55 protein-coding genes and 1 tRNA gene (2 of these 56 only partly in view) are annotated in these 55,990 nt (G+C 61.6%); 28 read left to right on the forward strand and 28 right to left on the reverse strand.

Features of this window, described 5'->3' with window-relative positions:
- Positions 1–154 carry the end of a hypothetical protein gene (locus tag AC1D3C_RS09095; protein WP_477482645.1) on the forward strand. It extends 314 nt beyond the left edge of the window, so the window shows 154 of its 468 coding nt (coding positions 315–468); its start codon lies off the left edge, out of view; it ends in the stop codon at positions 152–154.
- Between the two features lie 111 nt (positions 155–265).
- Positions 266–769, forward strand: a complete 504-nt coding sequence (locus AC1D3C_RS09100) for a DUF1203 domain-containing protein (RefSeq protein ID WP_477482646.1) — start codon at positions 266–268, stop codon at positions 767–769.
- A gap of 67 nt (positions 770–836) precedes the next feature.
- Here the strand turns inward: AC1D3C_RS09100 and AC1D3C_RS09105 are convergent, their stop codons facing one another.
- A complete protein-coding gene (locus AC1D3C_RS09105) occupies positions 837–1,523 on the reverse strand; it encodes a PadR family transcriptional regulator (protein WP_477482647.1) in 687 nt (228 codons plus the stop codon).
- Between the two features lie 181 nt (positions 1,524–1,704).
- The gene (gene ald, locus AC1D3C_RS09110; protein WP_105401135.1) at positions 1,705–2,823 is read right to left on the reverse strand and encodes an alanine dehydrogenase; all 1,119 of its coding nucleotides are present in this window, start codon (positions 2,821–2,823) and stop codon (positions 1,705–1,707) included.
- Between the two features lie 153 nt (positions 2,824–2,976).
- Between ald and AC1D3C_RS09115 the strand changes: the two genes are divergently transcribed.
- The 6 genes from AC1D3C_RS09115 (at position 2,977) to AC1D3C_RS09140 (ending at position 9,225) form a co-directional block, all read left to right on the forward strand.
- Positions 2,977–3,438 carry an Lrp/AsnC family transcriptional regulator gene (locus AC1D3C_RS09115; RefSeq protein ID WP_477482648.1) on the forward strand — a complete coding sequence of 154 codons (462 nt, stop codon included), beginning with the start codon at positions 2,977–2,979 and terminating at the stop codon, positions 3,436–3,438.
- A 93-nt stretch (positions 3,439–3,531) separates the two neighbouring features.
- On the forward strand, positions 3,532–3,861 hold the full coding sequence (locus AC1D3C_RS09120; protein ID WP_038542296.1) for a PilZ domain-containing protein: 330 nt from the start codon (positions 3,532–3,534) through the stop codon (positions 3,859–3,861).
- 301 nt (positions 3,862–4,162) lie between these two features.
- Complete coding sequence (locus AC1D3C_RS09125) at positions 4,163–5,797, forward strand: sensor histidine kinase (RefSeq protein WP_477482649.1); 1,635 nt, start codon at positions 4,163–4,165, stop codon at positions 5,795–5,797.
- Entirely contained in the window at positions 5,794–6,162 is a 369-nt protein-coding gene (locus tag AC1D3C_RS09130; RefSeq protein WP_038542293.1) for a response regulator, read from the forward strand. The genes AC1D3C_RS09125 and AC1D3C_RS09130 overlap by 4 nt, the downstream gene beginning before the upstream one ends.
- 158 nt (positions 6,163–6,320) lie before the next feature.
- Positions 6,321–8,309, forward strand: a complete 1,989-nt coding sequence (locus AC1D3C_RS09135; protein ID WP_247037900.1) for a bifunctional 2',3'-cyclic-nucleotide 2'-phosphodiesterase/3'-nucleotidase — start codon at positions 6,321–6,323, stop codon at positions 8,307–8,309.
- Between the two features lie 79 nt (positions 8,310–8,388).
- Positions 8,389–9,225, forward strand: a complete 837-nt coding sequence (locus tag AC1D3C_RS09140) for a PhzF family phenazine biosynthesis protein (RefSeq protein WP_477482650.1) — start codon at positions 8,389–8,391, stop codon at positions 9,223–9,225.
- Positions 9,226–9,313: 88 nt separating this feature from the next.
- Here AC1D3C_RS09140 and AC1D3C_RS09145 read toward each other — a convergent pair whose 3' ends face one another.
- Positions 9,314–9,874 carry a DUF2087 domain-containing protein gene (locus AC1D3C_RS09145; protein WP_477482651.1) on the reverse strand — a complete coding sequence of 187 codons (561 nt, stop codon included), beginning with the start codon at positions 9,872–9,874 and terminating at the stop codon, positions 9,314–9,316.
- Between the two features lie 300 nt (positions 9,875–10,174).
- On the opposite strand from AC1D3C_RS09145, the gene AC1D3C_RS09150 reads away from it, so the two are divergent.
- Entirely contained in the window at positions 10,175–11,203 is a 1,029-nt protein-coding gene (locus tag AC1D3C_RS09150; RefSeq protein WP_477482652.1) for a zinc transporter ZntB, read from the forward strand.
- A gap of 37 nt (positions 11,204–11,240) precedes the next feature.
- On the opposite strand, the gene AC1D3C_RS09155 is transcribed toward AC1D3C_RS09150, so the two are convergent.
- Positions 11,241–12,209, reverse strand: a complete 969-nt coding sequence (locus AC1D3C_RS09155; RefSeq protein ID WP_477482695.1) for a LysR family transcriptional regulator — start codon at positions 12,207–12,209, stop codon at positions 11,241–11,243.
- Between the two features lie 159 nt (positions 12,210–12,368).
- Between AC1D3C_RS09155 and AC1D3C_RS09160 the strand changes: the two genes are divergently transcribed.
- Positions 12,369–12,986: an FMN-dependent NADH-azoreductase gene (locus AC1D3C_RS09160; protein WP_038542278.1), complete on the forward strand. Its 618-nt coding sequence runs from the start codon at positions 12,369–12,371 to the stop codon at positions 12,984–12,986.
- Here AC1D3C_RS09160 and AC1D3C_RS09165 read toward each other — a convergent pair.
- The 3 genes from AC1D3C_RS09165 to AC1D3C_RS09175 all read right to left on the reverse strand — a co-directional run bounded on the left by AC1D3C_RS09165 (position 12,983) and on the right by AC1D3C_RS09175 (position 17,998).
- A complete protein-coding gene (locus AC1D3C_RS09165; protein WP_477482653.1) occupies positions 12,983–14,266 on the reverse strand; it encodes a GGDEF domain-containing protein in 1,284 nt (427 codons plus the stop codon). The two genes, AC1D3C_RS09160 and AC1D3C_RS09165, sit on opposite strands and share 4 nt — an antisense overlap.
- An 87-nt stretch (positions 14,267–14,353) precedes the next feature.
- Complete coding sequence (gene amt / locus AC1D3C_RS09170; protein ID WP_477482654.1) at positions 14,354–17,542, reverse strand: ammonium transporter; 3,189 nt, start codon at positions 17,540–17,542, stop codon at positions 14,354–14,356.
- Between the two features lie 132 nt (positions 17,543–17,674).
- Complete coding sequence (locus AC1D3C_RS09175) at positions 17,675–17,998, reverse strand: HlyU family transcriptional regulator (RefSeq protein ID WP_038542269.1); 324 nt, start codon at positions 17,996–17,998, stop codon at positions 17,675–17,677.
- Positions 17,999–18,102: 104 nt separating this feature from the next.
- On the opposite strand from AC1D3C_RS09175, the gene AC1D3C_RS09180 reads away from it, so the two are divergent.
- Both AC1D3C_RS09180 and AC1D3C_RS09185 read left to right on the forward strand, forming a co-directional pair.
- Positions 18,103–19,119: a glycerophosphodiester phosphodiesterase family protein gene (locus AC1D3C_RS09180; RefSeq protein ID WP_477482655.1), complete on the forward strand. Its 1,017-nt coding sequence runs from the start codon at positions 18,103–18,105 to the stop codon at positions 19,117–19,119.
- A gap of 95 nt (positions 19,120–19,214) precedes the next feature.
- Positions 19,215–20,192, forward strand: a complete 978-nt coding sequence (locus tag AC1D3C_RS09185; RefSeq protein ID WP_477482656.1) for an alpha/beta hydrolase — start codon at positions 19,215–19,217, stop codon at positions 20,190–20,192.
- Here the strand turns inward: AC1D3C_RS09185 and ilvA are convergent.
- A complete protein-coding gene (ilvA, locus tag AC1D3C_RS09190; RefSeq protein WP_477482696.1) occupies positions 20,185–21,399 on the reverse strand; it encodes a threonine ammonia-lyase in 1,215 nt (404 codons plus the stop codon). The genes AC1D3C_RS09185 and ilvA overlap by 8 nt on opposite strands.
- 182 nt (positions 21,400–21,581) lie before the next feature.
- On the opposite strand from ilvA, the gene AC1D3C_RS09195 reads away from it, so the two are divergent.
- Positions 21,582–23,036 (forward strand): TrkH family potassium uptake protein, encoded by a 1,455-nt coding sequence (locus tag AC1D3C_RS09195; protein ID WP_477482657.1) that lies wholly within the window; start codon positions 21,582–21,584, stop codon positions 23,034–23,036.
- On the opposite strand, the gene AC1D3C_RS09200 is transcribed toward AC1D3C_RS09195, so the two are convergent.
- The 3 genes from AC1D3C_RS09200 to wrbA all read right to left on the reverse strand — a co-directional run bounded on the left by AC1D3C_RS09200 (position 23,033) and on the right by wrbA (position 24,591).
- Positions 23,033–23,680 carry a metallophosphoesterase family protein gene (locus AC1D3C_RS09200; RefSeq protein ID WP_247137502.1) on the reverse strand — a complete coding sequence of 216 codons (648 nt, stop codon included), beginning with the start codon at positions 23,678–23,680 and terminating at the stop codon, positions 23,033–23,035. The genes AC1D3C_RS09195 and AC1D3C_RS09200 overlap by 4 nt on opposite strands.
- A 67-nt stretch (positions 23,681–23,747) precedes the next feature.
- Positions 23,748–23,833: transfer RNA gene (locus AC1D3C_RS09205), tRNA-Leu, on the reverse strand.
- A gap of 158 nt (positions 23,834–23,991) precedes the next feature.
- A complete protein-coding gene (gene wrbA, locus AC1D3C_RS09210; RefSeq protein WP_038549063.1) occupies positions 23,992–24,591 on the reverse strand; it encodes an NAD(P)H:quinone oxidoreductase type IV in 600 nt (199 codons plus the stop codon).
- Between the two features lie 248 nt (positions 24,592–24,839).
- Between wrbA and AC1D3C_RS09215 the strand changes: the two genes are divergently transcribed.
- From AC1D3C_RS09215 to AC1D3C_RS09235, 5 genes are all read left to right on the forward strand, one after another.
- Positions 24,840–25,625: a competence/damage-inducible protein A gene (locus AC1D3C_RS09215; protein WP_477482658.1), complete on the forward strand. Its 786-nt coding sequence runs from the start codon at positions 24,840–24,842 to the stop codon at positions 25,623–25,625.
- Between the two features lie 123 nt (positions 25,626–25,748).
- Positions 25,749–26,588: a universal stress protein gene (locus AC1D3C_RS09220; RefSeq protein ID WP_477482659.1), complete on the forward strand. Its 840-nt coding sequence runs from the start codon at positions 25,749–25,751 to the stop codon at positions 26,586–26,588.
- 78 nt (positions 26,589–26,666) lie between these two features.
- Positions 26,667–27,164 carry a xanthine phosphoribosyltransferase gene (gene gpt / locus AC1D3C_RS09225; protein ID WP_038593180.1) on the forward strand — a complete coding sequence of 166 codons (498 nt, stop codon included), beginning with the start codon at positions 26,667–26,669 and terminating at the stop codon, positions 27,162–27,164.
- Between the two features lie 689 nt (positions 27,165–27,853).
- Positions 27,854–31,663: a vitamin B12-dependent ribonucleotide reductase gene (locus tag AC1D3C_RS09230; RefSeq protein ID WP_477482660.1), complete on the forward strand. Its 3,810-nt coding sequence runs from the start codon at positions 27,854–27,856 to the stop codon at positions 31,661–31,663.
- Positions 31,664–32,123: 460 nt separating this feature from the next.
- On the forward strand, positions 32,124–32,969 hold the full coding sequence (locus tag AC1D3C_RS09235) for a class I SAM-dependent methyltransferase (protein WP_247033983.1): 846 nt from the start codon (positions 32,124–32,126) through the stop codon (positions 32,967–32,969).
- Positions 32,970–33,217: 248 nt separating this feature from the next.
- Here the strand turns inward: AC1D3C_RS09235 and AC1D3C_RS09240 are convergent, their stop codons facing one another.
- The gene (locus AC1D3C_RS09240) at positions 33,218–33,802 is read right to left on the reverse strand and encodes a glutathione binding-like protein (protein ID WP_477482661.1); all 585 of its coding nucleotides are present in this window, start codon (positions 33,800–33,802) and stop codon (positions 33,218–33,220) included.
- A gap of 125 nt (positions 33,803–33,927) precedes the next feature.
- Between AC1D3C_RS09240 and AC1D3C_RS09245 the strand changes: the two genes are divergently transcribed.
- Positions 33,928–34,314: a winged helix-turn-helix transcriptional regulator gene (locus tag AC1D3C_RS09245; protein ID WP_151041750.1), complete on the forward strand. Its 387-nt coding sequence runs from the start codon at positions 33,928–33,930 to the stop codon at positions 34,312–34,314.
- Between the two features lie 32 nt (positions 34,315–34,346).
- Here the strand turns inward: AC1D3C_RS09245 and AC1D3C_RS09250 are convergent, their stop codons facing one another.
- Positions 34,347–35,015, reverse strand: a complete 669-nt coding sequence (locus AC1D3C_RS09250; RefSeq protein ID WP_477482662.1) for a TetR/AcrR family transcriptional regulator — start codon at positions 35,013–35,015, stop codon at positions 34,347–34,349.
- An 82-nt stretch (positions 35,016–35,097) separates the two neighbouring features.
- On the opposite strand from AC1D3C_RS09250, the gene AC1D3C_RS09255 reads away from it, so the two are divergent.
- Positions 35,098–36,231 (forward strand): FAD-dependent oxidoreductase, encoded by a 1,134-nt coding sequence (locus AC1D3C_RS09255; RefSeq protein ID WP_477482663.1) that lies wholly within the window; start codon positions 35,098–35,100, stop codon positions 36,229–36,231.
- Positions 36,232–36,481: 250 nt separating this feature from the next.
- The gene (locus AC1D3C_RS09260; RefSeq protein WP_477482664.1) at positions 36,482–37,102 is read left to right on the forward strand and encodes a hypothetical protein; all 621 of its coding nucleotides are present in this window, start codon (positions 36,482–36,484) and stop codon (positions 37,100–37,102) included.
- 112 nt (positions 37,103–37,214) lie between these two features.
- On the opposite strand, the gene AC1D3C_RS09265 is transcribed toward AC1D3C_RS09260, so the two are convergent.
- The 4 genes from AC1D3C_RS09265 to ftsZ all read right to left on the reverse strand — a co-directional run bounded on the left by AC1D3C_RS09265 (position 37,215) and on the right by ftsZ (position 40,943).
- The gene (locus tag AC1D3C_RS09265) at positions 37,215–37,844 is read right to left on the reverse strand and encodes an outer membrane protein (RefSeq protein WP_477482665.1); all 630 of its coding nucleotides are present in this window, start codon (positions 37,842–37,844) and stop codon (positions 37,215–37,217) included.
- Positions 37,845–38,159: 315 nt separating this feature from the next.
- Positions 38,160–38,861 carry a DUF1223 domain-containing protein gene (locus tag AC1D3C_RS09270; protein ID WP_038542233.1) on the reverse strand — a complete coding sequence of 234 codons (702 nt, stop codon included), beginning with the start codon at positions 38,859–38,861 and terminating at the stop codon, positions 38,160–38,162.
- Positions 38,862–38,973: 112 nt separating this feature from the next.
- Positions 38,974–39,759, reverse strand: a complete 786-nt coding sequence (locus AC1D3C_RS09275) for a class I SAM-dependent methyltransferase (RefSeq protein ID WP_477482666.1) — start codon at positions 39,757–39,759, stop codon at positions 38,974–38,976.
- Positions 39,760–39,917: 158 nt separating this feature from the next.
- Positions 39,918–40,943 carry a cell division protein FtsZ gene (ftsZ, locus tag AC1D3C_RS09280; RefSeq protein ID WP_038542227.1) on the reverse strand — a complete coding sequence of 342 codons (1,026 nt, stop codon included), beginning with the start codon at positions 40,941–40,943 and terminating at the stop codon, positions 39,918–39,920.
- A 218-nt stretch (positions 40,944–41,161) separates the two neighbouring features.
- Here ftsZ and AC1D3C_RS09285 point away from each other — a divergent pair, with 218 nt between their 5' ends.
- Together AC1D3C_RS09285 and AC1D3C_RS09290 are read left to right on the forward strand one after the other, a co-directional pair.
- The gene (locus tag AC1D3C_RS09285; protein WP_038542223.1) at positions 41,162–41,380 is read left to right on the forward strand and encodes a hypothetical protein; all 219 of its coding nucleotides are present in this window, start codon (positions 41,162–41,164) and stop codon (positions 41,378–41,380) included.
- An 80-nt stretch (positions 41,381–41,460) separates the two neighbouring features.
- Entirely contained in the window at positions 41,461–42,462 is a 1,002-nt protein-coding gene (locus AC1D3C_RS09290) for a ketopantoate reductase family protein (protein WP_477482667.1), read from the forward strand.
- A 94-nt stretch (positions 42,463–42,556) separates the two neighbouring features.
- Here AC1D3C_RS09290 and AC1D3C_RS09295 read toward each other — a convergent pair whose 3' ends face one another.
- Positions 42,557–43,498 (reverse strand): alpha/beta fold hydrolase, encoded by a 942-nt coding sequence (locus AC1D3C_RS09295; protein WP_477482668.1) that lies wholly within the window; start codon positions 43,496–43,498, stop codon positions 42,557–42,559.
- Positions 43,499–43,828: 330 nt separating this feature from the next.
- Between AC1D3C_RS09295 and AC1D3C_RS09300 the strand changes: the two genes are divergently transcribed.
- On the forward strand, positions 43,829–44,143 hold the full coding sequence (locus AC1D3C_RS09300; RefSeq protein ID WP_038585897.1) for a DUF1883 domain-containing protein: 315 nt from the start codon (positions 43,829–43,831) through the stop codon (positions 44,141–44,143).
- An 18-nt stretch (positions 44,144–44,161) separates the two neighbouring features.
- On the opposite strand, the gene AC1D3C_RS09305 is transcribed toward AC1D3C_RS09300, so the two are convergent.
- On the reverse strand, positions 44,162–45,478 hold the full coding sequence (locus AC1D3C_RS09305; protein WP_477482669.1) for a replication-associated recombination protein A: 1,317 nt from the start codon (positions 45,476–45,478) through the stop codon (positions 44,162–44,164).
- Positions 45,475–46,875, reverse strand: coding sequence for a DegQ family serine endoprotease (locus tag AC1D3C_RS09310; protein ID WP_477482697.1), 1,401 nt, complete (start codon positions 46,873–46,875; stop codon positions 45,475–45,477). The genes AC1D3C_RS09305 and AC1D3C_RS09310 overlap by 4 nt, the downstream gene beginning before the upstream one ends.
- 135 nt (positions 46,876–47,010) lie before the next feature.
- On the opposite strand from AC1D3C_RS09310, the gene AC1D3C_RS09315 reads away from it, so the two are divergent.
- Both AC1D3C_RS09315 and AC1D3C_RS09320 read left to right on the forward strand, forming a co-directional pair.
- Positions 47,011–47,391 carry a YkvA family protein gene (locus AC1D3C_RS09315; protein WP_038542208.1) on the forward strand — a complete coding sequence of 127 codons (381 nt, stop codon included), beginning with the start codon at positions 47,011–47,013 and terminating at the stop codon, positions 47,389–47,391.
- A 37-nt stretch (positions 47,392–47,428) separates the two neighbouring features.
- The gene (locus AC1D3C_RS09320; RefSeq protein WP_477482670.1) at positions 47,429–47,791 is read left to right on the forward strand and encodes a lysozyme inhibitor LprI family protein; all 363 of its coding nucleotides are present in this window, start codon (positions 47,429–47,431) and stop codon (positions 47,789–47,791) included.
- A 50-nt stretch (positions 47,792–47,841) separates the two neighbouring features.
- Here AC1D3C_RS09320 and AC1D3C_RS09325 read toward each other — a convergent pair whose 3' ends face one another.
- From AC1D3C_RS09325 to AC1D3C_RS09335, 3 genes are all read right to left on the reverse strand, one after another.
- On the reverse strand, positions 47,842–48,249 hold the full coding sequence (locus AC1D3C_RS09325) for a DUF433 domain-containing protein (RefSeq protein WP_309493806.1): 408 nt from the start codon (positions 48,247–48,249) through the stop codon (positions 47,842–47,844).
- A 95-nt stretch (positions 48,250–48,344) separates the two neighbouring features.
- Positions 48,345–50,180: a dihydroxy-acid dehydratase gene (gene ilvD, locus AC1D3C_RS09330; RefSeq protein WP_477482671.1), complete on the reverse strand. Its 1,836-nt coding sequence runs from the start codon at positions 50,178–50,180 to the stop codon at positions 48,345–48,347.
- 165 nt (positions 50,181–50,345) lie between these two features.
- Positions 50,346–50,756 (reverse strand): DUF4112 domain-containing protein, encoded by a 411-nt coding sequence (locus AC1D3C_RS09335; protein ID WP_477482672.1) that lies wholly within the window; start codon positions 50,754–50,756, stop codon positions 50,346–50,348.
- Between the two features lie 209 nt (positions 50,757–50,965).
- Between AC1D3C_RS09335 and msrP the strand changes: the two genes are divergently transcribed.
- The gene (gene msrP, locus AC1D3C_RS09340; RefSeq protein WP_477482673.1) at positions 50,966–51,910 is read left to right on the forward strand and encodes a protein-methionine-sulfoxide reductase catalytic subunit MsrP; all 945 of its coding nucleotides are present in this window, start codon (positions 50,966–50,968) and stop codon (positions 51,908–51,910) included.
- Positions 51,911–51,912: 2 nt separating this feature from the next.
- Positions 51,913–52,611, forward strand: coding sequence for a protein-methionine-sulfoxide reductase heme-binding subunit MsrQ (gene msrQ / locus AC1D3C_RS09345; RefSeq protein WP_477482674.1), 699 nt, complete (start codon positions 51,913–51,915; stop codon positions 52,609–52,611).
- 74 nt (positions 52,612–52,685) lie between these two features.
- Here msrQ and AC1D3C_RS09350 read toward each other — a convergent pair whose 3' ends face one another.
- The 5 genes from AC1D3C_RS09350 to rpsM all read right to left on the reverse strand — a co-directional run.
- Positions 52,686–53,267, reverse strand: a complete 582-nt coding sequence (locus AC1D3C_RS09350) for a DoxX family protein (RefSeq protein ID WP_477482675.1) — start codon at positions 53,265–53,267, stop codon at positions 52,686–52,688.
- Between the two features lie 174 nt (positions 53,268–53,441).
- Positions 53,442–53,867, reverse strand: a complete 426-nt coding sequence (gene rplQ, locus AC1D3C_RS09355) for a 50S ribosomal protein L17 (protein ID WP_007766870.1) — start codon at positions 53,865–53,867, stop codon at positions 53,442–53,444.
- Positions 53,868–54,002: 135 nt separating this feature from the next.
- Positions 54,003–55,013: a DNA-directed RNA polymerase subunit alpha gene (locus AC1D3C_RS09360; protein WP_038542179.1), complete on the reverse strand. Its 1,011-nt coding sequence runs from the start codon at positions 55,011–55,013 to the stop codon at positions 54,003–54,005.
- A 181-nt stretch (positions 55,014–55,194) separates the two neighbouring features.
- Positions 55,195–55,584, reverse strand: coding sequence for a 30S ribosomal protein S11 (gene rpsK, locus AC1D3C_RS09365; RefSeq protein ID WP_007766864.1), 390 nt, complete (start codon positions 55,582–55,584; stop codon positions 55,195–55,197).
- 121 nt (positions 55,585–55,705) lie between these two features.
- Positions 55,706–55,990, reverse strand: the 3' portion of a protein-coding gene (gene rpsM / locus AC1D3C_RS09370; RefSeq protein ID WP_037084707.1) for a 30S ribosomal protein S13. The gene runs 84 nt beyond the window's last position; 285 of the gene's 369 nt are visible here — the last part of the coding sequence; the start codon falls outside the window, past its right edge — the gene reads right to left on this strand; it ends in the stop codon at positions 55,706–55,708.

Consider the following 55,990-nt stretch of genomic DNA (forward strand, 5'->3'; position numbering starts at 1 on the left):
GCAGCGGAACTGGAACGACCAGAACCAGACCACGCGGACAGGCGACCGAATCGAGATCGAAGCATCGCGGCTGATGGCTGAAACCTTCACCGACTGGTCGAGCTCCAGCATTGCCGCCGAAAACATCATACGCTCGCCGCCCAAAGGCAACTGATACAGCCCGCTGGCGCAACGGATTTCATATTCTCGACCGGAGGCAAGTATCGGGTGGCGAGACGGGTCCTGCAGGCGCATTTCTTGTGCAACACGCACACAGGAGAGCCCGATGACCATTTCCTTCAAAGCCATGCCCGCCGCCGATGCCGAGCATCTCTGGAAGGGCGGCGCCGACGCCTACGGACGCCAGCCGGAAACGATGACGTCCGACGGCCCCGGTTATCCCTGCCGCCATTGCCTCAAGAATATCGATGCCGGCGAGGAATTGCTGGTTCTCGCCTACCGGCCCTTCCCCGAACTGCAGCCCTATGCGGAAACCGGCCCGATCTTCCTGCACAAGCAGCCCTGCCGGCGTTACGCGGCTGAAGAGGTCCTGCCGCCCATGCTGGCGAGCACAGATTATATCGTCCGCGGCTACGGACGGGACGACCGGATCGTCTATGGCAGCGGCGCAGTGGCGCCGACCGAGACGATCGCCTCGCGCGCCGAGGAATTGCTCGCCCGCGACGACATCGCCTATGTGCATGTCCGCTCGGCCCGCAACAATTGTTACCAGTGCCGGATCGACAAGGTCGAGGTGCCGGCGTTCAAGGACACGGCTCTCGCAATCTGAAACGCGAAAGCGCGCCGTTCTATCGAAGCGGCGCGCCATCATGTTCGTTCCGAAGTCCGCTTAGGCTTCAATTCTGGGTATTGTCACCCTGCTCGTCGCCGCGCTCAAGGCTTTCGGCGAGATCGAGCAGCAACCTGACGATCTCACTGCCCTTCCTTTCGTCGCCCTCGAGCTTGCGGGCAATCACCTCGCGAAGGTTGAGCATGGCGGAATCGACGCTGCGCGGCAGTGACGGGCCGGATTCGCGGCCGCGCTCGTGGCGCTCCTGCCGCTGCTTGATGCGCTCGGCAAGCTGCGACAGCCGATCGAGGATCGTCGCGGCAAAGCTGCGGTTCTCGTCGAGATACTTGCGGCCTTCGTCGGTGATCGCATAGCGCTTCTTGTTGCCGTCCACCTCGGCGACGACATAGCCGGCCTCTTCGAGGTAGGTCAGCGTCGGATAGATGACGCCGGGGCTCGGCGCATAGAAGCCGTAGGTGAGATCCTCGATATGCTTGATGATCTCGTAGCCGTGGCGCGGTTCCTTCTCGATCAGCGCCAATACGACGAGGCGCAGGTCGCCCTGCATCAGGAAGCGGCCAATCCGGCCATCGCCGTCGTCGCCGAAACCGCGGCCGCCGCCGGGACCACCCCGGCCGCCGCGTCCAAATCCTCCACCGAACGGGCCTCCGCGGGCGGCGAACACTTCCTCGAACCCTTTGCGGCCGCCACGCTCGCCGCAGCCATGTCTTCCATCGAACCTGTGTTTGAACATTTCTTGTCTCCTCAGACTGTCTTTCGATATATCTAAAGGTAGCAACCCAGGAGATTTCGTCAACAACTAAGATATATCTAAATCATATCTGATTGATCTTGAACATAGAAAAACGCCGGACGCGAAGCGCCCGGCGTCTCTCCAGCCCCTAAGTGTCTCAGCCGGTCCGCGGCACTTCCGGTTACGCGACGCTGAGCAGGCTTTCCGGAGCGAAGGCCTCGTAGCCGAGCGCTTCCGCGACCGGCTTGTTGGTGACCCGGCCCCGATGAACGTTGAGGCCGTTGCGCAGGTGCCTGTCTTCGGCGATCGCCCGCAAGCCGCGGTCGGCCAGCGCCAGCCCGTGCTGCAGCGTCGCATTGTTCAGCGCATGCGCCGAGGTCACCGGCACGGCACCCGGCATGTTGGCCACGCAATAATGGACGATGCCGTCGACCTCATAGGTCGGCTCGGAATGGGTCGTCGCATGCGAGGTTTCGAAGCAGCCGCCCTGGTCGATCGCGACGTCGACCATGACTGCGCCCTGTTTCATGCCCGAGAGCATTTCGCGGCTGACCAATTTTGGCGCGGCAGCACCGGGGATCAGCACGGCGCCGATGATCAGGTCGGCGGAGAAGACCTCCTCTTCCACCGCATCGATGGTCGAATAACGGGTGTGAACGCGGCCGTTGAAGATGTCGTCGAGCTGGCGCAGGCGCGGCAGCGACCGGTCGATGATCGAAACGTCGGCGCCAAGGCCGGCAGCCATCCGGGCCGCATGCAGGCCGACGACGCCGCCGCCGATGACGGCGACCTTGGCCGGCAGCACGCCGGGCACGCCGCCGAGCAGGATGCCGCGGCCGCCATGGGCCTTCTGCAGCGCGGTCGCACCCGCCTGGATCGCCAGGCGGCCGGCGACTTCCGACATCGGAGCCAGCAGCGGCAGCCCGCCGCGATCATCGGTGACGGTCTCGTAGGCGATGGCGGTGACGCCGGACGCGAGCAGCCCCTTGGTCTGTTCCGGATCGGGCGCAAGATGAAGGTAGGTATAGAGAAGCTGGCCGTCGCGGAGCTGCACCCATTCGGAGGGCTGCGGTTCCTTGACCTTGACGACCATGTCGGATCTTTCGAAGATTTCCTTGGCCGAACCGACGATCCTGGCCCCGGCAGCCACATAGGCGCCGTCATCCGCGCCGATGCCGGCGCCTGCCTTGGTCTCGATCAGCACTTCGTGGCCGTGGGCCACATATTCACGTACCGCGCCGGGCGTCAGCCCCACGCGGTATTCATGGTTTTTGATTTCCTTCGGGCATCCGACACGCATTCAGCGTTCCTCTCAGTTGTGGCTTTCGCCGTTGATGTTCCCGTGAGGAAGAAAACCAGAAAATCGCGTGAATGTCCTTGCGAAGACGAATTGCGGAATGTCGCATTTTCGCAGATAATTGCTTGAACGGCCAATTTTTCGAAGGATCTACGAATGAGCGCATTCGATGCCATTGATGTTGCGATCATGCGAACCTTGCAGCAGGAAGGCCGCATCTCCAATGCGGAGCTTGCCGAGCGTGTCGGGCTGTCGGCGTCGGCCTGTTCGCGGCGGCTCGACATCCTTGAGAAGAGCGGCACGATCAGCGGTTATCACGCCCGGCTTTCCAACAAGGCGCTCGACTACAAGATGATGGTGATCGTCCACATCTCGCTGTCCGGCCAGTTCGCCAGGACGCTCACGGAATTCGAGGCGGCGGTGAAGCTCTGTCCCAACGTTCTGGTCTGTTACCTGATGTCCGGTGAATACGACTACATCCTGCGGGTCGCCGCCAAGGACCTCGAGGATTACGAGCGGATCCATCGCGACTGGCTGTCGGCGCTGCCGCATGTGGTGAAGATCAATTCGAGCTTTGCGCTGCGCGAAATCATCGACAGGCCGAATGTAGGTCTATGATTGGGATCACTCGACTTTTACGGATCGTCCTAAAGGGATTTCAAGGCAATGCGTGTATCTTCCGCGCCTTAAGGAACAACGAGGGATGAGACCATGATCAACGGACGAATGAAGACCCGCAGCGCGGAGCGCAAGAAGACCCGCATTCTGGGTACGGTCAAATATTTCAATCAAGCCGTCGAAGGCCGCGTCACAGATCTCTCGGCGACCGGCATGGCGCTTGATCTCGGGGGTCGCGTTTTTCATGCCGCGGATGGCAGTCAGGTCCGGGTCGAGAGCCAGGAATTCGGCATCCTGGAAGGCACTGTCAAGTGGCGCCGCAGCGGCCGGCTCGGCGTGCAGTTCAGCATCAACAGCAATGCGGTGGCGCAGGTCTCGTCCTATTTCCGCTTCTTCCATAAGGATGCGCCGGCCTCCCGCTGAATCGGTCGGTGCATCCCCGCCGCCATCCAATTTTCAACACATTCACGATCCCTCGAATCACCACGCATAAACAGCGACAATGTAAAGGCCACGGATGCCGGAAATATCCAGCCGAAATGAGCATTTACCAAATATTTACTACTTGCCGTTGAGTTGATAAATGATAAAGTCCTAATTTATCCGGAGCATTAAAACCAAAGCCCGCCCTCGTTGAGAGTAGGCGGCTGTTCAAGTGTCCCAGTTTTTCCCGCCTGCATTGAGCGCCTAGTCACAGCGCGCAGGCAAAACCAAGGATGCTTCGATGGTTGCTGTTCCTTTTGCCTCGCCCTCCACGACATCGCGGGTTGCACGTATGCGGGCTACCCTCGTTACATGGCTGGCAGCTGGTCTCCTGGCGCTGGGGGGCCTTCTGGCGGTGTCGAACGGCTTCTTCCTTGCTACCTATACTTTGAGTGCGGCGACGATCCTTCTGGCGCTTGCTGCGGCCGCCTTCGCAGCGTCCATCTGGGCCAAACGAAGGATACGGCGCGATATCGATGCCAAACTCGGCCGGCTCGAAAGATTCACGCAGACATTCGGACAGACGCAAGGCACCTTGCGCGGTCTCGACGGCAGGATCGTGCTCTGGGGGATCGGCGCAGAACGGCTTTACGGCTATTGCGAAGAAGAAGCCCTGGGGAAAAATGGGTTCGACCTTCTCCACACCCGTTTCCCCATCCCGTTCGAGGAAATTAATGCGATCCTCGCGCGCGACGGCGAATGGCAGGGTGAACTCACGCGTCGCCACAAGGATGGCAGAGAGATCCACATTATCGGCAAATGGTCGCTGATCCGCGGCGAAGCCGGGGAGCCGGAAGTTGCGATTGAAGTCAGCAGCGACATCACCTCCATCAAGCTCGCCCAAAGGCAGCTCCATCAGACCAACGCCCTGCTCCGCGCCATCCTGGAGACCGCGCCGGGGCTGATCTACGCCAAGGACCTGCAGGGCCGCATCATCCTGGCGAATGTCTCGACGCTCGACCTGATCGGCAAGCCTTGGCCCGAAGTCGAAGGCCGCACGGACCTGGAGTTTCTGGACAGCAAAGGCCAGGCCGAAGCGGTGATGGTCAACGACCGTCGGATCATGGAACAGGCGAGGACCGAAGAATTCGAAGAGGTCATCAGCCGCGAGGGCCGCCACCCACGGGTCTGGTCGTCGACCAAAGCTCCGTTGCGCGATGCCGATGGCAAAGTCATCGGCCTGGTCGGCGTCTCGGTCGAAATCACCGAGAGGAAACGGATCGAGGAGCGGCTGCAACTCATGGTCAACGAGTTGAACCACCGCGTCAAAAACACGCTTGCGACCGTCCAGGCCATTGCCTCCCAGACCCTGCGGGGCGGCGATCCGATCGTGCGCCAGAACCTGGAGCGGCGCCTCATGGCGCTGGCGGCCGCACATGACGTGCTCACCCGCGAAAAATGGGAGGGGGCAAGTATCGACGATGTGGTCACCGGTGCACTGGCACCGTTTGGCGAGGGCGGCGACCATCGCTTCGCGGTCTCTGGCCCATCGCTCCGGCTGCTGCCGCGGGCGGCGCTCGCGCTTGCCATGGGTCTGCACGAACTGACCACCAATGCCCTGAAATACGGCGCGCTCTCGACGCTTAACGGTCAGGTCGCGATAAATTGGCAGATTGTCGAGGGTGCCAAACCTCTGCTGCGATTGACATGGATCGAAAGCGGCGGACCGCCTGTCGCCGTGCCGTCGAGACGAGGGTTCGGCGTCAGGCTGATCGAGCGCAGCCTTGCCCAGGATCTCGGCGGCAAGGCATCGGTGATATTCGATCAGCCTGCCGGGATCGTCGGGACGATCGAGGCGCCGCTCTGCGACGTCGTCGTCTCGGCCGAGGTGACGCCCTTCCTGCCAATGGGTGCCCTGCAAGCGGGTGCAAGGTGAACGATGCCCAGATCTTTGTCGGAATTCGCGTCCTCATCATCGAGGACGAGGCACTTGTTTCGATGATGCTCGAAGAGTTCCTGGAGCAGATCGGCTGCAGGATGATGGGGACGGCCTCGCGGCTCGATGATGCGATTATCAAGGCCCGGTCGCTTCCCCTGGACATGGCCCTGCTGGACGTAAACCTCGCCGGCGAAGCCAGCTTTCCAGTCGCCGAGATCCTTACCGCTCGGGACATCCCCTTCATTTTCGTGACCGGATATGGACCGCTCGGCCTGCCTGCCGACATGCGCCATATCCCCGTCCTTCCCAAACCCTTCCAGATGGCCCAGCTCGTCGACGCGATGCGGATGGCGGCCTATTGACGCGTCGGGTTAGCACCTCTTCCTGACCGCCTCTAGGACAGAGCCCGCGATCATCACACCATCTCCTCCACCGCTTCAGAATCCGCTTGGAGATACAATCCTCGCGCGTCAATATGGCGCCGAATTGTCGCTCACCGGTCCGCTCCAAGGAGGCTGCCATGTCATCGCTTAACGATCTTCACCCGATCACCCGCCGCTCGCTGCTCGGAGGTTTTGCCGCCTCGTCGGCGCTTGTCATGCTGCACCCGTTTGCTGCCCGTGCGGCCGGCAATCAGGCACATCTTCGCATCATGGAAACGACCGACATCCACGTTCACGTCTTCCCTTACGATTATTACGCCGACAAGCCAAACGACACGCTTGGCCTTGCCCGCACCGCCTCGATCATCGACGCAATCCGTGCCGAAGCCGGCAACTCCATGCTGATCGACAATGGCGACTTCCTGCAGGGCAACCCCATGGGCGACTACATGGCCTATGAGCGCGGCATGAAGGACGGCGACAAGCACCCGGTCATCAAGGCGATGAACGTACTCGGCTACGATGCCGGCACGCTCGGCAACCATGAATTCAACTACGGTCTCGACTTTCTGTTCAAGGTGCTGGCGGGCTCCGGCTTCCCTTACGTCTGCGCCAACCTCACCAAAGGCATGCTCGCCTCCGACCCTAAAAAGGACGAGCTTTTCCTGAAGCCTTATGTGATCGTCGAGAAGAAGATCAAGGACGGCTCGGGCGCTGAAAGCCCGATCAAGGTCGGCTTCATCGGCTTCGTGCCGCCGCAGATCATGACCTGGGATGCGAAGAACCTCGAAGGCAAGGCACAGACCCGCGACATCATCGAAGCCGCCAAGGCCTGGGTGCCGGTCATGAAGGAAGAAGGCGCCGACGTCGTCATCGCGCTTTCCCATTCGGGTATAGACGGCGGGGGCCCGGGCGACCGTATGGAGAACGCGTCGCTCTATCTCGCCGGCGTTCCCGGCATCGACGCGATCTTCACCGGCCACCAGCATCTCGTTTTCCCGAACAGCAAGGATTTCGACGGGGTCAAGGGGGCCGATACCAAGAAGGGCACGCTGCAGGGCAAGCCCGCCGTCATGGGCGGTTTCTGGGGCTCGCATATGGGCCTGATCGACCTGCTCGTAGAAAAGGACGGCAAGGGTTGGAAAGTCGTGGACTTCACCTCCGAAGCCCGGCCGATCTACCACCGCGACGACGCCAAGAAGATCGTCGCCGACGTCAAGGACAAGCCGGAAATCATCGCGGCCGCCAAGGAGGAGCATGAGGCGACGCTCGCCTATATCCGCCGCGCGGTCGGCAAGAGCTCGGCGCCGCTCTATTCCTATTTCGCGTTGGTCGCCGACGATCCGTCGGTGCAGATCGTCGCCAATGCGCAGACCTGGTACATCAAGGACATGCTGAAAGAGGGCCAGTACAAGGACATTCCCGTGCTCTCGGCCGCGGCACCCTTCAAGGCCGGCGGCCGCGGCGGTGCCGAATATTTCACGGATGTCCCGGCAGGCGACATCGCCATCAAGAACGTCGCCGACCTCTATCTCTATCCGAATACCGTGCAGGCGGTGCTGATCACCGGAGCTCAGGTCAAGAACTGGCTCGAAATGTCGGCCGGGATGTTCAATCAGGTTGCGTCAGGTGCCAAGGACGCACCTCTCCTCAACAACGATTTCCCGTCCTACAATTACGACGTCATCGACGGCGTCACCTACCAGATCGACCTGTCGCAGCCGACCCGCTTCGACAAGGACGGCAAGCTCGTCAATGCCAATTCCAACCGCATCGTCGACCTCAAGTACAACGGCAAGCCGATCGATCCGGCCCAGAAATTCGTGGTGGCGACCAACAACTACCGCGCCGGCGGCGGCGGCAAGTTCCCGGAGATCGCCGGCGACAAGGTGATTTTCGTGGCTCCCGACACCAACCGCGACGTGATCGTCCGCTATATCGTCGAACAGGGCACGATCAACCCGTCGGCCGACGCCAACTGGTCGTTCAAGCCGCTGCCCGGTACAAGCGCGATCTTCGAGACCGGCCCCAAGGCCCGCCAGTTCGCTACCGCGGTCAAGGGTGCCAAGATCGAGGACGCCGGCGACGGCGAGAACGGTTTTGCCAAGTTCCGGCTCGTGCTGTAACGGCCAATATCACCTTTCGGCGACATTTGGACGGCAGCCTTGGCTGCCGTCTTTCTTTTCAACTGCATGAGGCAAGGCAATGCCAAAATTCTCCTTCCAGCAAGTCGACGTCTTCTCCAGTCAGCCGATGCGCGGTAATCCGCTTGCCGTGGTGATCGGCGCCGATGGACTGAGCGACGCGCAGATGCAGTCCTTCGCCAACTGGACCAATCTCAGCGAAACGACATTCCTGCTCGAGCCGACCGATCCGAGGGCCAGCTACCGAGTGAGGATTTTCACGCCGTCGCAGGAACTGCCTTTCGCCGGCCATCCGACGCTCGGCAGTGCGCGTGTCTGGCTCTCGCAGCAACAGACATCACCAACCAGCGACATCGTGCAGGAATGCGGCGCGGGCCTCGTCCGCATCCGCCGTGACGGCAACCGGCTTGCGTTTGCGGCGCCGCCGCTGACGCGTAGCGGCCCGGTGGATCCGGCGCTGGTGGAGCGGATCGCCAAGGCTCTCAGCCTGCCCAACAACCTGATCGAGGATTCCAACTGGTGCGAGAACGGCCCGGACTGGATCGGCGTGCGCCTGCCCTCGCGCGCCGATGTGCTGGCGGTCAAGCCGGATTATTCCGCTCTCGCCGGCACCCGCGTCGGGCTCGTCGGGCGCTTCAATCCCGATCTTGACAGTAAGGACGCGCAATTCGAGGTGCGTGCCTTTACCCGCAACGGCTATGAGGATCCGGTCACCGGCAGTCTCAACGCCGGCCTTGCCCAATGGCTGATCGGATCCGGTGTCGCGCCGGAAAGCTACGTTGCGGCCCAGGGCACCGTGCTCGGTCGCGCCGGCCGGGTGTATGTCGACAAAGTCGGCGACGATATCTGGATCGGTGGAGACGTAGTCGCCTGTATTCAGGGTGCGCTGGAACTCTGATCCTGGCGGAGATGCCATCGGCAGGGAGGTTCCGACCGATGGCTTACGATTCACGATTTAGACCGATCCGGAATGGGCCGACTGACGGTTATGCCGCCTTTGCCCTGGCAGGACCGATCCGCGACACCAGCAGTTTCAGTTCCGCCGGCGGTTTCTGCTCGATGCGGCGGTATTCCCGGCCGTCGCGGGTGCGCTGGACGAGACCGAAATCGAAGAGATCGCGGCGCAGCATCGCGGCATCGCCGAAGAGGTGCAGCGTGTTCAAGAGTTCACTGATCTGCCGTTCGGTGAACTCCCGGTCCGCCGGTATCTTCGACCACAGGAACCACAGGCAGATTTCCTGCAGCCCGCGCTTGCCGGGCCAGCGCACCAGCCTGCCCTCCTCGTCGAAATGGCGCGCTGTCTTCAACACCCGCGCCTCGTCGGGCGCCGGCGTGTCCTCCAGCACCGGGCGCCACTCGGCGATGACGTCGGCCGTTTTGGCAACGGCGCGAAAATGCTGGTAGTTGCGGAAGCCCGCGGCCCGGGTCAGGAGATTGAGCATCTCCAGATGGCTCGGCTTGTGATCGAACTTGGCGATCCCGTCGCGGACGGATTTGGCGAAAGCCGAAAGATCGGCGATCTCCATGGGAAAGATGGATCTCGGCATGTCTTATCCTCGAACGCGCCGTTCCCCAAAAATCGGGGTGTCGCTGGTCGCCGGCTTGTCGACTCTAGCACGGGATAAGTGCTGATCATCTTTGTCATGAGCAGGTTTAGCTTCCCTTTCGGGACGGCAACGCCTCGGTGAACTGCAGACCGTTGTGCCGTTATAGCAGAGGTCAAAACGTCGTCAACTCGCAGCCGGTGACTGCCGATCGTTCCGCCGTTGTTGAGGGAATGCTTACCCTTCGCGGGCACAGTATTTGCTGGTAGAATCGATCCGAAATCGGCAGGAGGACGCACACGGATGCTCGAAAAGGCAAAGACCGCAGTAAGCTACGGAGACGAGCCAGGCCTGCGCTTCGTCCTTGTCCTCGACGGCCACGGCGGCTGCAGGACGATGAACATGTCCGAGGCCTGCAGCTGGAAGCCGGGCGACGGTATCGTCTGGATGCATTTCGAGCGCGATCATCCGGCGACCGCGGAATGGATAAATACCAATGGCGGCTTCGATCCGCTGGTGGCGGAGGCGCTTCTTGCAGAGGATTCCCGCCCGCGCGTCGAGCCCGTGGGCGACGGACTGCTGATCATCCTGCGGGGTGTCTGCGCCGCTCCGCCGGAAGAAGCAGAGAAAAACTCCGACGAGATCGATCTCGTGCCGCTGCATATCTGGGTGGACGAGCACCGGCTGGTGACATTGCGCGACAGCGGCCACTATATCACCGCGCTGCGCGATATCCGGCGGGCCCTCGATAACGGCAAGGGTCCCCGGCAGGCGGGAGAACTGCTGGCGCTTGTCAGCGACAAGCTCGTCCGCGATCTGGAGCCGGTGCTCGACGACATGGACGAAGAAGTCGACGAACTTGACGAGCTGATTTTCAAGGGTGAAGCAAGCGAAGTCCGGCTGAGGCTCAAGCTGCTGCGCCGCCGTGCCGTACAGCTACGCCGCTATCTCGCACCGCAACGCGACGCGCTCAACAGGATCGAGCACGACGATGCGCCGTGGCTCAAGGAACGCGACAAACTCCGCTTTCGCGAGGTGATCGACAAGCTGATGCGGTTCATCGAATATCTCGACGCGATCCGCGACCGCACCGGCATCCTTCATGACGACCTTTCGACGGTCATCGGCGAACGGATCGCCCGCAATTCCAACAGGCTTGCCGCTTTGGCGGCCCTTCTCCTGCCGCCGAGCGTCGTGGCGGGCCTTTTCGGCATGAATGTCGGTGGCATTCCCGGCGTTAATGACACCTGGGCTTTCCTGATCATCGTTGCGCTTGTCGTCGTTATTTCCGCGGGCACGCTGTGGATCCTCAAGCGCATCGACTGGCTTTGATCCCTCTTCGACGCGCTCCGGCCGGCATAGGCTTCGGTTATTCGGCGGCTTGAGGCATTCCTTCGCGAGGTTCGATGCCGAGCATCTGCTTGAAGTCGTCATGGCTCGGGCAGGTCGACAGCCGACGCTCCATGGCATCGACCAGCCACCGGCCCGCAGGTCCTAGCGGATTTGCGGCCTTGCGCATGGCATAGAGCGGGTATTGGCTTTGCTCATAGGCTTCGAGATCGAGCGCAACGAGAGTTCCGTCCATGATGTCCCTTCCGGCGACCGAAGCGGGCAGGCCGCCCCAGCCAAGACCACCCTTGATCAGTTGGTGCTTGGTGGCAATGTCGCTGACGCGCCATGTCTTGTAGGACAAGACATTGAAATCGCGGCCATTCGTCAGGCCTGACGTGTCCGTGACAACCAGCTGAACTTCCTCGCGCACGTCCGCGAGCGTCAGGGGCCGACGGAACTTCGCAAGCGGATGTTCGGCAGCGGCGACCGGAATCATGAAGGAGTAGCCGATCTTCTCCATCACCACCGAATCCTCCTGCCGAAGGATCGATCCGCCTATGCCGATATCGGCCTTTCCGGATAGGACCATCTCCATGACCATGCCCAGTTCGCCTATATTGAGATTGAGCGCCACGCTCGGAAACCTCTCCCGGAATTCACGCAGCTCCGTCACAACGGCATCCGACGGAACCATCACGCTCAGCGCCACCGACAGTTCCGCTTCCAGCCCCTGCTTGATGCTCCTGGCCCGGGCGCGCATCACCTGAAGATCGGCGACGATGCGCCGGGCGTCAGTCAGCAGCGCCTTGCCCGCTTCGGTCAGCTTCGGCTGACGGGCGCCGCTGCGCTCGAAAAGCGCCATTTCCAGCTGGGCTTCGAGATTGCCGATCGTATAGCTGACCACCGATTGCGCCCGGTTCAGCGCGCGCGAGGCCGCGGAAAAGCTGCCCGTTTCGGCAACCGCCAGAAACACCTGCAACTGATCGAGGGTGGGATTGGCATCCATGGTCGTCATCCAAATTTTCGATAGATAGCTTCGATATTATCTCAGTTTTATCGATGGGCGTCCACGCCTATCTATTTCTCGAACACAGCGGATCCACCCGCTCCCCAATCCTTCTGCAGGCCCAAGACTGCGGATAAGATCTCCAGATAAGGAAAAAATATGTCCTCTATCCTCCTCGTCACTTCCAGCCCGCGCGGCGATGACTCGCTGTCCAGCAAGGTCGCGCATGACCTCGCCAACGAACTGAGCGCCCGCGACAATGGCACGTCGGTCGTCCATCGTGATCTCGGCGCCAATCCGATCCCGCATCTCGACAGCGTCACCACGTCCGCCATCCGCAAGCCCGCAGCCGACCGCACCCCGGAAGAAGCTGCCGCCGCCGACTATTCCGACAAGCTGGTTGCCGAACTGATGGCTGCCGATACCGTGGTCATCGCCACCGGCCTCATCAACTTCAACATCTACTCGACGCTGAAGAGCTGGATCGACAACATCGCTCGCGCCGGCCAGACGTTCCGCTACACGGCCGAAGGCCCGGAAGGCCTCGCCAAGGGCAAGAAGATCTATATCGTGCTTGCATCCGGTGGCGTCTATTCCGAAGGCCCGGCCACCGGCATGAACCATGCCGTCCCGTACCTCACGACCATCCTCGGCTTCCTGGGTATGACGGATGTGGAAGTCATCTATGTCGAAGGCCTTGCCTTCGGCCCAGAGGCTGCTGAAAAGGCTATCGCCAGTGCCCAGCAGCGTAATCGGCAGCTCGCTCTCGCCGCTTAAGCCGTCCCTGCGCCTGACGGGACGAGCCTGCCAAGACGGCCGTGGACATTGTCCCGGCCGTCATTTTTTGCGCGATAGAGCCGCTCATCGGCGCGCCCGAGCAGCGTATCGAGCGCATGTCCGTCCTCCGGGGCCGTCGCCACTCCGATCGAGACCGTCACGCATTGGCCGTCAGGGCGTATGACCGATCGGCAGATTGCAATGCGCAAACGTTCTGCGATCGTCAGGGCGCCGTCGTGATCGGTATCGGGCAGGATCAGCACGAATTCCTCGCCGCCGAAACGGGAAAGATGGTCGATCGGGCGTGAGCCCGCCTGCAGACAGACCGCAATTTCCTTCAGCACCTCGTCACCCTTCAGATGGCCGAAGAGGTCGTTGACCTGTTTGAAATGATCCGCGTCGACGATGATCAGGCTGAGCCCTGTTCCGCGATCGAGGCAGCGGTGAATGAGTTTCGGAACATCTGCCTCCAGCCGGCCGCGATCGAAAAGACCGGTCAGCCCGTCGACGCCGCTCTTGGCAAGCAGGGCCTGGTAACGCTCGCGAAACGTCAGGTCGTTGAAGATATCGGTGATCTCGCGCGTCGATCTGGCGAGCCGCGGAATCTGCTCGATCTTGAGATAGGCTGCAAAAAGCAGTGAATAGAGAACCACTGACAGCAGCTTGGCGTACCATCCGCCGAAGAAGACCGAAGGCGGCGCACCGAAGAGGATGTTCAGCGCCGAGTAAAAGCCGATCTGGTCGAAGGTCAGGATAGCTGCGCCGCTGATCGCGAAACGCAAAACCACATTGCTACGCAGCACCCGCCCCAGCCGTTCGTAGAGCAGGATGATACCGATCGCGTCGACGTAGAGCAGCGCCGTACCCCACACCATCAGCCAGCCCATCTCGCTCAAAAACGCCAAGTCCGCGGCGCGGCCGCCCGGCAGCGCCACGACCTCATGCGCCTGTAGAATCTGGGCGATGCCGACGGTCAGGAGATTGCCGAGGAAAAGCCCGTAGATCGGCTGGCGGACGACTGCCGCATCCTCTTTCAGGTAAAGGAGCAGGATCATCATCAGCTTGCCGGCAAAAAAGACCGACGAGCCAGGGGACACGGTGCCGAATGGAAGTTCGATGTAGAAGACCGCCGCAAGGTAGGTCTCCATGAAATGCATGACGCCGAGCGCCGCCAGAAATATGCCAAGGCCAAGATGGCGGCGGAAATGCAGGAAGGCGGTCATGACGGCGAAATAGATCACCGCTTCCAGAAGAAAGAGGGCGAGATTGAACACCTGCATTTCGATCTGCTTTACCCCCCGCAGGCATTATGCCGCTGTAACCGCTATCTTTTTACAAGCTCTCCACCCCTATGGGGATTATGGCCATTATGCATGACTATGCAATAACGGCTGGTAGGTTTCCCCTTCGAACGTCGGGTAATCCTGGATCTCCGGCAACTTCTTCGGCACGTTGCGGAGCTGGGTGGCGATTGCCGGATCGATCTCACGCGTGATCTCGCCTAGTTTTCGGGGCTTGCCGAGGAGATAGCCCTGCAGCTCGTCGCAGCCTGCATGAGCGAGGAACAGCGCCTGTTCGGTCGTCTCTACACCTTCCGCGACGACCTTCATGCCGAGGCCGGTGCCGAGGTCTATAATGGTGCGTACGATGATCTGCGCGTTGTCGACCAGGTTCAGGTTGTTGACGAAACTACGGTCGATCTTGATCGTGTCGAACGGGTAGCGGCTGAGATAGCTCAGCGATGAATAACCGGTGCCGAAATCGTCGAGCGCGATGTGGAAGCCCATGCGCTTCAGATCGTTGAGGATCTGCACGGCGCGCTTGTCGTCCTCGATCAGCACGCTTTCGGTGATCTCGAGCTCGATCCGGTGCGGATCGGCACCGGTGGTCTTCAGCAGATCAGCGAGATCGGTGACGAAATCCGCATGGCGGAACTGCAGCGGGCTGACGTTGACGCTGATATGGCCATCGATACTGTCCAGGATCTTGCAGGCTTCGGCGAGCACCCAGGCACCGAGCCGGATGATCTTGCCGGAGGCTTCGGCGACCGGAATGAAATCGCCCGGACTGATCATGCCGCGCTTCGGATGGAACCAGCGCAGCAGCGCCTCGTAACCGATGATGAGGCCGCTTTCCGCCTCGACACGAGGCTGCAGATAGAGTTCGAATTCGCCCCGCTGCAAGGCGATTTCCAGATCGACTTCCAGCTCCCGGCGTTTCTCGATCAATTCGTTYATGCCCCGCTTGAACATGCGGCAGGCATTCCGGCCGGCGTTCTTGGCATGATAGAGTGCCACGTCGGCGCAGCCGATCAGCGCGTCCACGTCTTTTGCATGTTCGGGGCAGAGCGCACCCCCGATGCTAACGCTGATATTGACCTGTTCACCGTGGCCGATATCGATCGGATCGGCCATCGCGGTCAGCAGCCGATCGCCGAAACTCTCAAGCTCGTCGGTATCGGATGTATGGGCGATGATGACGGCGAACTCGTCTCCGCCGAGACGGGCGACGATATTGTCCGGCCCGGCTTCGGCGGCAAGGCGCGCGGCGGTTTCGCGGATCACCGCGTCGCCGGCCTGGTGGCCATGGATGTCGTTGACGTCCTTGAAGCGATCGAGATCGACCATCAGGACGCCGCAACCCCTGCCGTTTCCGGCCTCATCCACAAGTTCGGTCAGCCGCTCGGAAAACAGCACCCGGTTCGGCAGCCCGGTCAGCGGATCGTGGAGAGCGAGGTAGCGCATGCGGCTCTCCGCCAGCTTGCGCTCCCTGAGGTCGACGAGGCAGCCGATACGGGCTTTTTCGCCGCGATAGAGGATGTCGCGGCCGCGCGCCTCGACGGGGATTTCCTCGCCGCTCGCCAGCGCCACGAGAATCTCATGGCTGTTGTCGTCGTTGAGTTTCATCATGTCGACGACGGGGATCGTCTCGCCATCATGCAGGAAGTCGAAGACGGAACGGCCGATGATTTCGAGAAGCGGCAGGCCGATCATCTTGCCGAGCTGTTCGTTGCCATCGACGATGATACCGTCCCGGTGGATCAGGATCGCCTCGAACGTGGCGTTCGCCAGCGCTGCAACGCGCTCGGATTCCTCGTTGTCGCGTCGGAGCTCGGTCAGTTCTCCGCGGCTGCGCTCCTCCTCCTCGACATTATCCATCAGCCGGTTGAAGAGGCCGGTCAGCTTTTCCGCCTCGTCGCCCTTGACCATGGGAAGGCGCTTGCGCAGGTCGGCATTGCCGCCGAGAAGATCGGCCAGTGCATCCTCCACATGGCCGACGCCGAGGCGGGTTGCGTGTTCGGCAAGGTTCAGCCCATCCTCTTCGTCCTTGGCCGAAACCCGGATGTGCATCAGCCGGTCGGCCGCCCAGAAGAAGGCGTAACCGAGACCGAAGGACCAGTAGAAATTGACGCCAACGCCGACCAGCTGCACGTGCAGCTGCGCCAGCCTGCCGCCAGCCGGAAGCTGGTCGACCGGCGCGAGAAGCGCCAGGAGCAGGGTTCCGGCGACACCAGCAAAGGCATGCACACCGATCGCGCCGACCGCGTCGTCGATCTTGAGCGTTCTCTCGACGAAGGCGTTGCCGAAGATCGCCACTGCGCCGCCGATGGCACCGACCATCAGCGCGTTTGCCGGATCGAGGATATGGCAGCCGGCGGTTACCGCCACCAGCCCGCCGAGCATGCCGGAGTTCGACTTTTCTGGAAGGATGACGCCGTCCTGGTAGAATCCGATGACATAACCGACGCAGGTGCCCATGCCGCCGGCCAGCACCGTGTTCATGATGATCGGCGCCAACTGATCGGAAACGCCGAGTGTCGAACCGCCGTTGAAGCCGATCCAACCTATGAAGAGAAGCAGTGCGCCCGTGGTCGACAGGACCGGGCTATGGCCGGCGATCCTGACCGGCGTTCCGTCGGCATTGAACTTGCCGATGCGCGGGCCGATGACCATGCAGGCCGCAAGCGCCACCCAGCCGCCGGTCGAATGGACGACCGTGGAGCCGGCGAAATCGACAAAACCCATCTGCGACAGGAAGGCGGATGCATTGGGAAACAGCGCTGCGCCCCAGACCCAGTGGACGAAGACCGGGTAGATCAGCCCCGACATGAACAGCGAGCCGAACACATAGGCCGCCAGCTTCATGCGCTCGGCGACGGCGCCCGAGACGATGGTCGCGGCGGTGCCGCAAAACATCACCTGAAAGACGAAAAACGCCGACTGCCAGCTGTCGAGATCCCGCAGGAAGTAGAACTCGCTCTGCTTCCCGAACAGGAAACCGTTCGAACGGCTGAAGGCGATCATGAAGCCGACCGCGGCGAACGCGACGACGCCGAAGACGAAATCGAGAAGGTTCTTCTGCGCGACGTTGATCGAGTTCTTTGAGCGCACCATGCCGGCTTCGAGCAGAAGGAAGCCGACCTGCATCATCATCACCAGTCCGGCGGCGACGAGCACCCATGTCATGTCCAGCCGGGAAGTGCGCGAAAGCAGATCATCCGCGAAGGCAAAGCTTGGAATAAGGCCGCCGGAAAGCCCGGAGCCTATAAAGAGCATAAAATATGACCAGCGAGATCGCATTAAAAGTCGACCGCAGAAAAGACATCGGAACAGATGCTTCAAGCTATCGCTAATGATTTAATTTTGAGTGTGACTCACAATTTTTGCGATCACAATGCGGAACGCATGTCACGCAGAGCGCGACTTTTCCCCATCGGAAAACAGCGCCGGACCATTCTGGTCGATGATCTGCTGAGCCTTGCGGACAGTATATTCAACCGCGTCGTCCATGGAAGTGAACACGTCGGCGCGGACGAAGGTGCGCACCAGCGTCTCACCGTTCACATCCTTCTCGATACGCCCTGCCAGCCGGAACTGCGAACCCTCGCGGATCGGCGCCGGATGGATGATGCAGCCGCTATGTTCGACCGGCTTTGCGGAAGCAGCAGGTGCTTCGGCAGCTTTGCCGCCACCGGAGAACATCGAGAAAATATTAGACAGAAACGAAGCCATGGCGGCTGCCTAGCATATTCCCGCGCCGCCCGGAAGCAGGGCACCCAAGGAAAAGTCACAATCCAACGTCTCATATCCAACGCACGATTGAGGAGCCTATCCGCATGAAATGGAAGATCGCCGCAGCATTCCTCCTAGCGGTCATCGCCGCGCTTTGGATCGGCAATACCTCCCTGTTCTCCCGCTTTCCAAGCGAAAAGCCGCTCAGGATCATTGCCCATCGCGGCCAGCACCAACTTTTCGACGCCTCCCATGTCGAGAACGATACCTGCACCGCAAGCCTGATGCTGCAGCCGACGCATGCTTTTCTGGAGAATACCATTGCCGGCATGAAGGCCGCCTTCGATGCCGGCGCCGACGTGGTCGAACTCGACGTGCATCTGACGCCGGACAAACAATTCGCCGTCTTCCACGACTGGACGCTCGATTGCCGCACCGAGGGCAAGGGCGTTACCGAACAGACCCCGATGCCGGTCCTGAAGACACTCGACATCGGCTACGGCTACACCGCCGACGGCGGCCGGACCTTTCCGTTTCGGGGCCAGGGCAAGGGCCTGATGCCGACTTTGACGGAAGTCTTCTCCGCCCTTCCGGATGGACGTTTCCTGATCAATTTCAAGAGCCGCCGCCGGGAAGAAGGTGAGGCTCTGGCAACGCTTCTCAAGACCGACCCCAGCGCGCGGGCAGCGGCGTTCGGCGTTTATGGCGGAAACGAGCCGACCGAAAAAGCGGTGGCGCTCATCCCTGGCCTTCCCGGCTATTCCAACCGCACGGCCAAATCCTGCCTCCTCAACTACTTGGCGCTCGGCTGGAGCGGTCATGTGCCGGAAGCCTGCCGCAATACCCTTGTCCCGGTCCCCGCCAATCTTGCCTTCCTGCTCTGGGGCTGGCCGGAGCGTTTCTACAACCGGATGCAGGCGGCCGGGTCGGACGTCGTGCTGATCGGCCCGTTCGAGGCTGGCGATGCCGGATCTTCCGGCATAGACGACCGGGATGCGTGGGACATGGTGCCTTCAGGCTTTCCGGGCCTCGTCTGGACCAACATGATCGAGAAGACACGGCCCGAGGTGGAGCGCCGCGGCTTCTGCGCCCTACCCTCCCGACCGCAGATCTGCGGTTAGGCCACTAATCTGCGCCAGATACACTTCCCGCCGTCACCAAGCCCGCCTATCATCTACCCTGGGTTCGGAGGGAGCGCCGGATGCGGAGGAGATTGTTGTCATGGCGGACGGTCATTTATGTCTGCGCGATCCTGATCGCCGCCTTCGGAGTGCTGCTGATGTCCGGCCCGCGCATGCCCGCTGACGGTTTTCCCACTTTCGACAAAGCCCGCCTCGGCGCCGATATCGACGCGTATCTCGGCGCAAGCGAAAGCCGTTTTCCGGATATAAGGCCCGGCGCCGCCAAACACGTCGTCTGGGCCGATCCGGCGACGAAGGCAAAGACATCCGTTGCCATCGTCTACCTGCACGGCTTCTCGGCCTCGGCCGAGGAGATACGCCCACTGCCCGACCGTGTCGCGGCGGCGCTCGGCGCCAATCTTTATTTCACCCGGCTCGCCGGCCACGGCCGCAGCGGCGAAGCGATGGGCGAAGCAAGCCTCAAAGACTGGTTGGCGGATTTTTCCGAAAGTCTCGCGATCGGCGAAGCGCTCGGCGATCGCGTCATCGTCATCGGCACCTCGACCGGCGCCTCGCTTGCGACACTGGCGCTTGCCGATCCGAAGATCGCATCGCGCATCTCGGCGGCCGTGTTCGTATCGCCGAACTACGGCATCAACAGCTTTGCCGCATTTCTGCTGACGACATCGGTCGCGCCGCAGCTCTCACGGCTGTTGCTTGGTGAAAGCCGCGGCTTCACGCCCTATAACGACCGCCATGCCGCCCACTGGACGACCCGCTATCCGACAAAAGCCCTGCTCCCCATGGCAGCGCTCGTGAAACTTTCGGTCGAGAGCCCGGTCGAGCAGGTCAGGACGCCGGCGCTGCTTCTCTATTCGTCGCTCGATCAGGTCATCCGCCCCGACAAGGTGCGCGAGGTCGCCGGCCGCTGGGGCGGGCCTCATGAGCTTGTCGATGTCGGCCAGACCGGCGATCCCGGCAATCACGTGATTGCCGGCGACATCATCTCGCCGGCGACCACCGCACCGCTTGCTGAGCGGACCGTGGCCTGGCTACAGACCGTGCTCAGATGACGAGGTTCGCCAGGATCTCGTTTTCGGTAATGTCCTGATAGCCCATGCCGGCCGCATCGAATCGTTCGAGCAGGCTAGCGAAGTTCTCCGGCCTTGCGGTTTCGATACCGATCAGGATCGAGCCGAAATTGCGTGCCGATTTCTTCAGATATTCGAACCGGGCGATGTCGTCTTCCGGCCCCAGCAGGTTGAGGAAGTCGCGCAGCGCGCCAGGGCGCTGGGCGAGCCGCAGGACAAAATATTTCTTGACGCCGGAATAGCGCATGGCGCGTTCCTTGACGTCGGGCAGGCGCTCGAAATCGAAATTGCCGCCCGAGACGACGCAGACCACCGTCTTGCCGGCCAGCTTTTCGCGTCCGAGCATTTCGAGCGCGGTGATCGACAGGGCGCCGGCCGGTTCCAGCACGACACCTTCGACATTGAGCATTTCGGTGATCGTCACGCAGATGGCGTTTTCCGGCACCAGCAGGACCTGATCCGCAGAAAAGCCCTTCAAAGCTTCGAAATTCAGGTCGCCGATCCGCGCCACCGCAGCACCGTCGACGAAATTGTCGAGCTTGGCGAGCGTGATCGGCTCGCCGGCTTCAAGGCTTTTCTTGAGGCTCGGCGCGCCCTCCGGCTCGGTGAAGAGAAAGTCTTCCCGCTTGACGATGTCCTTCAAATAACCCGTCGTTCCGGAGGAAAGCCCGCCGCCGCCGACCGGCAGGATGATCAGATCGGGTGTTACGCTGTCAGGCAGTTGTTCGAGCAGTTCGGCCGCAACCGTTGCCTGGCCCTCGATGATGTCGGCGTCATCGAAAGGCGGCACCATGACGCCGCCGGTCTCTTCCACGTGGGCGCGGGCTGCCGCATAGCACTGGTCGAAAATGTCGCCGATCAGCCGGATGGTGATGAAGGGGCCGCCGAACATGCGGGTCTTGTCGATCTTCTGCTGCGGCGTCGTCACCGGCATGAAGACCACGCCCGGCACTTCGAAATGGCGGCAGACGAAGGCGAACCCTTGCGCGTGATTGCCGGCCGAGGCGCAAACGAAAGTCTTGCCCTTGGCACCCGACGCGATCGCCTTGCGCAGGAAGTTGAAGGCGCCGCGGATCTTGTAGGAGCGGACAGGAGACAGGTCCTCGCGCTTCAGCCAGATTTCGGCACCATAACGGCGGCTGAGGTGCTCGTTCATCTGCAGCGGTGTCTCGGGAAAAATCTCCCGCATCGCAACTCTCGCGTCGTCCACGCCCGCTTTCGTCACGCCCGCCTTGGTCACGTCTGCCTTGGTCAACTCTGCCTCGGTCACATCGGCCATCCATTGAATTTCAAGAATGGTCCCGCTATGCCATAGGCTTACGGCTGAGACAAAGCTTCTTTCAGTTGCCGCGAAATTCGGGACAACCATTTTTGAACGCCAATCTTTTCCGGTCGGTCATCTACATGACGGCGCTCTGCGCACTCTACCTGTCGCTGGCAATGTTCCTGCCGGCTATGGTGGACCTCTATTACGGGCACCGCGACTGGCAGGTCTTCGCGATGTCCGGCTTCATGGTCGGCGGGCTTGCGGCGGCGGCGGCGCTTGCGACCCATGGCCCCCCGCCGGTCTTCAACAAGCGGCTGGGTTTCCTGCTGGTCAATGTGTTGTGGGCGATGTTTTCGGTGGTGGGCGCGATCCCGCTTTTTCTTGCCGAACACGAACTCTCGTTTGCACAGGCGCTGTTCGAATCGATTTCCGGCATCACCACTACCGGCTCGACGGTGATCGTCGGGCTGGACACCATGCCGCCCGGTATCCTGCTCTGGCGCTCGCTGCTCTCCTGGCTCGGCGGCATCGGCATCGTCGGCCTCGGCCTTTTCGTGCTGCCGTTCTTGAAGGTCGGCGGCGCCTCGATCTTCAAGCTCGAATCGTCGGAGACCAACGACAAACCGTTCGCCCGGCTTGCGAGCTTCACCCGCGCCTTCCTGATCGTCTACGTGCTGCTGACGCTTGCCTGCACCGTCGCATACGATCTTGCCGGCATGGACCATTTCGATGCGCTGAACCATGCGATGTCGACGATCGCCACGGCCGGTTTCTCGACGCACGACATGTCGTTTGCCTATTTCGACAACAACGCGCTGCTGGTCTTCGGCACCGTCTTCCTGGCGATCTGCAGCCTGCCGTTTTCGGTGCTGATCCTGCTTGCCGTACGCGGGCGGCTGGATACGCTGCGCGATCCGCAAATCCTGGTTTTCCTTGGTTATCTCTGCGTCATCTCGATCGCCGTTGCGGTCTACCATCACCTGAGGAATGGCATCGAACTCGATGACGCGCTGATCCATTCGTTCTTCAACATCACCTCGATCCTGTCGACAGGCGGCTTTGCGAGCGACGACTACACGCTCTGGGGACCATTCGCTGTGCTCGTCGCCTTCTTCGCCACCTTCATGGGCGGCTGCTCCGGTTCGACTGCCGGCGGCATCAAGGCCTACCGTTTCGTTGTGATGGTCAACGTCATCCGCGCCGGGCTCAACAAGCTCATCTATCCGAACGCGATCTATCCGGTGCGTTACGGCAGCCTGACGGTGGATGCGGAGACCCAGCGTGCAGTCTTCCTGTTCGTCAGCCTCTACATTTTCCTCTGGGTGGTCGGCAGCATCGGCATGACGCTGTTCGGCTACGACGTCCTGACCGCCACGTCCTCGGTCATCACCGCGCTGTCGAATGTCGGTCCCGGCATCGGCCCGATCGTCGGCCCCGTCGGCAACTTTTCCACGATCAGCGATCCAGCGCTCTATCTACTGTCGCTGATGATGCTGCTCGGGCGTCTCGAAATCCTGACCGTGCTGGTCCTGCTGACGCCGGTCTTCTGGCGGCACTAGCCCGGCACGCGCAGGAATTCGACCGGCCCGCCCGGCTCGTCGTCGTCGAAGACGGCGCAGGTCAGCTCACCGCCGAACACGCAGCCGCTGTCGATATTGGTGCGGTTGCCGATCGTCTGCGGATTGTCGGGAAGCGGCGTGTGGCCGTGGCAGAGATGCCGGCCCCAGAATTCGCCGTCGTCGTCGCTCGCAAATCGCTTCCAGATCAGGTCACGCTCCCGCTGCCCCTCGAGCGGCAACGTCTCGTCGACGCCCGCATGCACGAAGATGCGATGCTCGTCGACGTGGATCAGCGGACGATGCGCGCACCATGACAGCACCTCGGGCGGCACGTAACCGTCGAAGGAAACCATCGTCTCGCGGCCGCCATTGTCGATCCAGAGGATCTCGTCGTGCCCGCCGTTCTGGTGGGCGCGGACCATCATGTCTTCATGATTGCCCTTGAGCGCCGTCCACCGCCATCCCTCCTTGCGCGGGCCCGCCATGACGAGGTCGAGCACGCCGCGGCTCTTCGGCCCGCGATCGATATAGTCGCCGATGAACACCACGTGCCCGCAAGGCGCATGGTCCTCCACCTGTGCAAGCAGTTCCTTCAACTGCGCAAGACAGCCATGAATATCGCCGATCGCAAAGGTAAAGCCCAAAGCACACCTCCATCGAAGTGGATATCAAACGGTCTTCACGGAAAACGGTTGCAGGCAAGGTCAGGTTTGGTGCGGACGGCGGGGATCGAACCCGCATGACCAAAGGCCGAGAGATTTTAAGTCTCTTGCGTCTACCAGTTTCGCCACGTCCGCATGGGCGTCCTGTTTCTTGAACTTGCGCGACGCCGTCAAGCACCGAAATTGCGGAAGCGGTTCGCGGTCACGAAAAAAGCAAGACGGTCGGATGGGCGGGATGAGAAAAGGGCGCGGAGATCTCTCGCCGCGCCCTTTCGGAGATTATCGCAATTCGATCAGCCGGCGAGCTTGGCAGCCAGCTTGGCGACGTGGGCGCCCTGGTACTTGGCGCCTTCGAGTTCGATTTCCGAAGGCTGGCGCGAGCCGTCGCCGTTGGTGATCGTGCTGGCGCCGTAGGGGGAGCCGCCCTTGACTTCTTCCGTGCCCATCTGGCCGGCAAAGGCGTAGGGCAGGCCGACGACGGCCATGCCCTGGTGCAGGAAGGTGGGGATGAAGCCGAGGATGGTGGATTCCTGGCCGCCGTGCTGAGTTGCCGACGAGGTAAACATCGAGCCGAGCTTGCCGACCAGCTTGCCCTGTGCCCAGAGGCCGCCTGTCTGATCCCAGAAATTGCGCATCTGCGAAGCGACCGTGCCGAAACGGGTGCCGGCACCGACGATGATCGCATCGTATTCGGTGAGTTCGTCGACGGTTGCGATCGGAGCCTGCTGGTCCATCTTGTAATAGGAAGCCTTTGCGAGCTCGTCCGGAACCAGTTCCGGAACGCGCTTGACCGTCACGTCGGCGCCTGCCGACTTTGCGCCTTCCGCAACGGCATAGGCCATCTTTTCGATGTGGCCGTAAGCGGAATAATAAAGCACGAGAACCTTTGCCATGATCTTCTCCATTCGATGTCTGGTGTGTGAACAAGGCCGTCTGCGGCCAGAACCAGACCCATATGTAACGGCTTCACGGATCGGCGACAGCCCTTGCGAGGTCTACGCACTGTTCAGCTTTTGGAGACGATATTTCGCTTGCGGATCATAAATTCGTAACGGACCTCCTTTCTGCGCTGATCACGACAAAATCGCTTCTGCCTTGAAAAATTTGGGCTTAGGAGTGTGGCATTTACGGAGGAATTTCCATGTCCGAAGCGCCCCAGCCGTCCTTGATCGTCACCGCCGCCATGCTCGCCATCGGCGACGAACTTTTGTCCGGCCGGACGAAGGACAAGAATATCGGCCATCTCGCCGATCTGCTGACGCTTTCCGGCATCGACCTCAAGGAAGTGCGGATCGTCGCCGACGAGGAGGATGCGATCGTCGAGGCGCTGAACGCGCTGCGCGGCCGTTACGACTACGTCTTCACCTCGGGCGGCATCGGCCCGACTCATGACGACATCACCGCCGATGCGATCTCGAAGGCCTTCGGCGTGCCCTGCATCCACGATCCCGAAGCGATGAGGCTGCTTGCCGAGATGTACAAACGCCGGGAGATGGAATTCACCGAAGCCCGCCAACGCATGGCCCGCATGCCCGAGGGCTCCAGGCATATCGCAAACCCGGTCTCGACCGCGCCGGGCTTTATCATCGGCAATGTCTACGTGATGGCCGGCGTGCCGCAGGTCTTCCAGGCGATGGTCGACAACGTGTTGCCGATGCTGCGCTCGGGCACAAAAATGCTGTCGCGGGCGCTGCCCTGCCCCTATGGCGAAGGCGATATCGGCACGCTGCTGTCGGCCGTGCAGAAAGCGCACCCGGAGACCAGCATCGGTTCCTATCCGAAATATGACGGGCAGCGGTTCTCGACCGAAATCGTGGTGCGCGCCCGCGATCCGCAGGTTCTCGATGCGGCTGCGCAAGCCGTGGCGGAGATGATCGCCGGCATCGACCGGGCCAAGATCGCCACCAATCCGACAGCCGACGCCTGACCCGCGGCACTCTGTTTCCTCATTGCCGGGGTGCCCTCCTTGACCGGGATCAAAGTGCGACACACGTATTTATGAGACACTGGTTTCCAATTCCGTGGAACCAGTTGATGAGGAGACACAGCCATGGCCTACAGGACCATTCTCGCCGTTCTCGACACCCCTCAAAACGCCAGGCAGATCACCGATTTCGCGATAGCGCTCGCCGAGCGGTTTTCCGCCCACCTGATCGGCGTGCATGCCGAAACGCTCGCCGCCGTGCCGCTGATCGCGCCGATGGAAATTCCAGATCCCGCCGCCGTGCAGATCCTTCAGGACGCCGCGCAGAAGGAAACCGCCGAGGTCGAGCGGATTTTCAAGGACCAGGCGTCTCGCGATGGTCTTTCCATCGAATGGCGCAGCTTCACGTCGTCGGCCGGTTACGGCTCCCATTCGGTGATGGATACCGCCCATGCGGTCGACCTGATCGTCGCGAGCCAGAGCGACCCGGCCCATGCCGATCATCGCGCCGATATCGAAACATTCCTCTTCGACAGCGGCCGGCCGATGCTGCTCATCCCCTACACGATGAAGGTGCCGCAGCCGATCAAACGGGTACTGGTCGCCTGGAACGGTTCGCGGGAGGCGGCGCGGGCGACCTTCGATTCGATGCCGTTCCTTAAAGCTGCCGAAAGCGTCGAGGTGTTCTGCGTCGATCCGAGCGACCGTGGCGGCCAGACGCCGGAAATGGCGGGCGCCGAGATCGCCGCAACCCTTGCCCGGCACGGCGTCAACGTAACACTGTCGACGCAGGGAAAGAGCGGCATCTCTGCCGCAGCGGCGATCGAGAACCATCTCTCGGAAGGCAGCGTCGATCTTCTGGTGATGGGCGGCTACGGCCATTCGCGCTGGTGGGAAATACTGTTTGGCGGCGTTACCCGCAGTCTGCTCGATTCGATGACGGCGCTGACTTTGCTTTCCCGCTGACAAATCCTTGCGTCGACCGGGGAATTGCCGCTATTAGCGAGAGCCAACAATATGCTTTCGCAAATGGTGGCCAGCCCTATGTCTCTTCCCGAAAAAGCCTTCCCCGTTTCCTGGGACCAGTTCCACCGTGATGCCCGGGCACTTGCCTGGCGGCTCGCCGGCCTTGGCCGGGAATTCCGTGCCATCGTCTGCATCACCCGCGGCGGCCTTGTGCCGGCGGCGATCATTTCGCGCGAACTCAATATCCGCCTGATCGAGACGGTGTGCATCGCCTCCTACCACGACTACGTCAACCAGGGCGAAATGAACCTGCTCAAGGGAATCACGCCCGAACTGACGGTCGACGAAGGCGCCGGCGTCCTGGTCATCGACGACCTGACCGATACCGGCAAGACGGCGTCGGAAGTGCGCGCCATGCTGCCGAAGGCCCATTTCGCCTGTGTCTATGCAAAACCCTCCGGTGTGCCGACCATCGACACTTTCGTCACCGAAGTCAGCCAGGACACCTGGATCTATTTCCCTTGGGACATGGGCTTCACCTATCAGGAGCCAATCGCCAAGGGCGCCAAGGGCTGATTCTTTCCGGCCCCTTTCAAAAATCTCGGTCCTTGTCACGAGCCCGCCCGGTTAAAAAACCGCGCGGGCTTGTCTATTACTAGTGGCCGCAGATTCTTGATGTGTCTCAATATGGTACGGCCGAGCCTTCAAAACCCTGCTGAACCGGGCTTCTGGCACCGGCCGCCGCTCACGAAATATTTCTCGGCTTCGTAACACAAGTTTCAGGCCATCCCCGCAACTGCCTGAGAATCCTCGGCTATTTCTTCATCCCCGTTATCCACAGCCAAGAACCACAATATCTTGTGGTTATAAAAGCGTTGCAATCTACGCCTTGACGAATCTCTCGGCTCGTTCGACAGTGTTCCTTACGTTGCGGCGGCGACTGGACCGGAATTACGAGGCCGGTTCTTCTTCGAGTTTGACGGGAAAAGATCACGCAGTCCGGCTATGAGGGGCGGGCTGCTATCAGGGTCTCCGTGCGTGCTCGATTTTCCGCTCCGAAACAACGGCTGGGACTGGCGGAAAGATTCTGTTAATACTATATGTAGTAGTGTTGCAGCCGTTATCACCACAACATACAGGTTGGCATCGAAAGATGATTCACCTGGGATCGGGAACATTCAACCGGCTGCGCGCGTCGAACGTGTGGGCTGGAGCGGCACATCTGCGCCTTATCATCAGGCGCCAACGGACGAGGATTTAAGGCAATGCGCATCGAACGTCGTTTCACCAAGCCGGAGACGGGTGCTTACGGGGAAATCGAATTCCGCAAGGGGATCAGCGAGATCCGCAATCCGGACGGCTCGATCGTCTTCCGGCTTGCCGATATCGACGTGCCGGCGCAGTTCTCCCAGGTTGCGACGGACGTTCTGGCGCAGAAGTATTTCCGCAAGGCCGGCGTTCCCAAGATCCTGAAAAAGGTCGAAGAGAATGACGTCCCTTCCTTCCTGTGGCGCTCTGTAGCTGACACGGAAGCGATGAAGGCACTGCCGAAGGAAGAGCAGTACGGTTCCGAAACCGACGCGCGCCAGGTCTTCTCGCGCCTTGCCGGCACCTGGACCTATTGGGGCTGGAAGGGCGGCTATTTCACCTCCGAAGAAGACGCGGCCGCCTTCATGGACGAGCTTGCCTACATGCTCGCAACCCAGCGCGTCGCCCCGAATTCCCCGCAATGGTTCAACACCGGCCTGCATTGGGCCTATGGCATCGACGGCCCCGGCCAGGGCCATTTCTATGTCGACCCCTTCACGGCTAAGCTCACCAAGTCGAAGTCGGCCTATGAGCATCCGCAGCCGCATGCCTGCTTCATCCAGTCGGTCGAAGACGATCTCGTCAACGAGGGCGGCATCATGGACCTTTGGGTCCGCGAGGCGCGCCTCTTCAAATACGGCTCCGGCACCGGCTCCAACTTCTCGATGTTGCGCGGCGCAGGCGAAAAGCTGTCCGGCGGCGGCCGTTCGTCGGGCCTGATGAGCTTCCTCAAGATCGGCGACCGCGCTGCGGGCGCCATCAAGTCGGGCGGCACCACCCGCCGTGCAGCCAAGATGGTCGTCGTCGACATCGACCATCCGGATATCGAGGAATATATCAACTGGAAGGTCAAGGAAGAGCAGAAGGTGGCAGCCCTCGTCACCGGCTCAAAGATCGTCTCCCGCCACCTGAAGGCGATCATGAAGGCCTGCCTGAACTGCGAAGGCGGATCTGGCGACGATTGCTACGACCCGCTCAAGAACCCGGCCCTGAAGCGCGAGATCAAGGCTGCCAAGAAGGATCAGGTTCCGGAAAACTATATCGGCCGCGTCATCCAGTTCGCCCGCCAGGGCTACAAGGACCTGGAATTCAAGACCTATGACACGGACTGGGATTCGGAAGCCTATCTCACCGTCTCCGGCCAGAACTCCAACAACTCCGTCTCGCTCAAAGACGACTTTTTGCGCGCTGTCGAGCAGGATGGCGACTGGAACCTGACCGCCCGCAAGGACGGCCGGGTGATGAAGACGCTGAAGGCCAAGGATCTCTGGGAACAGATCTCCTACGCCGCCTGGGCGTCCGCCGATCCGGGCATCCACTTCAATACGACGATGAACGACTGGCACACCTCGCCGGCCGGCGGCCCGATCCGCGGCTCGAACCCGTGCTCGGAATACATGTTCCTCGACGACACGGCCTGCAACCTCGCTTCCATGAACCTGCTGCAGTTCAAGGACAAGGCGACCGCCCGCATCAACATCGCCGATTACGAACATGCGACGCGGCTGTGGACCGTCGTGCTCGAAATCTCGGTGATGATGGCGCAGTTCCCGTCGCGCCAGATCGCCGAACTTTCCTATCAGTACCGCACGCTCGGCCTCGGCTACGCCAATATCGGCGGCCTCCTGATGTCGACCGGCATCGCCTACGACTCTCCGGAAGGCCGCGCCATCGCCGGTTCGCTGACCGCGATCATGACCGGCATTTCCTATGCCACCTCGGCTGAAATCGCCTCCGAGCTCGGTCCCTTCCCCAACTTCGCTCCGAACCGCGACAGCATGCTGCGGGTCATCCGCAACCATCGCCGCGCCGCCCACGGCGAAACCTCCGGCTATGAGCAGCTGTCGGTCAACCCGGTGGCGCTGATCCATTCGGAAAACCCGGACCAGGATCTGGTCGCCCATGCCAAGGCTGCCTGGGACAAGGCGCTTGTCCTCGGCGAACAGCACGGCTACCGCAACGCGCAGGTCTCGGTTATCGCCCCGACCGGCACGATCGGCCTCGTGATGGATTGCGACACGACCGGCATCGAGCCCGATTTCGCGCTCGTCAAGTTCAAGAAGCTCGCCGGCGGCGGCTACTGGAAGATCATCAACCGCGCCGTTCCGGAAGCCCTGCGCACGCTCGGTTATTCGGAAAGCCAGATCGCCGAGATCGAGGCCTATGCCGTCGGCCACGGCAACCTCAACCAGGCCCCCGGCATCAACTCCGGCTCGCTGAAGGCCAAGGGCTTCACCGACGAGAAGATCGAAGCCATCAACGGCGCCACCAAGGCCGCCTTCGACATCAAGTTCGTCTTCAACCAGTGGACGCTTGGCGCAGACTTCCTGAAGGGCACGCTTGGAGTCACCGACGAGCAGCTCGCCGACGTGAGCTTCAACCTGCTCGAACATATCGGCTTCTCCAAGAAGGACATCGAAGCCGCCAACATCCATGTCTGCGGCGCGATGACGCTCGAAGGCGCTCCCTTCCTGAAGGCCGAACATTTGGCCGTCTTCGATTGCGCCAATCCTTGCGGCAAGATCGGCAAGCGTTATCTCTCGGTCGAAAGCCATATCCGCATGATGGCGGCTGCCCAGCCGTTCATCTCAGGCGCGATCTCCAAGACGATCAACATGCCGAACGATGCGACCGTCGAGGACTGCGGCTCCGCCTACATGCTGTCCTGGAAGCTCGGCGTAAAGGCGAACGCGCTTTATCGCGACGGCTCGAAGCTCTCCCAGCCGCTCAACTCGTCGCTGATTGCCGATGACGATGCGGAAGACGCCGTCGAGGAACTGCTGGCTCAGCCGGCGGCAGCCCAGGCGGTGACGATCACCGAAAAGATCGTCGAGCGGATCATCGAAAAGGTCGTCCGCAGCCAGGAAAAGCTGCCCGGCCGCCGCAAGGGTTATACCCAGAAGGCGAAGATCGGCGGGCACACGATCTTCCTGCGCACCGGCGAATACGACGACGGCCGTCTCGGCGAAATCTTCCTCGACATGAACAAGGAAGGCTCGGCCCTGCGCGCCTTCATCAACAACTTCGCGATCTCCGTCTCGCTCGGCCTGCAGTATGGCGTGCCGCTCGAGGAATATGTCGATGCCTTCACGTTCACCAAGTTCGAGCCGGCCGGCATCGTCACGGGCAATGACGCGATCAAGAACGCCACGTCCATCCTCGACTACGTGTTCCGGGAACTGGCGATCTCCTATCTCGGCCGCCATGACCTCGCACATGTCGACACGTCGGACTTCTCCAACACCGCGCTCGGCCGCGGCGTCTCGGAAGGCAAGGCGGACGTGGTCTCCAAGGGCCTGACCCGCGGTTACAAGCCGACGCTCGTCTCCGGCACCGGCGGCGACCGCCCGGCCGACATCAAGGGTGCGGCGACCGCCGCCCCTGCCCGCGCCTCGGCCGGCACCAACGTCACCGCCTTTGCCGGTGCAGCCGCCCGCAAACTGGAACCGACGGTTGCCATCTCCACCTCCGAAATCGTCTCCTTCAAGCGGGACTACGAAGAGCGCGCCAAGGAACTCGCCGAAGAGATCGTCGAGGAACTGACCGAAGAACAGGCCGCCACCACGGCCCTCTTCTCCGACAAGGCCGCCGACGAGGCAGCAACCGCCAAGACGGAAGCCAAAAAGGTCGAAAACGAACGCCGCATGCGCTCGATCGCCCAGGGCTATACGGGCAACATGTGCGGCGAGTGCCAGAACTTCACGATGGTGCGCAACGGCACGTGCGAGAAGTGCGACACTTGCGGTGCGACGAGCGGCTGCAGCTGATGAATGTAAATGGCTGATCGAATCATTGAAACGATCGGTTTGTCCAGAATCAGCCTCATCGAGAATTTTTCAGGCACTCTGGTGCCTGAAAAACTATATGCCTTTTGCAAGACCCGGTGCGGGAGATTGCGCAGCAGGCGGACGTAAGGCCGATCAACTTCGGCATCTACGTCGAAGATCGTGGGATTGAAACGATCCCCGGCCGTCCGAGGTGGACGAAAGCCAGCTTTGCCCGGCGTGCCCGGACACCTGAGCGGGATAATTCCGACACTTGAGATCAATACCCATTGGCCGTGTAGCGCTATCGCAATCTTGCGCCGCGGCCATTGCCAGCGCAGTTCCGCGTGCCGGCAAAAGCGAGCATCCCGTTACGGCACGTATTTGATTGCAAGCTGGTCCAGAGCGTCCATAGTGTGTCACCCGGCCGACCGGGAGGTCTATCATGGAAGGAGCGACGGGCATGCCTGGAAACCTCGATGATATCCGCGACCAGCAGCGCGACACATGGGATCGTTTTTCCGCGGGCTGGAAAAAATGGGACGAGCCGGTTCTCCGCTGGCTTGCCCCGTTTGGTGACGCGATGCTGCGGCTCGCGAACTTGCACGAGCACTCGCACGTCCTTGACGTTGCCGCCGGCACCGGCGAACCTGGCCTTACCGCGGCCGCAATGGTGCCGCGTGGAAGAGTGACGGTAACCGATCTCTCCGAGCGCATGCTGGCGGTAGCCGCCGAGAATGCGGCGCGCCGGGGCCTGTCAAATTTCGAAACCAAAGCCTGCGATGCGGGAGCGTTGCCATTTCCCGATGCACATTTCGACAGCGTTCTGTGCCGCTTCGGGTTCATGTTCTTTCCCGATATCTCGCTTGCGGCTCGAGAATTTGCCCGGGTGGCGAAGCCAGGGGCGCGTATCTGCGCGGCCGTCTGGAGTGGGCCGGACAGCAACCCCTGGGCAACGACGATCATGTCAACGATCGCTCGTCATGTGGAGATGCCTGCGCCACCGCCCGGATCGCCGGGGCTCTTTCGTTGCGCCCCGTCTGGTTTGATGCGCAGCGCCTTCGAGGGGGCCGGCCTGAAGGACATAAACGAGGAGGAAGTGTCGTCCATCATGACTCACGAGTCGCCGGAGAGGTACTGGGACTTCATGACAGACATCGCCGCCCCCGTAGTGGCGGGACTTGCGAAAGCCGACCCGGAGACGAAAACGCGGATCCGCGACGAGGTCCTTGCTCTGGCACGACAATCCGTTCGGGACGGACAGGTGCAGCTTCGTTCGACCGCGTCTGTAATTGTCGGTACGCGGTAGATTGCCGTCCCGCGGAAGCGGAGGTGGAGATCGGGGAGGCTTGGCCGACGATTGGCTCGGTTGAAATGCGCCCATACAGGGGGCACGCGGACCTGCTGATCGGTTCGCTATGCGCCGCCCCATGACGAGATCTCAACGCACCAAAAGCAGCCGTCGCCCTTTCGCGCGATTTCCGAGCCAAGCGGACCGCCTCTCGCGGTACGCTTGGCTCGGAACGTTGTGCGCTCAGTTCGGGACGGCGGCTCCGATCAGCCCAGTCCTTCCTCGGCGAGCGCCTGGATCACGGAGGGCAGTGCCCGCATGCGGTCGAAGGCCCTGCGGAGGTTTTCCGGCAGGTCGACGCCGCTCTTGGGCGCGACCATCAGGATCCAGAACAGGTAGCAATCTGCAATCGTCATCTCGTCGCTGACGAGGAATTTCTTGTCGCCCATCTGGTCGGCGAGAATAGCGAAGGCTTTCACAAGCTTTTCGCGGGCGCGCACTTTCTCCGGCTCGGGGAAATCCCTGAAGAAGGGCTGGTAACTTGCATGGATTTCGGACGCCATAAAAGCGAGAGACTCGAGCGCCCGCCACCGAATCATGCCCTCCTTCGGAAGAAGCTTGCCACTCTTTTCGGCGATGTAGTTCAGAATGACCGGGTTCTCCGTGAGAAACACTCCGTCCTCCAGCTCAAGGGTTGGGATATAGCCCTTCGGGTTGATGGACAGGAAATCCCGGCCGTCCTCGGTCTTTCTCTCATGGTTGATGCTCAGGAGCTTATAGGCAAGCCCTGTCTCGATGAGCGCGATGTGATCGGCCAGACTGCAGGCGGCGGGATAATAGAAGAGGTTCATGGTGGTCTCCTTGTGGTGGACCCGTCTCGGCTTTTCTTTCCGGAGACGAGGTCTACAATGTTGACCACGACCATTTATGTGACCTAAAAATGCCCGTCAAAAGCATATCTTTGGGAGTTGGTCAGATGGATGTGACTGTTTCGCACGCGGAAGCCGATTGCAGAGGGGTGAGTGAAATCCTGAGCCGCGTCGGCGACAAATGGACGATCCAGGTCGTCGTGTCGCTTCGGCTGGGTGCCCGACGGTTCAACGAGCTGAAGCGGCAGGTGGGCGGTATTTCGCAGCAGATGCTGACACGGACGCTCAAGACGCTGGAACGCGACGGCCTGGTCGATCGAACCGTCCATCACAGCACACCGCCTCAGGTCCAATATACTTTGACGCCGCTTGGGCATTCCCTGTCGGAAACGGTGCGGCAGCTCGCCGAGTGGGCCGTCATGCACCGGGGAACGATCGAAGATAACCGCCTTCAGTATGACGCCAGCGGAAAGCTGCAAGCTTTTCCGACTTAACGATTTCTCCGCACCCCGGACACCGCGCGGGACTAGCTCGGCATCCCGATGCCGCGGAGGATGAGGTCGATCCCGGCGACAAAGTCGGCACGGTCGTCATGCTGTGGCAGATAGAGGGCGATGCTTCGCGCGAACGGGAACTCGTCCGGATCCAGCCTGGACCACTCGTCGGCGACCTCCTCCAGGAATTTCGATCTGTCGAGACCGTGCTGCCCCGCAAACTGAGCATTGGCCGCGTTCTGTCCGCCGACGCCGAGGATGTAGCTGAGAATAGCCGAGACGGTCGTCCATTCGGCCTCCTGTGGCACCCCGAAGGCGCGCACCTGCTGGCCCAGCCCCTCCAGGATGCGTAATATCGGCATCTTCCCGCCAGCCCGTGCCAGCGCTGAGCCTATCCAGGGATGTTCGTCCATCGCATCGAACAATCCGACGGCCAGGGCGCGGATCGTTGCCCCGGGCATGGCACCGCCCTCAGCCGCGTCCAAGGTTCGAGCGACGACGGCGTCGCAAGCCGCCGTCAGCAGATCGTTCTTGTTCTCGACGTGCCAGTAGATCGCCCCGGCACCGGTCGCGAGCGTCTTCGCGAGCGCCTGGAATGTCAGCCCCGTCTCGCCATCGCTATCCAGGATCCTGATCGCCGCGTCGACGATGCGATCCCTCGAGAGGGAATCCTGCCGTCTTGTTCCAGCTGCTTTCTTCATGCCGTCACCTTGACATATATGGAACGTCATTCCAAATATGGAATGTCATTCCATTGTCGTTCTGAACTGCGAAAGGCTCGTCATGAGTACACATGTCGCCATCATCGGCGCCGGCCTCGGCGGCCTGACGCTTGCCCGCGTCCTCCACGTTCACGGCATCTCCGCCACTGTCTACGAGGCGGATCCTTCAGCGAGCGCGCGTCCTCAAGGCGGCATGCTCGACATCCACGAGTTCACCGGCCAGCTCGCGCTGAAGGACGCTGGGCTCCATGAGGAGTTCGTAAAGCTCATCCATCCCGGAGGTCAGCAGTCACGCGTCCTCGACAAGCACGGCAACGTCCTCATGGACAATTCCGACGACGGCACGGGCGGGCGCCCGGAGGTGCCGCGCGGGGAATTGCGCGGGCTCCTGCTGGAGTCGCTTCCCGGCGGCACGGTCCGCTGGGCAAGCAAGCTTGTGGCTGCGTACCCACTTGGCGACGGACGTCACGAACTGGAGTTCGCGGATGGCTTCAAGGTCACCACCGACATCCTCGTCGGGGCAGACGGCGCCTGGTCGAAGGTGCGCGCCCTCGTCTCCGATGCGAAGCCGACCTATGTCGGAACGACGTTTGTGGAAACCTGGCTGTTCGACGCCGACCTGCGCCACAAGGCGAGCGCCGAGGCGGTCGGCGGCGGCTCGCTGTTCGCGCTGTCGCCGGGCCAGAGCATCATGGCGCATCGCGAGCCCAATGCGACGCTTCATGCATATGTGGCGCTGAACAAACCGAAGGCGTGGATCGACGGCCTCGACTTCTCCGACTCAGCGTCTGCCACGGCCCGGATCGCGGCCGAGTTCCACGACTGGAATCCGGCACTGACGGCTCTCATCACCGATAGCGAGACAGCCCCCGTGGCTCGTGTCCTCCATCAGCTTCCACAAGACCATCGATGGGATCGGGTCCCGGGAGTGACGCTGCTCGGCGACGCCGCGCACCTGATGATACCGTCCGGCGAAGGGGCGAACCTCGCGATGTATGATGGGGCGCAGCTCGCCAAGGTGCTTGCCGCCAACGGCGCAGATGTCGAGGCTGCACTGCTGGCCTACGAGACGGATCTCTTTCCTCGTAGTGCCGTGGCCGCTGCCGAAGCCACCCAACTCGTCGGGACACTGTTCGGCGGCAACTCGCCTCACGGGCTGGTCGAGGCGTTTCTCGATAGCGGATTGGGCTCTTAGATAAGTCAGCTGGACGGACCTCGCCATTTGCCGCAGACACAGGACAGACCACCGCGTCCGCCGCCGCTCGGGAACGGCCCCTTGAGACCAAGGTCCCGCCCCCACCCGACCTTGGTCCCGAAGGCGGGATCATTGGTCCTAATCCCATGGATTTATATTCGCCGCTGCTCCAGAATGCCCGGCATCTGAAGGCCCTGAAGCGCGGAACGTCTCCCGGCTTGGGCAGGGCATATCGAGGAGATCGGTGATTATGAACAAGGTCCTCAAAAACGGCATCGTTGTCCTGGCGCTTGCTGCAGTCTCCGTCGGCGGCGGCGTAGCCGGATTTTCAGACCTCGCTTTCGCCAAAGACGGAAATGGTGGCGGAAACGGTGGCGGCCATGGCGGTGGAAACGGCGGCGGCGGTGGCACCGATCGCGACAATCTCTCGAACCATGGCCATTCCGGCAAGAGCCGGTCGACCTCGGCCAATCTCGACTCCGGCAAGGAGCGGGCGAAGAAGGATGCCGGCCGACAGGTCTCGAAGGTGACGCCCGCCGAGAAAGCCAAGCCGCAAGCCTCTAAACTGACTGGCCTCAACTCGCTGCGGCGCAACTTCCACGCCTATCTCAACACCAGCGATCCGCGGATGGCGTCGCTTTCGGCCTATATGACGGCCTATGCGCAATACGAGAAGACGAACGGCATGGCCCCGGCAGCCACGGATCCCGAACTCGGCGAAGCTGCGCTGCGCGATGCACTGAAGGATTTCGCAAGTGCCCCGGTGAGCGACGAAGCTTTCGGATGGGCGCAGGACGAGCTTGGCGTCGGTCCGGCGGTCGGCAAGATCGATCAGCTCCGTGACCATCTCGACACCCAGGCGGCTCGCTGAGAACGCCGCTATAAACCGCCAGCGCCGCGCGCCTTTTCGGCGCACGGCGCTTTGAGTTTCTCTAGCGATAAAATCCCGCCACCGTATCCGACCGATCCGGCGGGCTTGCGTCCTAGAACTTGTAGTTTACGCCAGCCTTGAGCGTCTGGTCGCGCACGTCGGTCCTGGAGGAGACGCCGCCGGAGGTGCTGCGGACGTCGTTGGTCATGGTGTAGTTGTATTCGACCCGGGCCGACAGGTTGTCGGTGAGCTTCTGCTCGACGCCGGCGCCCAGGACCCAACCCGGCTTCCAGCCGTCCGGACCGGACGTACCGTTCTTGCCGCCGAAGCTGGTGAGCGCGGCGCCTGCGGTGCCGTAGACAAGCGTCTGATTGAAGCCGACGCCGGCCTTGGCCTTGGCCGCGACCCGGCCCTTTTCGGTGATCTTGCCGCCGGGCACGCGGCTTTCGACGTTGCCGAGATGCGAAGCTTCGATTTCCGCGCCAACGACGCCGGAATCGAGGTCGATATTGTAGCCACCGTGACCGCCGAGAACGAGGCCCTTGTCGCCATCGAACGGGTTCAGCTTGCGGGATGCCATGCCGAGATCGGCACCAACATAGGCACCACCCCAGCCCGCCTTCGGCGTGCCGGCAGGTTCGTTATAGGTCGGCGGCTCGGAATAAGGCGCCAGGTCGGCAGCCCAGAGAGGCGTGGCAGCGAATGCGGCGAGGATCGCCAGGGCGAATGGCCTGTTGTTCATGGTCTTGGTCTACTCCGTACAGCGCCTGCATCTCAAACATCAGCAGGCGGTTACTCAAAGGTTACACACCGCGCGACGGTCACGTTCATCCCACCCAAGCCCTTGAGGCCCGGACCGCCGGCAAGTTTCCATTCATTTTTCATGAATTCATAAACACTTCCTTAATCCGCAGGCCACGAGGGCTCGACAGCCGATCAACAAGTGTAACAGTCTCGGGAACAGGCCTCGGTGCCGGCGAGATATGAAGCGGCATCGCACGGAACCGCTCGATCCGGATGGGGGCAGACATCAATAGACTTCACCCTCCGCGCCTCATCAATCCGTCGCAGCCGCGAGAATTTGCCCACCATTGCGTTCCTGAACGAGCAGAGCACGTTTCTGGTTGGACTTTGCCGCCGGCATCGTCAGACTTTGCGCCTTGCCGTTCCACAGCCCAAGATGCGTCAGTTCGCGCACCACATGCGCATGGGGCAATGTCTCGCCGGCATTTTCGCCGCGTGCCACGGGAACTTCGACAAGGCCCGCATCATAACGAACCAGCCAGATATCGGCAGGCGAAGCCGGTTTGCCGCCGCCCTCGATCGCGGCCGTATCGCCTTTCAGGCTGACCGCAGGTCCGGCAAGCGGCTTTTCTGCCGCAATCAGGCTACGAACTTCACCAAGATCCTGCCCGACAGTCGAGGTGCGACCGTTAATAACCATCTGCGGCGTGAACGGGCTCGACTGACCCAGCGCCGGTTCGTAGGTCGCCTGGCGCCGCGTGAACTCCTCCCTGCCGAAAATGTCCTTCCAGCCGAGGTAGTCCCAATAGGTCACGGCGAAGCTGAGCGCCAGGATGGCGGGATCGCGGCTCAGCTTGACCAGATTGGCATTGGCGGGCGGGCAGGATGAGCAGCCCTGGCTGGTGAATAGCTCGACCACGACCGGATTTCGCGCGCCGGCCAGGGCGGGTGCTGCACCTAGGAGGCTCAGGGACAGTGCGGCGAATGCGAGACGAAAGGAATTCTGGTTGTTCACGGGGGTGCTCCTTGCAGCATGGCCATTGCAGCCTCATTCGCGGCAGGCAGCACCCCGGTTACAGGCTCACGCTTTAGTGACCATTCGGACTGCGTGGCCGCTCTTTTCGCGTCTAGGGTTTACCGGCGCGGATATGCAGGAAGATCGGTGCCACGCGAGTGTCGGCGACAACCGGTTCGGCCTTCGCCACCTCTTCGGATGCCATCGGCTCGCCGAAGGCCTCAATCACCAGTCCGGCGCCGACGACCATCGACACCCAGGTGGTCAGCGTGCGGTGGAAACGCGGCACCGAAAACGGCGTCAGCTTCGCCCGCTCCTCGGCCGGAATTTCAGAAAACAGCCAGCGTTCGATCCGCCCGTCCGTCTCGTCGAAATAATCGGCGATCTGCACCGCCACCGCCTCTCCGCTCTCATCGCGGATATTCTTGCGCGTCGGCGGCACGAAACAGGGATGCAGGATCGAGAACTGCAGGAAACCGCCCGGCTTCAGGATGCGGTAAATGCCCTTCAGCACTTGGCGCTGATCGGCCATATCCATCATCGACATGAAGGCCGTGATGAAATCAAAACTCGCGTCCGGAAAGTCGATCCCCTGCCCGTCGCCGAGCGCATAGGCGATGCCGAGCGGATCGGCAGCCTCGGTCTCGCGAGCGTAGCGGATGAAGGTCGGGGCGATGTCGAGGCCGGTCATCTCGGCGCCGAGCCGGGCGACTGCGCGGGTATTGGTGCCCTCGCCACAGCCGAGATCGAGGCCTTTCAACCCGGCAACCGGCGGCAGCATGTCGAGGAAGGCCGGGGTGTTCAGCACGTCCCGGTATTTGTCGTAACCCGCCCGCGAATAGATCGTCCAGGTCTCGGCATTGCTCTCCCAATGGGAGCCGACATCAGTCGCATCCATGCTCTTCCTCCTCTCAATCGTCGAATGGGCGGCGAGCTATATCCGCGCCGGATGACAATGAAAAGACGTCGGAACCCGGAAAGCAGAAGCCTTCCGGCAGCAAAAACCGCCGGAAGGCTTCTGTTGGAACGGATCTCCTGGCCCGGAGGCCGGGGCGGTTACTGCAGCGTGCGCTGGAACGTCTGCATGTCCGCCGGGGAACCCGGAGCAATGCCCGCATCGCCGCCGTCGAGGCCGGTCGCGACGACGGAGACACGGAACTTGCCGTCGAGGCTGCGGTCGAAGATTGCGCCGACGACGATATCGGCATCGTCCATGACCTCGTCGCGGATGCGGCTTGCGGCCTCGTCCACTTCGAACAGGGTCATGTCGGAACCGCCAGAGATCGAGATCAGCACGCCCTTGGCGCCCTTCATCGAGATGTCGTCGAGCAGCGGATTGGCGATCGCAGCTTCCGCGGCGAGTAGCGCACGACCGTCGCCGGAGGCTTCGCCCGTGCCCATCATCGCCCTGCCCATGCCCTTCATCACCGATTTCACGTCGGCGAAATCGAGGTTGATGAGGCCTTCCTTGACGATCAGGTCGGTGATGCAGCCGACGCCAGCAAACAGCACCTTGTCGGCGGTCATGAACGCGTCGGCGAACGTGGTCTTGGCGTCGGCAATACGGAACAAGTTCTGGTTAGGAATGACGATGACGGTGTCGGCGGCGCGGCGCAGTTCCTCGATGCCGGCATCGGCCGTCTTCATGCGGCGATTGCCTTCGAAGGTGAAGGGCTTGGTGACGACGCCAACGGTCAGGATGCCGGCATTGCGGGCAGCCTGGGCGATGATCGGCGCCGCACCGGTACCGGTGCCGCCGCCCATGCCGGCCGTCACGAAGCACATGTGCGAGCCGGAGAGGTGATCCATGATCTCGTCGATCGATTCTTCTGCTGCAGCGCGGCCGATCTCCGGCAGGGAGCCGGCGCCGAGACCTTCGGTCACGTGGGCGCCGAGCTGGATGCGGCGGGATGCCTTGGAAGTCGCCAGGACCTGTGCGTCGGTATTGGCGGCGATGAAATCGACGCCTTCCAGCTCCTCGGCAATCATGTTGTTGATGGCGTTGCCACCGCCACCGCCGACGCCGATCACGGTGATCTTCGGCCGCATTTCGGTAATCTGGTGTTTTTTGGCGTCCGTCATCGCAATCTCCTTGGCATCGGCACCCGCCGGCCGGGCGGCCTCGTGGCACCCGAATCACATGTATTTTAGCTGGGCAACAAGGCAGAGGCTTGGCGAAAGAACAAGCTTTGAGCCGCAGAAACCGTCCGAATGAAATTTTCCACAAGTTGCGTGGAACTTTTCCCGCTCACAGCAATTGTGAGGATTCGATCACAAAAGAGAGAGGAGCCGAGCGTATCATGCCTACGTCCGCTGCACGTACGTCTATTGCCCCGCCGGATGAACATATCCTCACCGTTCAGGAGGCCCTTGAACCGCTCTTTCTTGCGCTCGAAGAGGAAGCGGAGATCAAGATGATCGCCGCCGCCGTCAAGGCCGGCTGGTCTGTCGAAGACGCCGTCACCGCGATCGACGAGCTTCGCCGGACAGAGCTCGTATCCGCCAGTTGGGCCCATTGACCCATCACAAAAACTCGTTCGCCTGAATCCCGAAGATGTCCTAAACCTACCGCACTGCATATAAGCGTTGCGAGGATATTATGACCATCAGGAATATCTGCATCTATGGTGCGGGCGCTCTCGGGGGCACGTTTGCGACGAAGATTGCCAACGGGCTTGGCCCTGAGGCGGACGTCTCCGTCGTGGCGCGCGGCGCACATCTCGCCGCCATCCGCGACAAGGGCCTGACCGTCGAGCCGGGGGGCGATGCCGCGCCGCTCCGTGCGCGTGTCACCGCCACCAGCGATCCGTCGGATCTGCCGAGCCAAGACCTGATCATCACCGGTCTCAAAGGACACCAGCTTGCCGATGCCGCCGAGGGCCTCGCCGGCCTTCTCAAGGAAGGCACTCGGATCATCATGATCCTGAACGGCATCCCGTGGTGGTATTTCCATCGGGACGCGGAAAGCGGGCATGCGGAACGCCAGCTTTCGGAGCTCGATCCCGAGGGAAAGCTGTGGCGGCTCGTCGGGCCCGAACGGGTGATCGGGTGCGTCGCCTATCAGGGTGCCGAGGTAATCGAGCCCGGCACTATCCGTCTCAACGGCGATGGCCGCTTCTTCCTCGGCGAACCGTCCGGCGAACTCTCGCAGGACCTCCAGTCGATCTCGGCGCTTCTCGGCCGCGCCGGCCTAAACATCCTGCCGACAGAGCGGATCCGGGACGCGATCTGGACCAAGCTGATGGGTAATGCCGCCTACAACCCGATCAGCGCGCTCACCCGCGGCCGAATGAACAGCATCATGGAAAACGCGGCGCTGGTCGAACAGGTCGGCAAGGTGATGACGGAGACGAGAGCTGTCGGCGAGGCGCTTGGCGCGGTCTTCAGCGGCAGCGTCGAAGAGCAGCTCAGCCGGTCGGGCGGTTTCGGCCCCGTCAGGACCTCGATGCTGCAGGACCTGCTTGCCGGCAAGGCGCTGGAGATCATGCCGCTGACCGGTATGGTGGTGGCGCTCGGAAAGCTCGCCGGCGTGCCGACGCCGACCTGCGAAACGGTGTTGGCGCTGACCCTCCAGCTCGACCGCGAAAACCTCAGAAACTGATTCAAGGTTTTATGAACCAGAATCCGCAAACCCACACAAGCGCCTGAAAAGATGAGGCGATGCCGACTTTCGACCGGCATCGCGTTTAGCGATTTCACTTCTTGACCTGTTCCGCCCAGTTCGGCGCATTGCTCTTGCCATCAAGGAAGGGCAGCACGGTCGGCACCAGGGCCGGCGACGCGAAGGCCTCGTAATGGGTAAGATCGGGCAGGATCGCCAGCCGGTTCTTCGGCATGTTCTCGCGCATCCAGCCGGCATCCTTCAGACCGCCGCCGAGCTTGTGATAGAATTCGACGATGTGCTCCGGGCGGATCATGTCGCTGTCGCCGAAGACCAGCATGACTGGCATGGTCAACCTGGCGACCGCATCGGAGAAATCGTAATCCCGGCGCATCAGGTCGCCCATCGCGTCGAGGAGCCGCGGGAATTCGGAGACATCCGGCGCTACCGCCTTGTAGGAGATGAACATCGGCGTCTCCTTCATCATCTCGGCCATGGCACCGCTGACGGCTTCCTGCTGGGGGATCATTTCCGGGAAGAACCCGTTCTTGGCAAAGGGTGCCGAGGCGATGACGAGCCGCCGTACCTTTTCGGGTGACTGTGCGGCCATCTGCAGGCCGACGCCGCCGCCCATCGAATAACCCAGCACATCGACCTGCCCGTAGCCGAGTTCGGAGACGATCTTGCCCATGTCGGCGCCCATGGCTTCCAGGCTGAACGGCCGCTTGCCGAGCGACGTGCGGCCATGACCCTGGAGGTCGACGCCGATGACCTGGCGGTGCTGCGTCAGCGCCGGCATGATCGGCGCGAACATGTCGATGGAGCCCAGACCGCCATGAAGCAGCAGCAGCGGTTCACCCTCCCCGCGGATTTCGTAATAATAGTTGATGCCGCCGACCTCGACATAGCCCTTCCTCGACGGCTCGGCGGCGATCGCCTGGGGTGTGGCCGCTTTCGGTTCCTGCGCTTCGGCCGGAGCCGGAACGAACGATGCGACGACGGCTGCAATTGCGGTGGCCAATATCCTGATCGACATGATGTCCTCCTCGATGGATTGGTTGGTGATGCCCCAAGGACGAAGAGGATAAGCCCGGGCCGACAATCCACGCCGAAATTTCTTCGCGCAAAAGAAAGTCCCGCCGCGAGGAGACGGCGGGACAGGTAGATTGGAGGTCAAAGTATTATTCTTGTGCGGCGGCTGCAGGGGACGAAAGCCGCCTGATTGTCTTCGGCGCGGCCTAGGGATATGCCGGCCGAAGCTGGTCTTCACGGAAGTAAACACACGGGAAACCGCAATGTTCCACTATTCGTTAACGACGTATTGTTAAGATTGATGAACTTCTATGCTGGCATCAATGAGGCAGGAATGGCCGTACCGAATTTCCGCTTTACCCACTACGACTTGAAGCCGCAGCGCGCGGGGACGACGATCGAGGTGACGTTGAATGCGGTCAACAATGTGCGCCTGATGAATGCCGCCAATTTCCAGCGCTTCACGGAACTGCTCGATTTCAAATATGTCGGCGGCATCGCCAAACGATCCCCTATCCGCCTGGTCATCCCGGAGGCGGGCCATTGGCACGTCATCGTCGACATGGAAGGCCATCACGGTCTGGCGGAATCCTCCGTTAGGCTGATCGGAGCGCCGGCCAACGTCGTGGCTCAGAAACACGCCTCCTGATCGGCTGCCAGAAGAGTTTCACTTCGGATTTCGTTCCTTGCGAAGCTTGGCCCACCAGTCGAGCCGTTTGCGGATGTCGCGCTCGAAGCCGCGTTCCGGCGGATCGTAGAACGTCTGCCGGCCCATCTTTTCCGGAAAATAGTCCTGACCTGAAAAGGCCTCCGGCTCGTCGTGATCGTAGCGGTAACCCTCGCCATACCCCTCGCCCTTCATCAGCTTGGTCGGGGCATTGAGGATGTGTTTGGGCGGCAGGAGCGAGCCGTTTTCCTTGGCGGCGCGTGTGGCCGCCTTGAAGGCGGTATAGACCGCATTGGATTTCGGCGCGGTCGCCAGATAGACGCAGGCCTGCGCAAATGCCAGCTCCCCTTCCGGCGAACCGAGATAGTCATAGGCATCCTTGGCGGCGTTGCAGACGACCAGTGCCTGCGGATCGGCAAGGCCGATATCCTCGATGGCCATGCGCACCAGCCGGCGGCCGAGATAAAGCGGGTCCTCGCCGGCATCGAACATCCGCGCCAGATAATAGAGCGCAGCATCCGGATCCGAGCCGCGCACCGACTTGTGGAGCGCGGAGATCAGATTGTAGTGGCCGTCCTGCGCCTTGTCGTAGACCGGCGCGCGGCGCTGGACGATCTGGGTGAGGCCCGTCGTATCGAAGACCTCCCCTTCCCGCGCGGCGCGCCAGACCTCTTCGGCAAGCGTCAGCACGGCGCGGCCGTCGCCATCCGCCATGCGGATCAGGCTGGCCCGGGCGTCGTCGTCGAGCGGCAGCGGCTTGCCTTCGGCCTGTTCGGCGCGGGTGAGAAGCTCGCTCAGGCTCTCTTCGTCATGGCTGCGGAAGGTCAGCACCCGGGCACGCGACAGAAGAGCGGCGTTGAGTTCGAAGCTCGGGTTTTCGGTGGTCGCACCGACCAGGATGACGGTGCCGTCCTCCATAACGGGTAGGAAACTGTCCTGCTGGGCACGATTGAAGCGATGGATCTCGTCGACGAACAGCAGCGTCTGGCGACCGTCCATACGGCGCAGGCGGGCGGTCTCGAACACTTTCTTCAGGTCCGCGACGCCGGAAAAGATCGCCGAGATCTGCTCGAAGGCCAGTCCCGCCTCCCCGGACAACAGTCGTGCGACTGTGGTCTTGCCGGTGCCGGGCGGACCCCAGAAAATCATCGAGCCGAGCGAACCCGAGTCGATCATTCGGCGCAGCGCGCCATCTTCGCCGGTCAGGTGCGGCTGGCCGGTGACTTCGGCAAGCGACTTCGGCCGCAGGCGGTCGGCGAGCGGCCGCCGGTTGGCGACCTCTTCCGGGACCTTCGGCGCGAAGAGATCACCGCTCATCGAAAGAACTGCCTGATACGCTGGCCGTCGCGCTCGATCTCGACCCGCCAGAAACCCGGATCATCGTTGAGCATGGCTTCCATGCCCTTGGTGCTGGTGACGGCAGTGCCGTTCAGCGAGATCAGGATGTCCTTCGGCTGGAAGCCCAGGCGCGCAGCGGGAGAGTTGCGCGTCACGTCGGTCACGACCACGCCGCTCTTTTCAGCCGGAATGTGCAGCTCGGTCGCGAGCTTCGGCGAGAGGTTGGCGATCCTCAGGCCGGCGAAGGGATTGCGGCCTTCGACCAGCCGCTCGTCGCGCGGCGTGGTTTCCGGCGCAGTGTTGAGCGCCAGGTTCACCTGCCGCTGGCCGTCCGCCGTCTGGACGGTGAGCGTCGCCTGCTTGCCGAGACCGGCGGTCGTCAGCCGGTAACCGAGCGCATCCGGATGCTCGACCGCAATGCCGTTGACGGCGATGACCACTTCACCGGGCTTGAGGCCGGCCTTGTCCGCCGGTCCACCCTCGACAACGCGGGTCACCAGAGCGCCGCGCGCGGTCTTGAGGCCGAGCGCTTCGGCGACATCCGAATTGACCGCATCGAAGCTCGCGCCGACGAAGGGGCGTTCGAAGCTCTTCTTGCCCTCGGAAGCCGCCGCCAGAAAGACTTTGACGAGATTGGCGGGGATCGCAAAACCGATGCCGTTCGAACCGCCGCCGCGCGAAAAGATCGCGGTGTTGATGCCGATCAGCTCGCCGTTCATGTTCATCAAGGCGCCGCCGGAATTGCCCGGATTGATCGAAGCGTCGGTCTGGATGAAGAAGCCGAAATCGCCCGTGGTGATCTGGTTGCGGGCAAGTGCGGAGACGATCCCGCTCGTCACTGTCTGGCCGACGCCGAATGGATTGCCGATCGCCAGCACGAGGTCGCCCACCTCGACGCGATCGGAATCGGCGACCGGCAGCACCGGGAAGTGCTCCTTCGACTTGATCCGAAGTACCGCAAGATCGACGCTCTCGTCCTTCAGCACGACATCGCAAGGGAACTCGCGGCCATCCGCAAGCGCGATCTTGATGTCGTCGGCACCTTCGATGACGTGGTTGTTGGTAACGACGAGGCCATCTGCCGCAAGGATCACGCCGGAGCCGAGCGAGGACTGCTTTTCCGAACGGTTCGGCATTCGCTGGCCGAAGAACTGCTCGAAGAAGGGGTCCCCCGCAAACGGATTGAGGCGCTGCACGACCCGTTCGGCATAGACGTTGACGACGGCGCCGGCGGTCTGCTTGACCAGCGGCGAGAAGGAGAGCTGCATTTCCTGGCGGCTCTGTGGCACCACCTTGTCCTGGGCGAGTGCCGCGACTGGCATCAGGAAAGCGAGAGCGAGAAGGCCGGTCGTCACGCATTTCGGCATGGTCAGCATGTAAGTCCTCATTTGAGAAAATCCGGATCGATTTGTAGCGTGGAAAACTAGAAAGGAAAGGTGGCGGAACAACGGAGATTGTGGCGAAAACCGTCAACCTTTTTCCCTATATAGGGTCAAAATCGGGAGAAAAACATGAGCTGGCTGACGGGTTTGAAAGGGTGGGCAAAACGGCTGAAACGCGACATTCTGGCGTTGTGGCTCGCTTCGCGCGACCGCCGCGTGCCGTGGCACGCCAAGCTGGTGGCCGGCGCGGTTGCGGCCTACGCGCTGTCGCCGATCGACCTCATTCCCGACTTTATTCCCATTCTCGGTTATCTGGACGATCTGCTGATCGTGCCGCTCGGCATTCTCCTTGCGATCAAGCTAGTGCCCGCGCCGCTGATGAGCGAGTTCCGCAGCCAGGCCGAACGTTGGGCCGAAAGACCCACGAGCCGCACCGGCCTCGCCTTCATCCTTTCCATCTGGTTCTGCTGTCTCGTCTTCGCTCTCTGGAGCCTCTGGGAACTGAGCTGATCTCCAGGCGTTGCGCATCGAGATCAGGAGTGCAGCCATGAGACATTTGACCATCGCCATCGCCTCGACGGGCCTTCTTCTCGGCCTGACGGTCGCAGCCAGTCCTCGGACGGCCTCGGCCGCAAGCTTCGACTGCGAGCGCGGCGATCTTGCCGCCGACGAGAAGGTGATCTGCGACACGCGCACGCTCAACGACGCCGACGTGAAGATGGTGACGAGTTTCGATATCCTCACCGGCCTGATGGCAATGGGAAACCGCGGCAAACTGCAAGACGAACAGAGCGCCTGGCTGAAGAAACGCCAGGCCTGCGGCGAGGATGTCGAATGCATCCGGTCAGCTTATGCTGAGAGGCTGAAGCAGCTGGACGAGGCGTATAAGAATTTGAACCGGCCGCTTTAGGAGTTTTCGCCCTGACCACTCGGCGTTACGGCGAGAATGTCGCGCCCGGCTCAAAGATCGGCATAGGCCTTTCGATCCTCGTCGCTACCCCACTCATCGAACGTGGCAAAGGGATCGTCGACCGATGGGAAAGCACGGGAGATCAGCACGCGGCCATCTGGCTCAAGCGTGTAAACAGGCTCATCGCCCTTCCGAAGCTTCAGGGTTGTACAATCGGGCTGTGGAATGGTCGCTTGTGCATCGCTTAGCGCGATATGATCGCTTTGACGGGCGGCGTATTCGAGCGCGGCAACAATGTCTGGCGCTTCCAGCGACGGGTGGTCTTCCAGAATTTCTTCCTGCGTTGCGCCTGAAGCCAACAGTTCCAGGACATCTTTCACCCGGATGCGCAGCCCGCGGATTGTCGGGGGTCCCGAACAGACGTGCGGATCAAAAGTGATGCGATGAAGCTCGGACATTTCTCATCCCTCGGGCAACATGAGCATCAGAATAGCACAAAGCGCCGACTGGTGAACCGGACGGCGCCTCGTGATTTTTCAACTCAGCTGCCGTCTTACTCCGGCAGAATCCGCACCGCGCCCTTGTCAGCACTTGCCGCAAACGCGGCGTAGGCCTTCAGCGCGGTGGTGACGTTGCGCTTGCGGGGCTGCGACGGCTTCCAGCCGAAGGCGTCCTGCTCTCTGCGGCGCTCGGCGAGTTCGGCGTCCGAAACGGCGAGGTTGATCGTGCGGTTCGGGATGTCGATCTCGATCTTGTCCCCTTCCCGCACCAGGCCGATCGTGCCGCCATTGGCCGCTTCCGGGGAAGCGTGGCCTATCGACAGGCCGGAGGTGCCGCCGGAGAAACGGCCGTCGGTGATGAGGGCGCAGGCCTTTCCGAGGCCCTTCGACTTCAGGTAGCTGGTCGGATAAAGCATTTCCTGCATGCCCGGGCCGCCCTTCGGGCCTTCGTAGATGATGACCACGACGTCGCCCGCGACGATCTCGTTGGAGAGGATCGCCTTGACGGCCGCATCCTGGCTTTCAAAAACGCGGGCCGGACCGGTGAACTTCAGGATCGAGTCGTCGACGCCGGCCGTCTTCACGATGCAGCCATCGATGGCGATATTGCCCTTGAGAACCGCCAGGCCGCCGTCCTTTGAGAATGGATGTTCGACGGAGCGGATGACGCCTGCCTCGCGGTCGGTGTCGAGCTCGTCCCAGCGGGCGTCCTGGCTGAAAGCGACCTGGGTCGGGATGCCGCCAGGTGCTGCGCGGAAGAAGTTGCGGACCGTCTCGCTGCTGGTGCGGGTGATATCCCAGCGGTCGATCGCATCGCCGAGCGTTTCGGCATGCACCGTGTAGCACTCGCGGTTGAGCAGACCGCCCTTATCCAGTTCGCCGAGGATCGACATGATACCGCCGGCGCGGTGGACGTCTTCCATATGAACGTCGGCCTTGGCCGGCGCGACCTTGGAGAGGCACGGGACGCGGCGCGAGAGCTGGTCGATATCGTCGAGGTTGAAATCGACCTCGCCTTCATAGGCGGCGGCGAGGATGTGCAGGACGGTGTTGGTGGAGCCCCCCATGGCGATGTCGAGCGTCATGGCGTTCTCGAAAGCCTGCTTGGTGGCAATCGAGCGCGGCAGGACGGAATAGTCGTCCTGCTCGTAATGACGGCGGGCGATATCGACGATCAAATGACCGGCCTCGACGAACAGGCGCTTGCGGTCGGCATGGGTCGCGAGCACCGAGCCATTGCCGGGCAGCGACAGACCGAGCGCTTCGGTCAGGCAGTTCATCGAATTGGCGGTGAACATGCCTGAGCACGAGCCGCAGGTCGGACAGGCCGAACGTTCGATGACCTTGACGTCCTCGTCGCTCATCTTGTCGTCGGCGGCGGCAACCATGGCGTCGATCAGGTCGAGCGAATGGGTCTTGCCCTTCAGCACCACCTTGCCGGCTTCCATCGGGCCACCGGAGACGAAGACGGCCGGGATGTTGAGGCGCATCGCTGCATTCAGCATGCCGGGGGTGATCTTGTCGCAGTTGGAGATGCAGACCATGGCGTCGGCACAGTGGGCGTTGACCATGTATTCGACCGAGTCGGCGATGATTTCGCGCGACGGCAGCGAATAGAGCATGCCGTCATGGCCCATGGCGATGCCGTCGTCGACGGCGATCGTGTTGAATTCCTTGGCGACGCCGCCGGCCGCTTCGATCTCGCGGGCGACGAGCTGGCCCAAATCCTTCAGGTGCACGTGACCGGGCACGAACTGGGTGAAGGAGTTGACCACCGCAATGATCGGCTTGCCGAAGTCGCTGTCCTTCATGCCCGTCGCGCGCCAAAGCCCGCGCGCGCCGGCCATATTGCGGCCGTGGGTCGTGGTTCTCGAGCGGTAAGCTGGCATGGTGTTGTCCTCGATCTCTTCTTGCGGGCCGGCACAGTCTACCGCTTTCGGGAGACGCGCGCAAAAAGCCCGTGGTTTTGTGGCTTTCCTAGCGCAAAGCGCCCGGAGTGTCACTATCACGACAGGCCAAAGCGGTACGGTCGGAGCCGGCTGTCCGACGACGCCTCACTTCACCCGCAGTTCATCCGGATGGATATCGAAGTGGTCGAGGATCATCTTGACGTTGCGGCGGTGCGATTTGAAGAAAAGGTCGAAGATATCGCCCGCCAGCGGTACGCTGCCGAGCAAGGAGTCCGCGGCAATGTTGCCGAGCATCCGGGTAAGCTTTGCGGTCGGCAGGCCGAGCTTTCGGGCTTCGTTGACGATGTAAAGGCCGACCAGCGCGCCGCCCGCATCGCCGACGAGCGGGATGAGGCCGAAGACCGAATCGGCGCCGAAACGGATGCGGGTGCCGGGAATGCCGATTGCCGTATCCATCAGCCGCGCAATGCCCGAAAGGCGGCGCAGGCGCCGTAGTCTCTCAGTGCGGTCGGCGAAGGTTTCGTGGCTTCCGGCATCCCATGTGCGTGCCGTCATCTGCAATCTCCTCTTGTCGGGCGAATGGCCCTGCGATGAGAACTGAAGAACTCGAAATGGGGTTCCATCGACGGCATTTCCATCCGCAAACCTCCGGTTTTTCACGCAAACGTGGTTCGAACCAATCTTCCCGCCGCTGTGAAACCTTTCGGTTCCGCGTTACGTATAGGAGCAAGAAGGCACTCGTTGCCGTAGAGGAGATTTTCGACATGCCCGCCTATCGTCCGCCGCATATTCCGGCTTCTGAAATCACCCCCCGCGATATCTACATGTCGCGCCGGAATTTTATGGGCGCTGCGGCCGCAGCCGGGCTTGCCTTTGCAGGAGCCGACAGCGCGTTTGCCGCGCCACTGACGGCCAACCCCAGCGCCTACAAGGTGGACGAGACGCCGACGCCGAAGGAGGCGGTTACCACCTACAACAACTTCTACGAATTTGGCGTCAACAAGGAAGATCCGGCCGCCAATTCCGGCGACTTCAAGCCGGCGCCTTGGTCGGTCAAGGTCGACGGAATGGTCGGCAAGCCGAAGGAATTCGGGCTCGAGGAACTGATGACGATGAAGCTCGAGGAGCGCACCTACCGGATGCGCTGCGTCGAGGGCTGGTCAATGGTGATCCCGTGGATCGGCTTCCCGCTATCTGCCCTTCTTGACCAGGTCGAACCACTCGGCAGCGCCAAATACGTCGCATTCGAAACCGTAGTGCGGCCGGAGCAAATGCCGGGCCAGAAGGGCTTTTTCCAGGCGCTGCCCTGGCCCTATGTCGAAGGCCTGCGGCTCGACGAGGCGCGCCATCCGCTGGCGATCCTCGCGGTCGGCCTTTACGGCGAGACGCTGCCGAACCCCAACGGGGCGCCGATCCGGCTCGTCGTGCCATGGAAATACGGTTTCAAGAGCATCAAGTCGATCGTCAAGATTTCGCTGGTCGAGAAGCAGCCGCAAACCACCTGGAAGAATGCCAACGCACGCGAATACGGCTTCTATTCCAACGTCAATCCGGCAGTCGATCACCCGCGCTGGAGCCAGGCGACGGAACAGCGGATCGGCGAAGGCGGCTTCTTCGGCGCCAACCGCCGCCCCACGCTGCCCTTCAACGGCTACGCTGATCAGGTGGCGAGCCTCTATGACGGTCTCGACCTGAAGGCGAATTATTGAGGATGGCGAACTTTCCTACCCTGCCCCGCCGCTATCACAAGGCAAGCGTCTGGGCACTCTACGTCATCGGGCTCGTTCCGGCTGCCTGGTACTTTTACCTCGGGTTGACCGGTGGCCTCGGCTTCAATCCGGTCAAGGAGTTCGAACATCAGCTCGGCATCTGGGCGCTGCGGTTCATCATCGCAACGCTCGCGATCACGCCGCTGCGCGATCTCGCCGGCATCAACTGGATCCGCTATCGCCGAGCGCTCGGGCTGATCGCTTTCTATTACGTGCTCCTGCATTTTTCGGTCTATGTGTCGCTCGATCTGCGCTTCGATTTCGGCGCGGTCGGCGGCGATATCGCCAAACGGCCCTATATCACCATCGGCTTTACCTGCCTGCTGATGCTGATCCCGCTTGCGGTCACCTCCAACAACTGGTCGATCCGAAAGCTCGCCCAGGGCTGGAACAAGCTGCACAAGCTGATCTACCTGATCGCCGCCGGCGGCGCGCTCCACTATGCGCTGGCGGTCAAGTCCGTGACATTGGTGCCGTTCATGCATATCGGGTTGATTGCCCTGCTGCTGGCCTATCGATCCCTCAGACGGCCGGTCCTGAATTGGAAAAGGGCCAATAACAAACCGGAAAAACCCGTGGCCTCGCAGAGGGCAGGCAGGACGGCTGACGCGAAGGGCGAATCGAGCGCCTCGGCACTTTAACGGATGCCCCCTCAACGCAAGGAGCCGGATCCATCGATCCGGCTCCTTTCATGTTCAAGGTCTTTGAGGCCCGCTCAGAAATGCTTGCGGAACAGCAGCCGGTCGAGCGACAGGTAGCCTCCTCCAAAGGCGGCGTAGAGGAAGGCGCCGCCCGTCCAGAACAGCGAAGCCAGTTCTGCCTTGCTCTGAACCTGTTCCAGGAAGATGTGACCGCCATCCTTCAGCCGCGCCAATGCCTGCGGCGTGAACAACTGCTGGCCGCCGGCCTTCAGCGCCTCAATGCCGGCCGGGGTCAGGAAAGCGTCGCCATAGGGATGGGTGACGTGGAACCAGAGGGTCATGGCCAGCATCACGCCGTTGGCGAGCGCAATGGGGCGGGTGAACAGGCCGGCTGCGATGAACATGCCGCCGAAGAATTGCAGGGCGGCCAGGAAGGGCGACCAGAACCAGCCCGGATACATGCCGATATTTTCGACGAAGCCTACCTGCGCCAGCGGCGCAATGATCTTCGGCCATCCCTCGATTACCAGCATGCCGCCGACCGCCAGTCGGAATATACTCCAGGCCATGGGCTGCGCCAGCTTCTCATAGACAGGGGCCAAAGCGGGAATGACGAGTTCGTCTTTCGCATTTTCAAAAACTACATGCTCAACCATTTTCGTACCTCACGATCTTGTCTCAATGCCGAGACCCTATCGCTTTGGCCGGGTAAGCTCTTGACGCAGGTCAAGCCGTTCGATCGATCGGTAAGGTCGCCATCATAATTGGCCGGAAACGCGAAAAAGCCGGGCGTCTCCACCCGGCTTTTTCAATTCCGACGATGCGGAAAATTATGCGGCTTCGGCAGCGTCTGCTTCAGCAGCAACACGAGCCTTGTCGGCTGCGCCCTTGGCGTCAACATCGCGTTCAACGAACTCGATAACGGCCATGGCAGCGTTGTCGCCCTGGCGGAAGCCGGCCTTCATGATACGCAGGTAACCGCCGTTGCGGGTTGCGTAACGCGAAGCGATGGCGTCGAACAGCTTCTTGACGGCGTCCTGGTCCTGGATCTGCGAGATCGCCTGACGACGAGCGTGCAGGTCGCCGCGTTTGCCGAGGGTGACGAGCTTTTCGACGATCGGACGGATTTCCTTCGCCTTCGGAAGGGTCGTGACGATCTGCTCGTGAGTGATGAGCGAAGCCGCCATGTTGGCGAACATCGCCTTGCGGTGGCTGGCGGTACGGTTGAGCTTGCGGCCGGCTACTCCGTGGCGCATGGCTATTCTCCTTTAATGCAGGTACCCATCTATTTTCGGGCCTGCCGTTTCCTGGCACATACGGGCACTCATCTCTTTCGATCAGAGGCCCGCTGTTTGACGGGGAAAGGCAGTCAAAACCTGCCTTTGTTGATTTCAGTACTGGTCTTCGTAACGCTTGGCGAGATCTTCGATGTTTTCCGGCGGCCAGGCGGGAACTTCCATACCCAGATGGAGGCCCATGGATGCCAGAACTTCCTTGATCTCATTCAGCGACTTGCGACCAAAATTCGGAGTGCGCAGCATTTCCGCCTCGGTCTTCTGGATGAGGTCGCCGATATAAACGATGTTGTCGTTCTTCAGGCAGTTGGCCGAACGGACCGAAAGTTCCAGTTCGTCCACCTTCTTGAGAAGCGCCGGGTTGAACGCGAGTTCGGTAACCGATTCTTCTTCGACGTCCTTCTGCGGTTCGTCGAAGTTGACGAAGACCGAGAGCTGGTCCTGAAGGATGCGAGCAGCGAAGGCAACGGCGTCTTCACCCGTGACCGAGCCATCGGTGTCGATGGTCATGGTCAGCTTGTCGTAGTCGAGAACCTGACCTTCGCGGGTGTTTTCCACCTTGTAGGACACTTTCTTGACCGGCGAATAGAGGCTGTCGACCGGGATCAAGCCGATCGGAGCATCTTCGGCACGGTTGCGATCGGCAGGAACGTAGCCCTTGCCGTTGTTGACCGTGAATTCCATGCGGATCTCGGCGCCCTCGTCGAGGGTGCAGATGACATGGTGCGGGTTGAGGATCTCGATATCGCCAACCGTCTGGATATCGCCGGCGGTTACCGAGCCCGGGCCCTGCTTGCGCACGACCATGCGCTTTGCGTCGTCGCCATCCATCTTGATGGCGATTTCCTTGATGTTGAGCACGATGTCCGTCACGTCTTCCCGGACGCCCGGGATCGAGGAGAACTCATGCAATACGCCGTCGATCTGCACGGCGGTTACAGCCGCACCGCGCAGAGACGACAGAAGCACGCGACGAAGCGCATTGCCGAGCGTCAGGCCGAAGCCGCGCTCGAGAGGTTCGGCAACCAGGGTTACCTTGGTACGGCCGGAGGAGGAGAATTCCACCTTGTTCGGCTTGATCAGTTCCTGCCAGTTCTTCTGGATCATCACTAAATACCTTCCGTTCGTTGCCACCATCCAATCGTGGCAACCGAGCATGAGGAGCACCGATCGAAACGATGTCCATCGGCGATATGGGTAAAGCCGCCGAACCTCCAGGGAGGGTCAGGCGGCTATTCCCGAGTTCAGACAGAGGCCACCCGCCGGTAGCCCCTTCGCTTTCCGACGATCAGACGCGGCGCTTCTTGCGCGGGCGGCAGCCGTTGTGCGGGATCGGGGTCACGTCGCGGATCGAGGTGATCATGAAGCCGGCAGCCTGCAGAGCGCGCAGAGCCGATTCCCGGCCGGAACCCGGACCGCAGACTTCGACTTCCAGCGACTTCATGCCATGTTCCTGAGCCTTCTTGGCGCAGTCTTCGGCAGCGATCTGGGCTGCGAACGGGGTCGACTTGCGCGAACCCTTGAAGCCCTTTGCACCAGCGGACGACCAGGCAATTGCATTGCCCTGCGCGTCGGTGATGGTGATCATCGTGTTGTTGAAGGTAGAATTGACGTGGGCAACGCCCGACGTGATATTTTTACGCTCGCGTCTACGGACGCGGGTGGCTTCCTTGGCCATTTTATCCCTTTCGTTGATCTCTGCACCGCCGTAATTCCAGCGGCTCCACCTCAAGTGAGCAGTCGTTAGCCGTTAGTGAGCGGGACTAATCACCGCTCACTAATCACTGCTCACTTGAAAATTACTTCTTCTTACCAGCGATCGCCTTTGCCGGACCCTTGCGGGTGCGGGCATTGGTGTGCGTGCGCTGACCGCGGACCGGAAGGCCACGGCGATGACGCAGGCCGCGGTAGCAGCCGAGGTCCATCAGACGCTTGATGTTCATCGCGGTTTCGCGACGAAGGTCACCTTCGACCTGATAGTCGCGGTCGATGGTTTCGCGGATCTGAAGGATTTCCGAGTCCGTCAACTGATGGACGCGCTTTTCAGCCGGAAGACCGACCTTCTCCATGATTTCCGATGCGAA

The sequence above is a fragment of the Neorhizobium sp. P1_A6 genome, from assembly GCF_056406795.1.

Coding starts and splice junctions, on each gene's coding strand:
- AC1D3C_RS09100 (WP_477482646.1), top strand. CDS start 266: ATGACCATTTCCTTCAAAGCCATGCCCGCCGCCGATGCCGAGCATCTC.
- AC1D3C_RS09105 (WP_477482647.1), bottom strand. CDS start 1,523: ATGTTCAAACACAGGTTCGATGGAAGACATGGCTGCGGCGAGCGTGGC.
- ald (WP_105401135.1), bottom strand. CDS start 2,823: ATGCGTGTCGGATGCCCGAAGGAAATCAAAAACCATGAATACCGCGTG.
- AC1D3C_RS09115 (WP_477482648.1), top strand. CDS start 2,977: ATGAGCGCATTCGATGCCATTGATGTTGCGATCATGCGAACCTTGCAG.
- AC1D3C_RS09120 (WP_038542296.1), top strand. CDS start 3,532: ATGATCAACGGACGAATGAAGACCCGCAGCGCGGAGCGCAAGAAGACC.
- AC1D3C_RS09125 (WP_477482649.1), top strand. CDS start 4,163: ATGGTTGCTGTTCCTTTTGCCTCGCCCTCCACGACATCGCGGGTTGCA.
- AC1D3C_RS09135 (WP_247037900.1), top strand. CDS start 6,321: ATGTCATCGCTTAACGATCTTCACCCGATCACCCGCCGCTCGCTGCTC.
- AC1D3C_RS09140 (WP_477482650.1), top strand. CDS start 8,389: ATGCCAAAATTCTCCTTCCAGCAAGTCGACGTCTTCTCCAGTCAGCCG.
- AC1D3C_RS09145 (WP_477482651.1), bottom strand. CDS start 9,874: ATGCCGAGATCCATCTTTCCCATGGAGATCGCCGATCTTTCGGCTTTC.
- AC1D3C_RS09150 (WP_477482652.1), top strand. CDS start 10,175: ATGCTCGAAAAGGCAAAGACCGCAGTAAGCTACGGAGACGAGCCAGGC.
- AC1D3C_RS09155 (WP_477482695.1), bottom strand. CDS start 12,209: ATGGATGCCAATCCCACCCTCGATCAGTTGCAGGTGTTTCTGGCGGTT.
- AC1D3C_RS09160 (WP_038542278.1), top strand. CDS start 12,369: ATGTCCTCTATCCTCCTCGTCACTTCCAGCCCGCGCGGCGATGACTCG.
- AC1D3C_RS09165 (WP_477482653.1), bottom strand. CDS start 14,266: ATGCAGGTGTTCAATCTCGCCCTCTTTCTTCTGGAAGCGGTGATCTAT.
- AC1D3C_RS09175 (WP_038542269.1), bottom strand. CDS start 17,998: ATGGCTTCGTTTCTGTCTAATATTTTCTCGATGTTCTCCGGTGGCGGC.
- AC1D3C_RS09180 (WP_477482655.1), top strand. CDS start 18,103: ATGAAATGGAAGATCGCCGCAGCATTCCTCCTAGCGGTCATCGCCGCG.
- ilvA (WP_477482696.1), bottom strand. CDS start 21,399: ATGCGGGAGATTTTTCCCGAGACACCGCTGCAGATGAACGAGCACCTC.
- wrbA (WP_038549063.1), bottom strand. CDS start 24,591: ATGGCAAAGGTTCTCGTGCTTTATTATTCCGCTTACGGCCACATCGAA.
- AC1D3C_RS09215 (WP_477482658.1), top strand. CDS start 24,840: ATGTCCGAAGCGCCCCAGCCGTCCTTGATCGTCACCGCCGCCATGCTC.
- AC1D3C_RS09220 (WP_477482659.1), top strand. CDS start 25,749: ATGGCCTACAGGACCATTCTCGCCGTTCTCGACACCCCTCAAAACGCC.
- gpt (WP_038593180.1), top strand. CDS start 26,667: ATGTCTCTTCCCGAAAAAGCCTTCCCCGTTTCCTGGGACCAGTTCCAC.
- AC1D3C_RS09230 (WP_477482660.1), top strand. CDS start 27,854: ATGCGCATCGAACGTCGTTTCACCAAGCCGGAGACGGGTGCTTACGGG.
- AC1D3C_RS09235 (WP_247033983.1), top strand. CDS start 32,124: ATGCCTGGAAACCTCGATGATATCCGCGACCAGCAGCGCGACACATGG.
- AC1D3C_RS09240 (WP_477482661.1), bottom strand. CDS start 33,802: ATGAACCTCTTCTATTATCCCGCCGCCTGCAGTCTGGCCGATCACATC.
- AC1D3C_RS09245 (WP_151041750.1), top strand. CDS start 33,928: ATGGATGTGACTGTTTCGCACGCGGAAGCCGATTGCAGAGGGGTGAGT.
- AC1D3C_RS09250 (WP_477482662.1), bottom strand. CDS start 35,015: ATGAAGAAAGCAGCTGGAACAAGACGGCAGGATTCCCTCTCGAGGGAT.
- AC1D3C_RS09255 (WP_477482663.1), top strand. CDS start 35,098: ATGAGTACACATGTCGCCATCATCGGCGCCGGCCTCGGCGGCCTGACG.
- AC1D3C_RS09260 (WP_477482664.1), top strand. CDS start 36,482: ATGAACAAGGTCCTCAAAAACGGCATCGTTGTCCTGGCGCTTGCTGCA.
- AC1D3C_RS09265 (WP_477482665.1), bottom strand. CDS start 37,844: ATGAACAACAGGCCATTCGCCCTGGCGATCCTCGCCGCATTCGCTGCC.
- AC1D3C_RS09275 (WP_477482666.1), bottom strand. CDS start 39,759: ATGGATGCGACTGATGTCGGCTCCCATTGGGAGAGCAATGCCGAGACC.
- ftsZ (WP_038542227.1), bottom strand. CDS start 40,943: ATGACGGACGCCAAAAAACACCAGATTACCGAAATGCGGCCGAAGATC.
- AC1D3C_RS09285 (WP_038542223.1), top strand. CDS start 41,162: ATGCCTACGTCCGCTGCACGTACGTCTATTGCCCCGCCGGATGAACAT.
- AC1D3C_RS09290 (WP_477482667.1), top strand. CDS start 41,461: ATGACCATCAGGAATATCTGCATCTATGGTGCGGGCGCTCTCGGGGGC.
- AC1D3C_RS09295 (WP_477482668.1), bottom strand. CDS start 43,498: ATGTCGATCAGGATATTGGCCACCGCAATTGCAGCCGTCGTCGCATCG.
- AC1D3C_RS09300 (WP_038585897.1), top strand. CDS start 43,829: ATGGCCGTACCGAATTTCCGCTTTACCCACTACGACTTGAAGCCGCAG.
- AC1D3C_RS09305 (WP_477482669.1), bottom strand. CDS start 45,478: ATGAGCGGTGATCTCTTCGCGCCGAAGGTCCCGGAAGAGGTCGCCAAC.
- AC1D3C_RS09310 (WP_477482697.1), bottom strand. CDS start 46,875: ATGCTGACCATGCCGAAATGCGTGACGACCGGCCTTCTCGCTCTCGCT.
- AC1D3C_RS09315 (WP_038542208.1), top strand. CDS start 47,011: ATGAGCTGGCTGACGGGTTTGAAAGGGTGGGCAAAACGGCTGAAACGC.
- AC1D3C_RS09320 (WP_477482670.1), top strand. CDS start 47,429: ATGAGACATTTGACCATCGCCATCGCCTCGACGGGCCTTCTTCTCGGC.
- AC1D3C_RS09325 (WP_309493806.1), bottom strand. CDS start 48,249: ATGTCCGAGCTTCATCGCATCACTTTTGATCCGCACGTCTGTTCGGGA.
- ilvD (WP_477482671.1), bottom strand. CDS start 50,180: ATGCCAGCTTACCGCTCGAGAACCACGACCCACGGCCGCAATATGGCC.
- AC1D3C_RS09335 (WP_477482672.1), bottom strand. CDS start 50,756: ATGACGGCACGCACATGGGATGCCGGAAGCCACGAAACCTTCGCCGAC.
- msrP (WP_477482673.1), top strand. CDS start 50,966: ATGCCCGCCTATCGTCCGCCGCATATTCCGGCTTCTGAAATCACCCCC.
- msrQ (WP_477482674.1), top strand. CDS start 51,913: ATGGCGAACTTTCCTACCCTGCCCCGCCGCTATCACAAGGCAAGCGTC.
- AC1D3C_RS09350 (WP_477482675.1), bottom strand. CDS start 53,267: ATGGTTGAGCATGTAGTTTTTGAAAATGCGAAAGACGAACTCGTCATT.
- rplQ (WP_007766870.1), bottom strand. CDS start 53,867: ATGCGCCACGGAGTAGCCGGCCGCAAGCTCAACCGTACCGCCAGCCAC.
- AC1D3C_RS09360 (WP_038542179.1), bottom strand. CDS start 55,013: ATGATCCAGAAGAACTGGCAGGAACTGATCAAGCCGAACAAGGTGGAA.
- rpsK (WP_007766864.1), bottom strand. CDS start 55,584: ATGGCCAAGGAAGCCACCCGCGTCCGTAGACGCGAGCGTAAAAATATC.